This is a genomic window from Janthinobacterium sp. PSPC3-1, from assembly GCF_049896105.1.
GTDB lineage: Bacteria > Pseudomonadota > Gammaproteobacteria > Burkholderiales > Burkholderiaceae_D > Janthinobacterium.
Window position 1 is genome coordinate 1 of record NZ_JAFCTQ010000031.1, and the last position, 56,381, is coordinate 56,381.

A 56,381-nucleotide genomic window follows, 5' to 3' on the forward strand; every position below is an offset into this window, starting at 1 on the left:
CTGAGCCAGGATCAAACTCTTCAGTTTAATCTCTGTTACTTTGCCATTTTATTGGCATGGTCGAACCTTTTAATCGGCTCAAACCCCTCGCATTGCGAGGTGTTTGCTCACTCAAAAAACTGACAGACTACTTCCGAAGAAGTATCCTATTTCATTATTTCTTGTGAACATTTGATATTTTAAGTTTTACAGCGATCCGAAGATCACTGCTGCACTTCATCAAATGCCCACACTTATCGACTGTTAATTGTTAAAGAACGGTATTCGGTGCTACGTTTCGCGCTATCGACAAAGCGTTGTGTTTGTCAGCTGCGAAGAAGGAAGAGTATGAAGCGTTTCGGCCATTTCGTCAACCTTCTTTTTCTCTCGCTTCACTGTGCGACACGCTGTTTTGTGTGCATCGTTTTGCGAGGAGGCGAACTATAGCAAAGCGCCATGAGGGGCGCAAGGCTTTTGCCGGCTATTTTTACTCCACTGCTACAATTTCGCCCCCTCGACGTCGGTTGACGCTTATATATAGTGAAGAATCACATGAAACAACAAAAACGCGCAGGCTTCAGTTCCAGCTTTGGCGTGCTGGCCGCCACACTCGGTTCGGCCGTCGGTCTCGGCAATATCTGGAAGTTCCCTTACCTGACGGGCGCCAATGGCGGCGCCGGCTTCTTGCTGATCTATCTGCTGGCCACCTTGCTGGTGGGATTGCCCGTCATGATTGCGGAAATCACCCTGGGACGGCGCGCCAAGGTCAATCCCATCTCGACCATGGAACAGCTGGCGCCCAAGGGCCGGCCGTGGTGGCTGGTCGGCGTGATCGGCCTGGTGGCCGCCTTTCTCATCGTGGCGTTTTACTCGGAAGTGGTGGGCTGGGTGTTTGCCTATATCGTCAAGGCCATCGACGGTTCCATCCTCAGCAGCGATCGCCACGTGACGGAAGCGGCATTTGCCTCGCTGATCAGCAACCCATTGCAGGCATTGCTGTGGCAATGGGGTGTACTGATGTTTATCGGCGGCATATTGATGCTGGGCGTAACCAAGGGCATCGAGGCGCTCGCCAAGAAGCTGATGCCGCTGCTGTTTTTGCTGCTGCTGTTGCTGTGTGCGGTCAGCCTGTCGCTGGACAAGGCCGGCGAAGGCCTGGCCTTCCTGTTCCGTCCCGATTTCTCGAAACTATCCGCCGCCGTGGTGCTGACGGCGATGGGCCTGGCCTTTTTCAAGCTATCCGTTGGCATGGGCACCATGATGACCTACGGCAGTTACTTTCGCGATGACCAGGATATTCCACTGACCACCTTGCGCGTGATGGCGGCCGACCTCGGTGTATCGATGCTGGCAGGCATCGCCATCTTCCCGGCCGTGTTCACCTTCGGCTTTGCGCCCAGTGCGGGGCCGTCGCTGGTGTTCATCACCATCCCGGCCGTGTTCTCGCAGATACCGATGGGCCAGGCATTGATGGTGGTGTTCTTTATCCTGGCGGCCGTGGCCGCTACCGGTGCGATGCTGTCGCTGATGGAAGTGCCGGTGGTGATCTTTCATGAGCGGCTGGGCTGGAGCCGGCGCAAATCAACCCTGGTCACCATGCTGTCGCTGGCCGCGCTCGGTTCCCTGTGCGCCCTCAGCAACAGTACCCTGGCGCATTTCACGCTGTTCAATCTGAACATGTTCGACCTGTTCGACTTCGTGTCGTCGAATATCTTCCTGCCGATCGGCGGTATCGCAATTGCCTTGTTCACGGGCTGGGCCTGGGGCAAGGACAACTTCAGGCAGGCGATCAGCAACCAGGGCCGCTTGCAGAATGGCATGCTGGCCAATGTGCTGCTGTTCCTGCTGCGCTATATATCACCGGTATTGATCCTGCTGGTGATGCTGAAGGGCTTGAACGTTTTCTGATTACAACACCCGGGTGTAGGTCTGGCGCACCAGCACCCGGTCGCCGCAGTCGAAATGCCACCATTCGCTGTTGATGCCAAAAAATCCCGCCTGGAACATGGCGCCGCGCAACAGACGCCGATTGTCCACCTGCTGCTCGGTGATGTCGCCCCGTTCCAGCATGGCCAGTTCCAGCGCCGGGTGCGAGCGCTCGCTCAAATCGTCGAACCCTGTCCCCATGTCGAGTTCGGCGCCATCGGGCCCGACGATGGTGATATCCAAGGCCATGCCGAACGAGTGGATCGAGCCGCGCGACGGTTCGGCGATATAGCCCACCAATTCCGTTCCCTGCAGGGCATCCCACAATTGTTGCTGCACCCGCTGCGGGCGCAAGGCGTCGAGCACCAGCAGGTGATGGTCGGGCCGGTGCGCCACCAGCCAGGCCACGGCGCTTTCCAGTGCCGCGGCCGCATCGCGGTGCAACCAGGCGCAATCGATGGGGCTGTACAGGTCGCGGCCGACGAAATTGTCGGGGGTGGCGTAGCGCAAGTCGACGGCAATGCCGGCGATGCTGTTCAAGTGACGAAATTGCGGATCGCTGGCGACCGCTTCCAGTTGCAGGCTTGCACCAGCCATTACATTCCTCTTTCCAGGCAGTTGCGGGCCGCCACGCCGATGCTGTCGGCCAGGCGGCGCGCGCCATGCGACAACGGCGAATGGCTGGCCGTCAATAAATACAGTTGTATCGGCACCGCCGGCGCCCATGGCCGGCGCTGCAATAGCTCGGGCGAACCGGAGGCGGCCGTGAACGGGTCGACCACCGCCATGCCGGCGCCCGCTTCCACCAGCGAGCGGGCGATCTGGTAGGTTTGCACCACGGTGGAAAACACGGGGTGGATATCCTGCGCTTCGCAGCCGGCAATCACCAGTTCGCCCAGCGGATCGTTGTCGGCATGGCCGATCAGCTCGCCCGTCAGCCCCTGCGCCGTCAAGGGCGTGCCACAGTCCGCCGCGCGCCAGGTACCGGCCGGCGCGATCACCGTCATCACGCCCTGGGCGATCGGTTCGGCGACGATGCCGGGATGGCGCGGGTCCTGCAGCGACAGGGCCAGGTCCGCTTCACCGAGGCGCAGGGTATTGACGATCTCGCTGGTATGGTGGGTCGCCAGCTGGCAGCGCGTATGGGGAAAGTCACGGCGCCAGGCCGTCATGGCAAACGGCAGGACGCTGATGGCGATCGTCGGCGTCGACACCAGGCGGATGGTTTCCACCGCATGGCCTTTCAGGCTGGCGGCCAGGCGGCGGATGCCGATCAAGTCACGGTTGAGTTTTTCGGTCTCGACAAACAGGCGGTGCGCCTCGGGCTTGGGATACAGCTTGCCGCGCACGCGCTCGAACAAGGGCATGCCCAGTTGCAGCTCGCAATGTTGCAGCACCTTGGTGACGGCCGGCTGCGAGATATGCAGCACTTGCGCCGCGCCACTGATGGTGCCGACCTGCATGATGGCGTGGAAGACTTCGATATGGCGCAGCCGCATGACTTGTTCCTTTGCTCTTTACATTCGACCGCTGAGGCCGGAAAGGTTCAGCTTAATGGAAAAAGTCATGGGCTGGAATGGCATGCTACTTGGCTGCAACAGCCGGCGCAGGGGCAACCACGGGCAGTGGCGTCGTCAATACTTGCAGCAAGGCTGCCGTTTCCGCATCCGCCGTGCCATCAAACAAGGTATTGCGGTATTTCATCTGGAAGGCGATCAGCACGTTCTTGGTCTCTTCATCGAACACACCCGTTTGCGGCGTGGCATAGCCATGTGCCGCCAGTTTGCTCTGGAACCAGACGGCGTCCGGCAGCGACTGTTCATATACCGCACGCTGGGTGGCCACGCGGGTGGCGTCCGGCCAGACGATCAGGCCGGCATCGGCCAGTTGCTTCCATGGGAACAGCGGACCCGGGTCCTGCTTGCGCTGCGGCGCGATTTCATTGTGGCCAAGGATGTTTTCCGGCGCGATATTGTAGCGGGCCTGGATGTCTTTCAAGAGCGGAATCAGCTGGTCGATCTGCGCCTGCGGGAATGGATACCAGATGCGGCCTTGCGGCGATTCGGTAAAGCCCGGGTTGACGATCTCGATGCCGATCGAGCTGACGTTCAGCTGGGTATATGTCTTCCAGTTGCTGACACCGGCGTGATTCGCCTGGCGCGACTCGTCGACCAGCGCATAGAACTTCGGCTGGGCCGTATCGGTCAGCAGGTAATGGCTGCTGACGACTTGTTCCGTCAGGATCTTGATCGAACGGGGCAGGTCGCTGACCGTGTAGTGGATAACGATGAATTTCACGCGCGGACTCTGGCCGCGCGCCGTCAGGCTGCGGTCGATCTGGGGCACGGAGGTGGTACAGGCTGACAGCAGGGCGACCAGCAGGGCAAGCGCGATTTTTTTCATACGATATCCATAACAGGGTTAATCAATTCATGGCCGGACGCCTGCCTTGGCTGCCAGCCGGGCCGCCGCCTCATGCGAACGCGCCATTTTTTGTTCCATCATCAACGAGTCCGGCAACGCAGCGCGCATGGCTGCCGCGATCGCCGGGTGCAACTGCGCCGCGCGGCCGGCCAGCACCACCGGACGCGCACCATGGCGCGCCGTCAGGGCCAGCGCCAGCCGCGCCAGTTCCTGCCCGGCCCGCTGCAGGATCTCCAGCGCCAGCGGATCAGCATCAGCACTGGCGGCGACGGCCAGCGCCAGCCGGCCGATGGCGCCGCGGTCCTGGCCATACATGAACTGGCGCGAACTGTCCCAGTCGCTGCCACCGATCTGTTCAAACACGGCATGCGCCATCGCCGATTGCGTCCAGCTGCCCGGCGCCTCATCCTCGCGGCGCCAGATCTGGCGCAAGGCTTCGCGCGCGATCCAGTAGCCGCCACCGCCATCGTCCAATAATACGCCGCGTCCGCCGGCGCGGTGAAACACGCCGTCGCCATCGATCCAGGCGGCAATCGAACCCGTGCCGGCATACACCAGATAACCTGCACCGGGCGCAAAGCTGTCCAGATAGGCGATTTCAATATCATTGCACAAAGTGACGTCGGACGGGTTCAAGTCCAGCAGCGAGGCCAGCGTCTGCGCCAGGCTGGCCCCATCGCCGCCAAAACCCGTCAGGCCGGCATGCACATGGGTCGGCCGGCCGACTGCCAGCACGGCCTGGCTGAGGGAGGCAAAGGTGGCGTGCAGCGTGGCGCGGCCCGCATCACTGCCCATTTGCAAGGCAGACAGACCATCCACGGCGCCGCTGGCGACGATGGCGCCGTCAAAAGTTGCCAGCGCCCAGCGCGTCTGTGTGCCGCCGGCATCGATGCCCAGGCCTAGCAAGGCGCGTTGATTGGCTGCGTGGAAAGAAGTCATGCCGTGAGTGTAAAGCGAGAATAGCCCGGCAGGCATGAAAGCTTGCGCACAATACATGCCTGCAGGTTATGGATCAGCGGCCGGTCAGAAAATCTTACCTGGTGGCCACCACGCTGGGCTGGCGCAAGGTGATGCGTGCGCTTTCATTGCCCAGGCGGTCGACCGCGCTGATTACCACCGCATTGACGCGGCCGATCGCATCGTCCATCAGATTGAATTCCGTCTGTGTGCCGGCCACTACCGAAAAGCGCCATTCGTCGCCATAGCGGGCCCATACGGCATATTGCGCTGTCGGCTTGCCGCCGCCCGCCGTCAGGCGCACGTTCATGCTGGCCGTATCGCGCCGCATGGCGACCAGGGGCGCGCCCGGTGCCTCCGCCCCCAGCCATGGCGTGGCCGGTATCAGCGCCGGGCTTTGATACACACCCGCTTTCAGCTGTTCGCTGATGCCCTTGCGGTTCTGCATCAGGGGCACCATGCTGAAATGCACCTGGCCGTTGGCGCCGGGGCGCGTGCGCGTCACTTCGATCTGCTTGACGATTTCCTGCGGCGTGAACGACTTGGGCGTATTGTCGATGCGGCTGGTGTACAGGCCCGGCCAGACATGGCGGCCATACGGATTTTGCGCCAGCCAGTAGTCGAGCAGCACGCCGAACGCCTGCGGCGCCTGCGCCACCGGCCAGTACAGCTGCGGCGACAGATAGTCGAGCCAGCCTTTGGCCAGCCACAGTTCCGCATCCGCATACAGTTTGTCGTACTGGCTGAAGCCGACAATGCCGGGCGGACGCAGGTTGGGGCGGCCGATGCCGAACGGGCTGATGCCGAAGCGCACCCAGCTTTTTTCGCGGTGGATGCCGGTATACAAGCCTTCGATCAGCTGGTTGACGTTCTGGCGGCGCCAGGCGGCGCGATCGAGCTGGCCGCCGCCGAGCAGGTACTGCTGCCACGATGGCTCGTCGGGAAACGGCAGCTCGCGCTTGGCGGCGCCGCTGCCCGCATCCAGCGCGGCGGTTTCTGCGCCGGCGCCGGCGCCCGGCGCATCGATCGGATACGGATAGAAATAATCGTCGATATGCACGCCGTCGATATCGTAGCGGCGCACCACGTCGAGCACCACGTCGGTCGTGTGTTTCGAAGCGGCAGCGTCGCCCGGATCCATCCACAGGTAGCGGCCATATTGTTTCACGGACGCCGGGTTGGTGGACGCGAAGCTGTCGCGCGCCAGCGGCGACTTGGCCGTCGCATGACGTGCACGGTAGGGATTGAACCAGGCGTGCAGCTCCAGCCCCCGCGCGTGTGCCTGGGCCACCCAGAACGCCAGCGGGTCATACATCGGCAGCGGCGGCTGGCCCTGCTTGCCAGTCAAAAATTCCGACCACGGCTCCAGCTGCGACGGGTAGATCGCATCGGCGCTGGGGCGCACCTGCAACACGATGGCGTTCAAATTGAGCGACCTGGCGCGGTCGAGGATGGCAATCGCCTCGGCCTGCTGCTTGGCCACCGTCAGGTTGCTGCGGCTGGGCCAGTCGATATTGGCGACCGTCGAGACCCAGGCGGCGCGGAACTCGCGCGGCGCCGGCGGCGGCACTTCACCACGAATATGTTGCACGGGCGGTACGGCCGGCAGGGCGGCCGGGCCGGGTGTCGCATCGACGGGCATGCGGGAACTGGTGCAGCTGCTGAGCAAGCTGGCGGTGGCCAGCGCGGCCACGATGGTGGCGGTGGCAGCCAGCCGTTTCTTAAAAGTAGACAACAAAACAATTCCTTGCAAGGGTAGGGCGCAGGTCTATCGGTGCGGGCATTCTACTGTGCGCGGCCATGCCGCGGCGCGCACACTTGAAAAGCTCAGGCCTCGGCCTTCTTGCCGAATTCGGGATCGATCCTGACCAAGGCCGCCATGATGAAGGCGGGAATGGTGGCGATGCACACCCAGATAAAGAAGTGCTGGTAGCCCAGCATCTGCTGTATCCAGCCGCTGGCCATGCCGGGCAACATCATACCCAGCGCCATGAAACCGGTGCAGATGGCGTAATGGGCCGTCTTGTGGGCGCCGTCCGAGACCATGATCATGTACAGCATGTAGGAAGCGAAACCGAAGCCGTAGCCGAACTGTTCCAGCGCGATGCCGCCCGCGATCAGATAGATATTGCTGGGTAATGCCGTGGCCAGGTAGACAAATACCAGATCGGGCAGGTGCACCGACAGCACCATCACCCACAAACAGCGTTTCAAGCCGAAGCGCGAAATGATGTAGCCACCCAGCAAGCCGCCCAGTGTCAGCGCGATCACGCCGATGGTGCCGTAGACCAAGCCCACCTGCTCGGTGGACAGGCCCAGGCCGCCCTTGGCGACGGGGTCGAGCAGGAAGGGCGCGGCCAGTTTCAGCAGCTGCGCTTCGCCGAGGCGAAACAGCAGCAGAAAGCCGAGGATGACGACAATATCCTTCTTCTTGAAAAACGCCGCAAAGGTGGCGACGAATTCCTGCAGCGGAGAAACACCGGCATCGGTGATGCTGGGCCGATCAAGGGCCGGCTTGGGCAGGATGAAGTAATGGTACAGGAACAGGGCGATGAACAGGCCCGCCAGGATGGCGAACACCACCGACCAGGCCAGCTGCACGCTGCCGGTCGAGTGCGTCAGGTAGCCGGCCAGATAGACCAGCAGGCCCTGGCCGGAAATCATTGCCAGGCGGTAAAAGGTGCTGCGCACGCCGACAAACGCCGCCTGCTGGTGTTCTTCCAGGCCCAGCATGTAAAAACCGTCGGCGGCGATGTCATGCGTGGCGGAACTGAAAGCCATCAGCCAGAAGATCGCCAGGCTGATCTGGAAAAAGTGCGGCAGGGCGGTGGTCAGGGCCACCAGCGCCAGCGCGGCGCCAATCACCAGCTGCAGGCCGACGATCCAGAAGCGCTTGGTGCGGTACATGTCGATAAAGGGCGACCACAGCGGCTTGATCACCCACGGCAGGTACAGCCAGCTGGTATACAGGGCAATATCGGTATTGGTAAAACCGTAGTTCTTGTACATGATGACCGACAGCGTCATGACCACCACATACGGTATGCCCTGGCCGAAATACAGCGAGGGGATCCACAGCCAGGGGTTTTTCACGCGCGCGGGTGCGGTGGCCGGGGCGGTTTGTTTCACAAGCTTCATACATCCTTCATCGTCAAACAAGCAGAAGAATGCCGCGCCATCGGCTCAGGCGGCCAGTGCCGAGCGCACACTGCCGCCAGCGCCGGCCAACAATGCTTGTGCCTGGTCTGTGGTAATTTTTTTTAACAAGGCAACAATCGCCACCTTGACGTGAAACTGGCATTGCTCCAGCACGCTTCTTGCCTGCGCTTCCTCGGCGCCGGTGGCATGCATGGTCAGTTTGACGGCCCGCAAGATCAGCTTGGCGTTGGTCGGCTTCAAGTCTACCATCAAGTTTCCATAGGTTTTGTGCAAACCGACCATCAGCGCACTGGAAATGGTATTGAGGGTGATCTTCTGCGCCGTGCCCGCTTTCAGACGAGTGCTGCCGGAGATCACTTCGGTACCCGTGTCGAGCACGATGCCACAGTCGGCTTGCATGGCCACCGGCGCACCGGCATTATTGGCAATGCCGACCGTCAGCGCACCGGCCCCGCGCGCGGCGCGCAAGGCTCCCAACACATACGGCGTGGCGCCGGACGCGGCCAATAAAAACACCACGTCGTTGGGCTGAGGCAGCAAGGCCAGCAACTCCGCTGCGCCTTGGTCCACATCGTCTTCCGCCCCTTCGACCGCCGCGAACATGGCGCCGGCGCCACCGGCCAGGATGGCCACGGCGCGCTCGGGCGGCCAGGAAAAAGTGGGATGCAGTTCCACGCTGTCGAGCACGCCCAGCCGGCCCGAGGTGCCGGCGCCGACATACAAGAGCCGGCCACCGGCGGCGATACGGGGCAGGGCGGCCGTGATGGCGGCCGTGATATGCGGCGAGGCCAGCCTGACGGCTTCGACGGCCCAGAACTGGTCATCGACCAGTGCGGCCACCAGTTGCACGGTTGGATACAGATCGAGTTCCGCATGCCGCGTGCTCGGGGTTTCAGTTTTTAACATGACTCATGGACATGGTTGAACGATGAAACCAGTTTAATACCAACGAGCACAGCCAGCCATGAAAGGATGGTGAACAAGCATAACGGGAGCTTATGGGGCGCGACGCATCTCGGCCACGAAGTCGTAATGGTCGCTGCGGCAATACGAATGCGTGAGTTCCACCGCGACACCCGATTCCAGGTAGGCGAGGCGGGTAATGAACAGCACGGCCTGGCCATCGGGCACGCCCAGCTGCCCGGCCAGCACGCCGGTGGCGTTCATGGCGCGGATATGCTGCAGCGCGCGCACCGGCGACTTCTTGATCTGGGCCAGGTAGGCGTACAGCGAGTCGCCCACGGCGGCCGGGTCCGGCACCACGCTGAAGGGCAGTACGCTGACCTCATAGGCCATCACCACATCGTCGGCCAGGCGCAGGCGCTCCAGGCGCGCCACCTTGGTGTTTTGCGCCAGGCCCAGGCTCAGCTGTTCCTCGCTGCTGGCGATTACCACGTCGCGCTTGAGCCAGCGCGAGCCGGCCCGGTAACCGCGTTGCTGCAATTGTTCCGAAAAGCTCGACAGGTTCGACAGCGGCTGCTCGATGCGTGGCGCGATATAGTTGCCCGAACCGCGGCGGCGCACGACCAGGCCCTGCTCGACCAGCTGGTCGATGGCCTTGCGCGCGGTGACGCGCGAAACGTCGAGCAATTCGGACAGGGTGCGTTCGGACGGCAGGGCCTGGTCTACCTGGTAGCGGCCATTGCGTACGTCATCGCCCAGCTTGCGGGCGATCTGCATATACAACGGCGAATTGTCATTTAAATCGACCTTGAGTTCCATGCTGGTCTGGCTCATTACCGTTCTCCTAGTCTGCCTAGTGTAATGGCGATGGCGCTTGCGCGTGGCGCGCCGCCCATGAATAAATGGAAAACAGGCATAAATAACGGTTATACGCTTTTAAAACACTGGTTTTTTCGAACAATTCGCTTGAGACATAACTTGAAATTATAGATAAATAAGCAATTTTCATTGGCGCCGCCCTGCTGCGCCCCCTATGCTGGCCCATCATGGCAAGCATATTCAAGGAAAACCACATGAATCAGATGATGCTGCGGTGGCTCGGCGGCTGGATGGGCGGATTGCTGCTCGGTAGCACGGCAATGGCGGCGGCAGGCGAGGTGGGCAAGGTCAAGCTCGACAATCAGCTGGCGGCCATCGTCGGCGACGTGCGCCAGCCCTTGGCCAGCCTGTCAGTGCTGGCGATACGCCATGGCCAGCCTGTGTACCAACAGCAATTCGGCGACCGTTATCTGCCGGCGCAAGCGGAGCAACGCCTGCCGGTCACTGCGGACACCCTGTTTCGCATCGCCTCGGTCTCGAAAATGATGACCACCCTGGCGCTGATGCGGCTGGTGGAACAGCACCAGCTGCAGCTGGACCAGGACGTCGGCATCTACCTGGGCTTTTCCCTGCGCAACCCGTACTTCCCCACACAGGCGGTTACCCTGCGCAGCCTGCTCAGCCATACCTCGTCGCTGCGCGATGCGGGCGGCTACTTCTGGGGCGCCGAACGCAGCCTGCGCGATGTCTTTACCGCCGGCAGCGATGCCATGTGGACGAACAATGCCGCACCGGGCCGGTATTTCAGCTACGCCAACCTGAACTGGGGCGTGATCGGCACGGTGATGGAAAAGGTCACGGGCGAACGCTTCGACCGCCTGATGCGGCGTTTGCTGCTGGCGCCGATGGGATTGCGCGGCGGCTATAACCCGGCGGAATTCTCCCCGGGCGAACTGAACGACATGGCCACGCTGTACCGCAAGCGGCCCGCCGACAGCGAAACGTGGCAGCCGGACGGCCCGTGGATCGCACAGGCCGATGATGTCCATGTACAGGCACCCGTACAGCCTGCCGGACTCGACAACTATGTGATCGGCAGCAATGCCACCATCTTCAGCCCCACCGGCGGCTTGCGCATCTCGGCGGCGGACATGGGCAAGGTCATGCAGATGCTGCTGGCCGGCGGACGTTATCGGGGCCAGCAACTATTGCAGCCGGCCAGCATCGCGCTGATGTTTACCCGGCAATGGCAACTGGCGGCGGACGGCCGCAATGGCGACAGCGATCAGGGACTGTTCCGTGCCTGGGGCCTGGGTAACCAGCAGTTCGATGCGGATGGCGCACGGGGCAACGGGCTGGTGGCAGAGGCGCGCTTTTCCGCTGCCGGCCACCTCGGCGACGCCTATGGCTTGCGGTCCGCCTTCGTGCTCGACTTTGCCAACAGGAACGGCATGATTTACCTGATCGGCGGCACCGGCAGCGATCCGGACCAGCAGCGCGGCTCGCATACCGCGCTGTCACGGCCGGAAGAGGCGGTGCTCGACGCGCTCTACCATGGCGCCATTGTCAATCTTGACTAATGCGCACCAAATTAGTGCATTCCTGTAAGTTATGGCCGCACCATGATGTTTCATTGGCCCGCCCCGTACGCACCCTCTAAGCTCTCACCGAATGCTCCCGTGCCATGGGAGTACCTACGCAGCGAGGCAGCATGCAGCAACAACAAGTCATCATTATCGGTGGCGGCGTCGTCGGCCTGACGTCGGCCTGGTGGCTGGCCGAGGCCGGCTACAAAGTCACGGTGCTGGAACGCAACGAACAGGTCGGCACCGCCGCCAGCTACCGCAATGGCGGCCAGCTCAGCTATCGCTACGTGGCGCCCCTGGCGGACGCCGGCGTCCCCCTGAAAGCGCTGCAGTGGCTGCTGCAGAAAGATGGACCGCTGCGCTTCCGCCCGGAAGCGGACTGGCGCCAGTGGCGCTGGATGGCCAGTTTTTTGCGCAACTGCAATGCCGCCAGCAATGCCCGCACCACCGCCAAGCTGCTCGAACTGGGCGAACTGAGCCGCGCCGGCATGGCCCAGCTGGAATGGGCGGTGCCGCCGGAAGCCTATGCCTGGCGCGATGCGGGCAAACTCATCGTCTACCGTTCACCCGCCATTTTCCAGCGCGCCGTGGCCCGCCCCGAATCGGAAGAGGCGCGCCTGGTATTGACGCCGGCACAGGCCGTGCAGCGCGAACCGGCCTTGGCGGCGCTGCAAAAGTCGCTCGCTGGCGCCATCTTTACCGAAGGCGAAGCGGTGGCCGACTGCCACGCGTTTTGCCTGGCGCTGGAAGCGCGGCTGCGGCAACACCCGAATTGCGCGCTGCTGCTCAAGGGCGAAGCCCACAAATTGGTGCTGCGCAATGGCAAGGTGACGGGCGTCGAGACCAGCCTGGGCCTGCTGGGCGCCGACCAGTACGTGCTGGCGGCCGGCATCCAGAGCCGCGACCTGGCCGCCACGGCCGGCATCTATCTGCCGCTGTACCCCTTGAAAGGCTACAGCCTGACGGCGACCATCCGCGCGCAGGACCTGGCGCCCGCGATCAGCATCACGGACTTCGAGCGCAAGGTACTGTATGCGCGCATCGGAGGGGCGTTGCGCGTGGCGGCCATGGTCGACATGGTGGGCGCCGATACCAGCATCACGCCAGCCCGCATTGCCGGCCTGAAGCGGCTGGCGCGCGAAGCGATGCCGCAGGCGGCCGACTACGAGTCGGCCACGGCCTGGGCCGGCTTGCGGCCGGCCACGCCGAACAGCGCGCCACTGGTCGGCGCCAGCAAATACCCGAACCTGTGGCTGAACGTGGGCCACGGCCCATTGGGCTTTACCTTTGCGGCCGGCACGGCGCGCATCCTGGCCGACCTGATGGCCGGCAAGGCGCCACCGTTTGCGCTGGACTTCCTGCAGCCCAAGGCCTAGTGCCGAAGCGCAGCACGCGCCTTTCCCTTATGGCGGATAATTGCGGAACTTTCCGCTCTTGCCGCCTATCGCATGTCCAACTCGTCTCTTCCCACCGCCTGCCCCTGCGGCGGCGGCGCCTATGCCACTTGCTGCGGCCCGTATATTGCGGGCGATGTCCTGCCGCCCACGGCCGAAACATTGATGCGCTCGCGCTACACGGCATTTACCCTGCGCGACGAGCCATATTTGCGCGCCACCTGGCACGCCAGCACCTGCCCGAGCGATGCTTTATTTGCCGAAGAAGAAAAAGTCCAGTGGCTGGGACTTGAGGTAAAATCTGCTTTACGTTTACGTCAACGTAAAGCAGAATCTGCCGATCAGGCCAAAGAGATCTACCGCGATACCGTCGAATTCGTGGCCCGCTACAAGGTCAAGGGCCGCGCGCACCGCCTGCATGAAGTGAGCCGCTTCGTGCGCGAAGCGGACACTGGCGGCACCGTGCGCTGGTTGTATCTCGACGGCAGTTTTCCCGAATAGCGCGACCCGAGAGACCGGGCGATAATAAAAAGGAACAGCAATGCCGCACATCGAAAGCAAACTCAATCCGCGCAGCGACGATTTCAAGGCCAACGTGGCCGCCATGCAGGCCATCGTCGACGATTTGCGCGACAAGGTGGAAAGCATCGCGGCCGGTGGCGGGGAAGCCGCTGCCGCCAAGCACCTGGCGCGCGGCAAACTGCTGCCGCGCGACCGCGTGCAGATGCTGCTCGATCCCGGCACGCCGTTTCTCGAGTTTTCACAGATGGCGGCCTACGCCATGTACCAGGACGCCAATGGCGTCGACGCGGCGCCCGCCGCCGGCATCATCACCGGCATCGGCCGGGTCTCGGGCCAGGAATGCGTGATCGTCTGCAATGACGCCACCGTCAAGGGCGGCACGTATTACCCGATGACGGTGAAAAAACATCTGCGCGCCCAGGAAATCGCCGACCAGAACAACCTGCCCTGCATCTACCTGGTCGACTCGGGCGGCGCCAACCTGCCGAACCAGGACGACGTGTTCCCTGACCGCGACCATTTCGGCCGCATCTTCTATAACCAGGCCAACCTGTCGGCCAAGGGCATCCCGCAGATCGCCGTGGTGATGGGTTCTTGCACGGCCGGCGGCGCCTATGTGCCGGCCATGAGCGACGAATCGATCATCGTCAAGGAGCAGGGCACGATTTTCCTCGGCGGCCCGCCGCTGGTGAAAGCGGCGACCGGCGAAGTGGTGACGGCCGAAGACCTCGGTGGCGGCGACGTGCATACGCGCTTGTCCGGCGTGGTCGACCACCTGGCGCAGAACGACCTGCATGCGCTGTCGCTGGCGCGCACCATCGTCTCCAACCTGAACCGCAAAAAGCCGCAGCAGATGGCGCTGCGCGAGTCGGTCGAACCGCACTATCCGCCGCAGGAACTGTATGGCGTGATTCCCGTCGATACGCGCAAGCCCTTCGATGTGCGAGAGGTGATCGCCCGCATCGTCGACGCCAGCGCTTTTGACGAATTCAAGGCCCGCTACGGCACCACCCTGATCTGCGGCTTTGCGCATATCCATGGCATCCAGGTCGGCATCATCGCCAACAACGGCATCCTGTTCTCCGAGTCGGCGCTGAAGGGCACGCACTTCATCGAGCTGTGCTGCCAGCGCAAGATTCCGCTGGTGTTTTTGCAAAATATCACCGGCTTCATGGTCGGGCGCAAATACGAAAACGAGGGCATCGCCCGCAATGGCGCCAAGATGGTGACCGCCGTGGCGACCGCCGCCGTGCCGAAGTTCACGGTGATTATCGGCGGCAGTTTCGGCGCCGGCAATTACGGCATGTGCGGCCGCGCATTCTCGCCGCGCTTCCTGTGGATGTGGCCCAATGCGCGCATTTCCGTGATGGGCGGCGACCAGGCCGCGTCGGTGCTGGCAACCGTCAAGCGCGACGGCATCGAGGGCAAGGGCGGCGCCTGGAGCGCGGACGAGGAAGCGGCCTTCAAGCAGCCGATCAAGGATCAATATGAACACCAGGGCCACCCCTACTATGCGACTGCGCGCCTGTGGGACGATGGCGTGATCGACCCGGCCGACACCCGCATGGTGCTGGGCCTGGGCCTGTCGGCCGCGCTCAACGCGGAAATCCCGGACACGAAGTTCGGCGTGTTTCGCATGTAAGGGAAGGAAAAACACCATGGAATTTGAAACCCTGAAACTGGTCATCGAAGGCAATGTCGCCACCGTGACCCTGAACCGCCCCGACGTGCGCAACGCCTTCAACGAGACGACGATCGCCGAACTGGCGCGCGCCTTCGAGGGCCTGGGCCGCAGCGACATGGTGCGCGCCATCGTGCTGGCCGCCAATGGACCCGCATTTTGCGCCGGCGCGGACCTGCACTGGATGAAGAAGATGGCCGGCTACACGCATGCCGAAAACCAGGCCGACGCGCTGCAGCTGGCGCAGATGCTGCGCACGATATACGAGTGCCCGAAACCGGTAGTGGCCAAGGTCCAGGGCGACTGTTATGCCGGCGGCATGGGCCTGGTGGCCGCATGCGATATCATCCTGTCTGCGGAAGACGTGCAATTCTGCCTGAGCGAAGTGCGGCTGGGCCTGATCCCGGCCACCATTTCACCGTATGTCATCAAGGCCATGGGCGAACAGGCGGCGCGACGCTACTTTATCTCCGCCGAGCGGTTCTCCGCCCACGAAGCGCTGCGCATCGGCTTTGCCCACGAGGTAGTCGCTGCCGATGCGCTCGATGCGAAAACCGCCGAAGTGCTGAAGGCGCTGACCGGCAACAGCCCGCACGCGGTGGCGCAAGCGAAAACGCTGGTGCGCGAGATCGCCGGCCAGCCGGTCGACGATGCGCTGCTGCTGGACACCGCCGAACGCATCGCGCAGATCCGCGCCTCGGAACAGGGGCGCGAAGGCGTGCAATCATTCCTGGACAAGCGCAAGCCGGGTTGGCTCATGGGCTAGCGCATGGACTAAGAAAATCATTGGAGCAGTTTTGAAATCAGAAAAACAATCGGCATGGGTTGAGCGCAGCCTGCGCAGCGTGTGGCATCCGTGCACGCAGATGCAGCACCATGAAAGTGTGCCACTCATTCCCGTCAGCCATGGCCGCGGCGCCTGGCTGTACGACCACGACGGCCGGCGCTACCTGGACGCCATCAGCTCCTGGTGGGTGAACCTGTTCGGCCATGCCAACCCGCGCATCAACGCGGAACTGAAGGATCAATTGGACCGGCTGGAACACGCCATGCTGGCCGGTTTTACCCACGAGCCGGTGATCGAGCTGTCGGAAAAACTGTCGGCATTGACCCACGGCGTGCTCGGTCACAGCTTCTATGCGTCCGATGGCGCCTCGGCCGTGGAAATCGCGCTGAAAATGAGTTTTCATGCCTGGCGCAACAGCGGCAAGAGTGACAAGCAGGAATTCGTCTGTTTAAAAGGCAGCTACCACGGCGAGACCATCGGCGCGCTGGCCGTCACCGATGTGGCCCTGTTCAAGGATGCCTACGGCCCGCTGCTGCGCGCCACGCAGACGGTCATGTCGCCGGACTTCCGCCAGGCAGGCGAGGGCGAAACCGCCGCAGATGTGGCGCGCCGCGCGGCGGCCGAAGTGGAAAGCCTGTTCCAGCAAAAGGCCGACAAGATCGCCGCCATCATCATCGAACCGCTGGTGCAGTGCGCGACCGGCATGGCGATGCACGATCCGCTGTACCTGTCGCTGGTGCGTGAGTTGTGCGACCGCCATCAGGTACACCTGATCCTCGACGAAATCGCCGTCGGCTGCGGCCGTACCGGTACCTTCTTCGCCTGCGAACAGGCGGCCATCTGGCCCGATTTCGTGTGCCTGTCGAAAGGCATCAGCGGCGGTTATCTGCCCCTGTCGCTGGTAATGACGCGCGAAGAGATCTACCAGGCCTTCTACAGCACCGACGTGCGCCGCGGCTTTCTGCATTCGCATTCGTACACTGGCAATCCGCTGGCCTGCCGCGCCGCGCTGGCGACCCTGGCCATCTTCGAGGAAGACGATGTGCTGGCCACCAACCGCATGCGCGCCGACAAGATCACGCAGGCACTCATGCCGCTGGCCCAGCATGGCAAGGTAAAACACTTCCGGCAGCAGGGCATGATCTGGGCCTTCGATGCGGTGGACGCCACGCCTGATTTTTCACGCCGCTTTTTCAGCACCGCGCTCGAACATGAACTCCTGATGCGACCGATCGGCTCCACCGTCTACCTGATGCCGCCGTATATCCTCGACGACGAACAGATCGCCGGCCTGGGCACGCAGATGCTGGCCGTGTTCAATCACGTGATGGGAGCGTGACATGGAACTGATCACGCGACTGCAGCAGCAGTTAAGCACACTGGAAGAACGCAGCCTGATACGCCGGCGCCGCACGGTCGAGACCCCCTGCGCGCCGCGCATCACGGTCGATGGCCGCGAGATGCTGGCCTTTTGCAGCAATGATTACCTGGGCCTGGCCTCGCATCCAAAGATCGTGGATGCGCTCAAGGAAGGCGCCGACCTGTATGGCGCCGGCAGCGGCGCCTCGCACCTGATCAGCGGCCACAGCCGCGCCCATGCGTTGCTGGAAGAACGGCTGGCCGAGTTTGTCGGCGCCAACCTGGAGTCGGCGCGCGCGCTGTATTTCTGCACCGGCTATATGGCCAACCTGGCCGTGTTGACCGGCCTGGCGGTGGGCGACAAGGATACCGAGATTTTTTCCGAAGCGCTCAATCACGCTTCGCTGATCGACGGGACGCGCCTGGCGCGCGTGGCCACACGCGTCTATCCGCATGCCGATCTCGATGCGCTGAAGGCTTTGCTGGCCGCCAGCCAGGCGGCCACAAAAATCGTCGTCACCGACAGCGTCTTCAGCATGGACGGCGACATGGCGCCCTTGCCCGCGCTGCTGGCCCTGTGCGAGCAATACGGCGCCTGGCTGGTGGTCGACGATGCGCACGGCTTTGGCGCGCTCGGTGAACACGGCCGCGGCGCGCTCGAACATTTTGACCTGCATTCGCCCAACCTGGTGTATGTGGGCACGCTGGGCAAGTCGGCCGGCGTCGGCGGCGCTTTCGTGGCCGCGCATGAAGCCGTGATCGAAACGCTGATCCAGAAGGCGCGCCCGTATATCTTTACCACCGCCGCGCCGCCCGCGATGGCCCATGCGCTGCTGGCCAGTCTGGACATCATCGCCGGCGAAGAAGGCCGGCAGCGCCGCGCGCACCTGGCCGCGCTGGTGGCACAATGGAACGCCGGCCTGCAATTGCGCCACTGGCAGCCGCTGGCGTCCAGCACCGCGATCCAGCCCGTGATCATCGGCGAAAACGCCGCGATGATGGACATCGCCGCCAGCCTGTATGCGCAGGGCCTGTGGGTCGGCGCGATCCGTCCGCCGACCGTACCACTCGGCACGGCGCGCCTGCGCGTCACGCTGTCGGCCGGCCACACGGAGCAGGAAGTGGCACTCTTGATCAATGCAGTGAATAACCTGGAAAGGACGCGCCATGAGTCTTGATGATCCCATCGTCATCGGTACGGCCGAAGTCAATGAACTGGAACCGGTGCTGGAAACAGCCCTGGAACCGGCGCCCGTGGCAGCCAGCCTGCCGTCGCGCTTTGCCTGTTTTGTCACCGGCACCGACACGGAAATCGGCAAGACGCTGACCTCCTCGGCGCTGCTGCACGCGCTGGTGCAACGGGGCGTGCGCGCCTGCGGCATGAAGCCGGTGGCGGCCGGCGCGGAGCTGCGCGATGGCGAGCTGCATAATGAAGACGCCGACAGTTTGAAAGCGGCCGGCAACGTCACCCTGCTGCGCAATCTGACCACGCCCTACATGTTCAAGGAACCGGCCGCGCCGCATATCGCCGCCGCGCTCGAAGGCGTCACCATTGAATCGGTGCCGATCCTGGCCGCCTACCTGGAAGTGGCGGCCGCCTCGGATGCGGTGGTGGTCGAGGGCGTGGGCGGCTTTCGCGTGCCCTTGTCTGCCACTTTTGACACGGCCGACCTGGCGCAGCAGCTGGACCTGCCGGTGATCCTGGTGGTCGGCATGCGCCTCGGCTGCATCAACCAGGCCTTGCTGACGCTCGAAGCGATCGAAGCGCGCGGCTTGACCGTGATCGGCTGGGTCGCCAATACGCTCGAAGTGGAAATGCGCTTTATCGACGAAAATATCGATGCGCTGATCGAGCGCATCCCGGCGCCGCTGCTGGGCAAGGTGCCGCGCATGGCGCAGGCGAGCGCCGCGGAAGCGGCGTCGTATCTCGATTTTACCGGCCTGCCGAACTGGCCGGCGCAACACCCCAACAATTGAAGCAACTGAAAACCAAGGAATCACGATGTCATTCATCCAAGAAGCAGCAAAAACCGTCGAACTGCACCGCCCGACTGCGCGCATTACCGTGCCGGAAGCGGCCACCTGGCCCGTCGCCGACGTGCTGGCCCTGTTCGACCTGCCGTTCAACGACCTGATGTTCAAGGCCCAGCAAACCCACCGCGTCAACTTCCCGGACGGCGACGTGGAACTGGCGACCCTGTTGTCGATCAAGACCGGCGGCTGCGAGGAAGACTGCGGCTACTGCCCGCAGGCGGCCCGCTACGACACGGGCGTGGAAGCGAAAAAAATCCTCGATATCGACACCGTACTGGACGCCGCGCGCCAGGCCAAGGCCAATGGCGCCACGCGTTTTTGCATGGGCGCCGCCTGGCGCGGCCCGAAGGATCGCGACATGGAAAAGGTCGAGGAAATGGTCAGCAAGGTCAAGGCCCTGGGCCTGGAAACCTGCGCCACCCTGGGCATGCTGGAAGAAGGCCAGGCCGACCGCCTGAAAAACGCCGGCCTCGATTTCTACAACCATAACCTGGACACCGCGCCCGAGTTCTACGACAACGTGATCTCGACCCGCGAATACCAGGACCGCCTGGACACCCTGGGCCGCGTGCGCGAAGCGGGCCTGAAAGTATGCTGCGGCGGCATCGTCGGCATGGGCGAGACGCGCCTGCAGCGCGCCGGCCTGATCGCCCAGCTGGCCAACCTGAATCCGTATCCGGAATCGGTGCCCGTCAACCACCTGGTGCAGGTGGAAGGCACGCCGTTGTTTGGCCTGGAAGCGCTGGACCCGTTCGAATTCGTGCGCACCATCGCGGTGGCCCGCATCACCATGCCGAAAGCGCGCGTGCGCCTGTCGGCCGGCCGCCGCCAGATGGGCGAAGCCGTGCAAGCCATGTGCTTCCTGGCCGGCGCCAATTCGATCTTCTACGGCGACAAGCTGCTCACCACCGACAACCCGGAAGCGGAAGACGACCGCACGCTGCTCAATAAACTGGGCCTGCAGACGCGCGGTGCGATGCTCGAATCGGTGCAGAAAGAGAAGTGCGGCTGCTGATACAGCAATAGCAGCAGGTTTCACAAAAGAAGGCTGGGGTCAGACCCACCGGGTCTGACCCCGAATAAAAAAACTTCCAGCCACGAGCTGCAAAGAGAGAGACCATGTTCACCAAAATCCTGATCGCCAACCGTGGCGAAATCGCTTGCCGTGTGGCCGCTACCGCGCGCCGCATGGGCGTCAAGACGGTCGCCGTGTATTCCGAAGCGGACGCCAATGCCAAACACGTGGCCGTGTGCGACGAAGCCGTATTGATCGGCCCCGCGCCGGCCAAGGAAAGCTATCTGTGCGGCGACAAGATCATCGCCGTGGCGCTGGCCACCGGCGCGCAGGCGATCCATCCTGGCTACGGCTTTTTGTCCGAAAACGCCGACTTTGCCGATGCCTGCGCAGCGGCCGGCCTGGTATTTATCGGCCCGCCGGCGTCGGCCATGCGCGCCATGGGGTCGAAATCGGCGGCCAAGTCGCTGATGGAAAAGGCCAACGTGCCGCTGGTGCCCGGCTACCACGGCGAGGAACAGGATGCGGACTTTTTGCACGCGCAGGCCGACCAGATCGGCTACCCGGTGCTGCTGAAGGCTTCGGCCGGCGGCGGCGGCAAGGGCATGCGCGTGATCGACAGTTCGAATGACTTCAAGGCCGCGCTGGCCTCGTGCAAGCGCGAAGCGATCAGCTCTTTCGGCGACGACAAGGTGCTGGCCGAAAAATACCTGTCGCGCCCGCGCCATATCGAGATCCAGGTGTTTGCCGATACCTTGGGCAATTGCATCTATCTGTTCGAGCGCGACTGCTCGGTGCAGCGCCGCCATCAAAAGGTGCTGGAAGAAGCACCGGCGCCGGGCATGCCGCTGGAACGCCGCGCCGCCATGGGCGAAGCGGCCGTGGCGGCGGCAAAAGCCGTCGGTTATGTGGGCGCCGGCACGGTGGAATTCATCGCCAACCAGGACGGCTCGTTCTACTTCATGGAGATGAACACGCGCCTGCAGGTCGAGCATCCGGTGACCGAAATGATCACCGGCACCGACCTGGTGGAGTGGCAGTTGCGCGTCGCCTTTGGCGAGCCGCTGCCGAAAACGCAAGGCGAATTGACCATCCACGGCCACGCCATCGAGGCGCGCATTTATGCGGAAAATCCGGAGAAGGGTTTTCTGCCGTCGATCGGCACCTTGCGCCATATGCGCGCACCTGCGGCGGTGACGTTCGAGCTCGGTGGCACAAGCGTGCCGGCCGGCGTGCGTATCGATTCGGGCGTGCGCGAGGGCGATGCGATTTCGCCGTTCTACGACCCGATGATCGCCAAGCTGATCGTCTGGGGTGCGGACCGCCGCGAGGCGCTGGCACGCATGGCGCAGGCGCTGTCCGAATACCAGATCGTCGGCCTGGCCAGCAATATCGCCTTCCTGAAACGCCTGGTCGAAGGTGAGGCGTTCAGCACTGCAGATCTCGATACGGGCCTGATCGAGCGCAACCAGGAAGCGCTGTTCCCGGCCCTGCAGGCAGCGCCCGACACGGCGCTGGCACTGGCGGCGGTGGCGCTGCTGACGCAGGAAGCGGCCGCCAGCCATGGCAGCGGCCCGTGGGGCGATGCGCTGGGCTGGCGCTTGAACAGCACCCTGGGACGCAGCTTGTCGTTTGCCGATGAATTCGCGATCGCTGGCGAGAGCAAGGCCTATGCGGTGCGCATCGCCTACCAGCCGGATGGCTGGCTGTTCAACGGCCAGCGCTTGCGCCTGAGCGCGCGCGACGGCCAGGAACTGCATGTGAAACTCGGCGAGCGCGCCGTGCATGGCACCGTGCACCGCGACGGCGAGCAGTTCCACGTATTTACGGGTGGCGCGCATTACACGCTGCAGTACAACGACCCGATGGCGCATGCGGGCGAAGCGGAAGCCGAAGGCGGCCGCCTGACGGCGCCGATGCCCGGCAAGGTGGTGGCCGTGCTGGTGAACAAAGGCCAGGACGTGAAAAAAGGCGAACCGCTGGTGATCATGGAAGCGATGAAGATGGAGCACACCATCGCCGCGCCGCATGACGGCCTGGTGGAGGACGTGCTGTATGCGGTCGGCGACCAGGTGGCCGACGGCGCGCCACTGCTGGCCTTCAAGGCCGCGGCCTAGGAGCCATCATGCGCATACTGCTGCAACGCCTGGACGGCAAGGAAGCGGAGTGGATCAGCGAGTTTGCCGGACAGCTGCCCGAAGCCGAGGTGATCGCCTGGCGCGAGGGCGAGTCCATACCCGACTGTTATTACGCCGCCGTCTTCCGGCCACCGGCCGCCATGCTGGGCGACCTGGGCAAGGTCAGGGCGATTTTCAATCTGGGGGCCGGCGTCGATGCGCTGTTGAAATTCGGCGAGGCGCTGCCGGCCCACGTACCGCTGGTGCGCCTGGACGACGCCGGCATGGGCGTGCAGATGGCCGAGTATGTGAGCCACGCCGTGCTGCGCCACTTCCGCCGCTTCGACGACTACGAGGCGCAGGCGCGCGCCGGCATCTGGCAGCCGCTGCCCGCGTTCGACAAGGTGGATTTCCCGGTCGGCGTGCTGGGCCTGGGGGTGCTTGGCACGCGCGTGCTGGACGCGCTGGCGCAGTTCGAGTTTCCCCTGCGCGGCTGGAGCCGCAGCCAGAAACACATCGACGGCGTCGACTGCTTTGCCGGCGAGGAGGGGCTGGAAGCCTTCCTGCGCGGCACGCGCGTGCTGATTTGCCTGCTGCCGCTGACACAAGACACGCACAATCTGCTCGACCGCGCGCGGCTGTCCATGCTGCTGCCGGGCGCCTATGTCATCAACGTGGCGCGCGGCGCGCACCTGGCCGAACCGGACCTCTTGAGCCTGATCCGTTCGGGCCATATCGCCGGCGCCACCTTGGACGTGTTCCGCAACGAGCCGCTGCCGCAGCAGCACCCGTTCTGGCAGGAGCCGCGCATCACCATCACGCCGCATGTCTCCGCCAATACCCTGCGCCGCGAAAGCGTGGCGCAGATCGCCGCCAAGATACGCCGCCTGCAAGCTGGCGAACCTGTGGCCGGCACCGTCAACCGTTTGCAAGGATACTGAAATGAACGCTGCCAGCAGTCTGCCAAAACAAGTCAAGATCGTCGAAGTGGGCCCGCGCGACGGCCTGCAAAATGAAAAGGAGACCATCAGCGCCGCCGTCAAGATCGAGCTGGTCGACCGGCTGACGCAGGCGGGTTTCGCCAATATCGAGGCGGCCTCGTTCGTGTCGCCCAAATGGGTGCCGCAGATGGCCACCAGCACGGAAGTCATGGCCGGCATCGCGCGCCGCGCGGGCACGATCTATTCCGCGCTGACGCCGAACATGCAGGGTTTCGAAGCGGCGCTGCTGGCCAAAGCCGATGAGGTGGTGATCTTCGGTTCAGCCTCGGAGGCGTTCTCGCAAAAGAATATCAACTGCTCGATCGCCGAATCGATCGCCCGCTTCGAAGGCGTGGCGAAAGCGGCGAAGGAGAACGGCCTGCGCCTGCGCGGCAGCATCAGCTGCGCCTTCGGCTGCCCCTACCAGGGCGAAGTGCCACTGGACGCTGTCGCCGACGTGGTGGGGCGCATGCGCGACCTGGGCTGCGACGAGATCGATATCGCCGACACCATCGGCGTGGCCACGCCGAGAAAAACCCAGGCGGTGATGGCGCGCGCCATCGAGGCGTTTCACGTGGGCGGCCTGTCCGGCCATTTTCATGACACCTACGGCCAGGCGCTGGCGAATATCTACGCCAGCCTGGAGCTGGGCATCGCCATCTATCACTCGTCCGTCTCGGGCCTGGGCGGCTGCCCGTACGCCAAGGGCGCCACCGGCAATGTCGCCACCGAAGACGTGCTGTACATGATGAACGGCCTGGGCATCGCCACCGGCATCGACCTGGACCTGGTGGTGGACGCGGGCCAGTTCATTTCGCAGCAGCTGGGCCGCAAGGGATCGAGCCGGGCGGGCAATGCGCTGGCGGCAAAGCGCCTGACCTGAAAAAACGACTCCTGCAGTGTGAATGCAGGAGTCGTTTTTCGCTGGACATGTACAGACGAAAAAAAACCCGAGAGCCGTAACTCTCGGGTTTTTTTCTACAAATTTGGTCGGAGTACAAGGATTCGAACCTTGGACCCCCTGGTCCCAAACCAGGTGCGCTACCGGGCTGCGCCACACTCCGAAGACCAAGATAATACAGACCATATTCAATTCGGTCAAGGGTCCGGCAAAACTTCCCGTAAATAATTTACGCCCCTGCCGGCCTCATCTGTTTTGATGCCAAAAAAGTATGCGACACTGGGCGCCAGTTTTCTCTCACAGGATGCGAAAACATGACGGCATTACCTTTCAGCTATTCGTCTCATGATTACCCGGGCCCGGCGCGCCGGCACCACCTTGTGCTGGGCGCTGGCGTCTTGCTGCTGCACCTGGCTTTTCTGTATGGCTGGCGTTATGCCAAACCGCCACCCCTGCCCGACGCCGGGCCGAAGGTGGAATCGATCGCCGTCTGGATACGCCCACCGGCGGTCAAACCGCTGCCGCCGCCACCGCCCGTGGCCAGGGTGGAACCGCAGCGCGAAAAAAAACCGCTTCGTGTCGCGGCCTCACCCAGGACAGCGGCGCCGGCCACGCCGGCGACAGAACCCGTCGCGAACGCCATCACGGTGGCACCGTCACCCACGCCAGCCGACCCGCTGGCGGCGGACGCACCGAAGTTCGACATGGAAGCGGCCCTGAAAACCGCGCGCAAGGTGGCCAGCGAACGCGACCCGGCCAAGGCCGGCACGGCGGTCGGCCAGATCCCCGACAAGCCGCTGCGCACGGAAACCCAGCTGGCGCGCGATATCGCCAGTGGCAAGCGTGGCGATTGCCGCACGGCATATGCGGGTGCCGGGCTATTGGCCCCGTTGGTGATGCTGCTGGATAAAAAGGATAGCGGATGCAAGTGGTGATAATCTCAAGACATAAATAACTTGAATATACCTATATTGGGTATTATCATACCCAATATGGGTATATATGCAGATACGTTATTTTCCAAGACACAGCAACGCGTGCTGGCCTTGCTGTTTGGCCAGTCGCAACGCTCGTTTTACGCCAACGAGATTATCGCTTTCGCCGCCATGGGTTCAGGCGCGGTACAGCGCGAGCTGGCGAAGCTGGTGAAGTCGGCGCTGATCACTGTAAAAAAAGTGGGCAACCAGAAGCACTATCAGGCAAATCACCAGGCACCGATTTTTGATGAGCTGCGCAGCATTGTCATGAAAACTTTTGGCGTGGCCGACGTGCTGCGCGTGGCGCTGCAAGCACACTGGCCGCAGATCGAGCTGGCGTTCGTGTATGGCTCGATGGCCAAAGGAAACGAGCAGGCCCACAGCGACATCGATCTGATGGTGATCGGCGAGCAGATCTCGAATGCCGCCCTGCTCGACGCATTGCAACCGCTACAGCAGCAACTGGGCCGCATAGTCAACCCGACGCTCTACACGCCGGCGGAGTTTATCCAGCGCGTACGCGACGGCAAGTCGTTTATCGTGCGCGTGCTGGAACAGCCGAAGATCTTTGTCAAAGGCAGGGAAGATGAACTCATCCGCCTCACAGGCACTGGCGAATCTGGCGCGGATCTGACGGCGGCTCAGGCACTCGCCATCGAACCGCCAGCCTGATTGTCTTACTCCTGCCCCTTCAACTGCAGCGCCCGCTCATATAAAGCATTCTTCTTGCGCCCGGTAATTTGCGCCGTCAGGTTGGCCGCCTGCTTGACGCTGCATTCGGCCAGCAGGATACCCAGGATGCGTTCGGCTTCCACGTCTTCGGCGTCCTGGGCTTCGGTGGCGCCGTCGAGCAGGATCACGAATTCGCCTTTTTCGCGGTGGGCGTCGGCGCGGATCCAGGCTTCCGCCTCGGACAGCGGGCAGCGGTGGATTTCTTCGAACAGCTTGGTCAGTTCGCGCGCGAACACCACCTGGCGCGTCGGCTCGAACGCTTCGACCAAAGCGGTGGCGCAATCGAGGATGCGGTGCGGCGCTTCATAAAAGACCATGGTGGCGGTCACGCCGCGCAGGCTGTGCAGCATGTTTTCGCGCTGCTTGGCTTTCGCGGGCAGGAAGCCGACAAAATAAAACTGGTCGTTCAGCAAGCCGCTGGCGGAAATCGCCGTGATCGCCGCCGATGGGCCGGGCAGGGGCAGCACGCGCAGGCCGGCCGCGCGCACGGCGTCGACGATGCGCGCGCCAGGGTCGGACACGGCAGGGGTTCCCGCGTCGGAGACCAGCGCGATGCGCTCGCCGGCATGCAGGCGGGCGATCAGGGTCTGCGCCACTTCGCGTTCGTTATGTTGATGCGCAGCAATTAACGGCTTGTTCAGGCCAAAACGCGTCAGCAGGTGCGCCGTATTGCGGGTATCTTCACAGGCGACGGCGTCAGCCAGGCTCAGCAAGTGCAAGGCACGCAGGCTGATATCGGTGACATTGCCGATGGGCGTGGCCACTACATACAATGTTGCGATAGGATAGACCTGGTGCGCCGCCTCTGTCATGATGGGCAGGCTGGCGATGGAACTGATTTCTTGTACGGTCATTTTGGAGGTTGAATGCTTGCTAATAGTGTGAAGTTACTGCTTGTTTGTGCCGCGACCGGCATGCTGAGCGCTTGCAGCACGCCTTGCGACGCGCCCGGGCAATTGTGCGCGCCTATTGAATCAAACACAAGGGCGCTGCCGCCGCCACCGCCGCCACCTGTCCCCGCGCCGCTGCCCAAGCCGGCCGCACCGGAACCGGTGACCTTTGCCGTGGCCGTGCCCGACATTACCTCGTATGACGACAGCGGCAAGGCCAACGTGGCGCCCATGACCGGCAAGCCGGCCACGGGCACCGCGCAGGACATGCCGGCCGCCACGGCGCCGGCGCCTTCCGACGGCAAGGTCCACCATATCGGCCTGCTGCTGCCGCTGCGCTCGGCTTCGCTGGGTCCGGCCGCCAGCCTGTTGCGGGCCGGCTTCATGGCCGCCTACGAGCGCGACCGCAGCGGCTTCGAAGTGGCCGTGATCGATACGGGCGACGGCAGCGCCGATGTACTGGACAAGTTTGCGCAAGCCCAGCAGGAGCAGGATATCGTGGTCGGCCCCTTGTCTCGCTCGGCCGTCACGGCAGTGGCCAACAGCGACCTGGTGAAAAAGCCGACCATCGCCCTGAACCACCCCGACAACCGCGGCGAAGCGCGCCTGCCGGCCAGGCTGCTGGTGATGGGTCTGTCGATCGAAGCGGAAGCGCGGCAGGTGGCCGCCTGGGCCGCCAGCGAACAGCCGCGCGCCAACGCCTTGATTTTGTCGGCCAATTCGGCCTCGCAGCGCCGCACCAGTACCGCCTTCAAGCAGGAATGGCTGCGCCAGGGCGGCAGCGCCGACCAGGTCGACCTGACGGCCACCAACGGTTACCTCGGCGACGCCGAGCTGGTGCAGCTGCGCGCGCGCCTGTCAAGCAATCCACCGGCCCTGATCTTTGCGGCGCTGGACGCCGACCAGGCGCGCCAGCTGCGCGTGGCGATCGGCCCCGACCTGCCGCTATACGGCACCTCGTCGCTGAACCCGGGCCTCGGCCGCGGCGCCAGCGGCCCCGAGCTGGACGGCGCGCGCCTGCTCGACCTGCCATGGCAGGTGCAGCGCGATCATCCGCAAGTGATGGTGTATCCGCAGCCGCCGCAGCCCGCCGACGGCCGCCTGACGGCCGACATGGAGCGCCTGTATGCGCTGGGCATCGATGCCTTCCGCGTGGCGCGCGAAGTGGCGCTGCGCCCCGAGGCGTCGTTCACGCTCGATGGCGTGACGGGCCGCCTGGCCGTGCGTTATGACGGCGGACAGGTCCGCTTCGAGCGCACCGAGCAGGCCGCCACCTATCAGCAGGGCGTGGTCGGTACCTGGCCGCCGAAGCCGGTTCCCGAGCAAGCGCCCGTATTGCCGGCGGCGCAGTAAAGAAAGCAGCATGCCATGCCGCCGCCAGACAAGCGGGAACTGGGGCGGCTGGCGGAAGACGATGCGCTGGCGTATTTGCTGCTGCAAGGACTCAAGCTGGTAGAACGCAATTTTTTGTGCAAAGGCGGCGAGCTGGACTTGATCATGCGCGACGGCAAAAGCGTCGTCTTCATCGAAGTGCGCCAGCGCAGCGGCAGTGCTTTCGGCGGCGCCTTGGCCAGCATCACGCCGGCCAAGCAGCGGCGCATGACGCGTGCCGCGCAAACCTGGCTATTGAGTCAGAAGAGCTTGCCACCATGCCGTTTCGACGCCGTCGTCATCGATGGCGGACGCATGGAATGGCTGAAGAACATTCTCGATATGTAAGCATTTTTAACAGCGCTTGTTCGCCTTGCCGCGCGCCTGCACTATAATCGGCAGACTATGAATAATCAACGCATCCTCTCGCACTTCCACGAAAGTGCCGAACTCAAGATCCAGGCCGCTACGGTGCTGGCACCCGCGATTGCCCAGGCGATCGAGCTGATGTTTGCCGCGCTGTCGAACGGTAACAAGATCCTGGCCTGCGGCAATGGCGGTTCCGCCGCCGACTGCCAGCATTTTGCCGCCGAGCTGGTCGGCCGCTTCGAACGCGAACGCTTTCCGCTGCCGGCGCTGGCATTGACCACCGACACGTCGATCATGACGGCGGTGGCCAACGATTACAGCTACCGCGAAATTTTCTCGAAGCAGGTACAGGCCTTCGGCCAGGCCGGCGACATCCTGCTGGCCATTTCCACGTCGGGCAATTCCGGCAACGTGATGGCGGCGGTGGAAGCGGCGCTGGAACGCGAAATGCGCGTGGTGGCGCTGACGGGCAAGGACGGCGGCGCGATCGGCAAGCTGCTGACCGATGCCGACGTGCATATCTGCGTGCCGGCCGAACGCACGGCGCGCATCCAGGAAGTGCATCTGACAACCATACACTGCATTTGCGACGGCATCGACGTCGCACTATTCGGAGGAGACGTGAATGACTAAATTCGGTACTGGCCCAGGCTGGAAACGCGTACAACGCCCTCTGGCGACCGCCCTGTTGTGCGGCGCCATGCTTACCTCGCTGACCGGCTGCATCGAATTGATGGTCGGTGGCGCGGTGATGAGCGGCGTGGCCGCGGCGGACCGCCGTACTCTGGGCGCCCAGACCGAAGACAAGGCGATCGCCGTGAAAGGCGAATCGCGCGTGCCGGCCGTCACCGGCGACGCCGGCCATGTGAATGTCACCAGTTTCAACCGCCGCGTGCTGCTGACGGGCGAAGTACGCGACGAAGCGATGAAAAACGCCGTCGAACGCGAAGTGCGCAATATCGCCGGCGTGGAATCGGTGGCCAACGAGCTGATCATCGCCGGCCCGGCCAGCTATACCTCGCGCTCGAACGACGCGCTGATCACCACCAAGGTGAAAGCCAGCCTGGTCGACATGAAAACCATCTCGGCCGCCTCGTTCAAGGTCGTCACCGAAAACGGCACCGTCTTCCTGATGGGCCGCGTGACCCAGCGCGAAGGCACGGTGGCGGCCGACGTGGCGCGCGGCGTGAGCGGCGTGCAGAAAGTGGTCAAGCTGTTCGACTACATCTCGGAAGCGGAACTGAAGCAATTCCAGGCCGATCCGGCGCCGGCGCGCGTCAACAACCCGGTCGGACAGTAAAACCCCTAGGCCTTCCGGCCTACGGCGCGAACACAACGATGGGGCTATAATGGCCCCATCGTTACGTATCTGGTGTGTAAAACTATGTCAACATCGACTTCCAAATCCTGGCTCAAGCCTGTCCTGATCGCCGTGCTGGTGGCGGGCGTGGCGGCGGCAGGCTATCTGTCGCTGAACAACAAGCAAAGCGCACCGGACGTGACCTTCCACGCCATCGACGGCGAAAAGATCTCGTCAAGCAGCCTGCGCGGCAAGGTGGTGATGGTCAATTTCTGGGCCACTTCCTGCACCACCTGCGTGGCGGAAATGCCGGAAATGGTCGAGACCTACAATAAATACAAGGCGCAAGGCCTGGAGTTTGTCGCGGTCGCCATGCAATACGACCCGGCCAACTACGTGCTGAACTTTGCCCAGACGCGCCAGCTGCCGTTCAAGGTGGCGCTCGACGTGACGGGCGAGGCCGCCAAGGCCTATGGCGACGTGGCGATGACGCCGACCACCTTCGTGCTCGACAAGCAGGGCAAGATCCTCAAGCGCTACGTGGGCAAACCCGAGTTTGCCGAACTGCACAAGCTGCTGGAAACGGCCATCGCGGGATAAATACCCGCACACAACACATAACGTTGTTGCAAATGATTGCCTGGTTGATATAACCTTCCATTTCGTGAATCCCGTTCACCTTGTGAAGGCCAGCCGTGTCTCCTGACGCCCCATCGCTTGACCCGCAACAACTGAAAGCCTGGCTGCTCGCGGCCGGCAACAAAGACGCCAAGGCGTTCCGTCAACTCTATCACGCCACATCATCGAAACTGTTTGGCTTCGCGCTGCGTATATTGCATAAGCAAGAGCTCGCTGAAGAAGCCTTGCAAGAGGGTTTCGTCGCCATCTGGAACAACGCCGCCACGTATCAAAGCCACTTGGCGGCGCCGATGACCTGGATGGCCACCATCGTGCGCAACAAGGCGTTCGATGTGCTGCGGCGCAGCGACGACACAGTTGAAATCGATGCCGAACAGTTTGATAGCGAAGTCATGAACGCACTACGAGATCCCCAGGCCACGCCGATAGAGTCGCTGCAGATGAGTGGCGACGCCAAGGCGCTGGCGTTTTGCATGTCGGCCCTGGAAGGGCTGCACCGCCAGGTGGTCGCGTTGGCGTATTACCATGACCTGTCGCACAGCGAAGTGGCGCAGCAGATGTCGCTGCCGATCGGCACCGTCAAGACCTGGATACGGCGCAGCCTGGAACGGCTGCGTACCTGCCTGGCAAAACGGGAGGCACCATGAATATCCGCGGCAATGATCCGCTGCGCCAGAAGCTGGCGTCCGAATATGTGCTGGGCACCTTGAAGGGGGGCGCGCGGCGCCGTTTCGAAGGCTGGCTCTACAACGACGCCGACCTGCGCAATATCACGGCCGAATGGCGCCAGCGCCTGGAACCGATGGCCGAGTTCGCCACCCCGGTGGCGCCGCCCAAGCGCGTCTGGCAGCAGATCGAGCAGCGGCTGCACCTGGCGCAGGCGAAGCATGGCGGCTGGGCACTGTGGCGCGAGTCGGTCTCGTTCTGGCGTTCGCTGGGCCTGGCCTCGAGCGCGATTGCCGCGCTGCTGGTGATCGTCATGTCGACGCAATTGATGAACACGCCGCAGATCAGCCATGTGGCGACCCTGATGGACGAGAAATCGCAGACGGCCCTGCTGCTGACGGCCGACAGCCGCCACGACACGCTGGAAGTGCGCATGGTGGGCAATGCCCCGGTGCCGAGTGACAAGGATCTGGAACTGTGGGCCGTGCCGAAAAGTGGCAACCCGCGCTCGCTGGGCCTGCTGGCCGACAAGGGCAGCGTGAAGCTGGCCTTGTCCGACCGCGCGATCGGCACCGATGTGGCCCTGCTGGCAGTGACCCTGGAGCCGCGCGGCGGCTCGCCCGATCCGAATGGACCGACCGGGCCGATCTTGTATAAAGGTAATTGGGTAAGGTTGTAGCCTTATTTCGGATACAGAATCATCTGCGTACAGCGAAACAGGGCCAGGGTCTTGCCGGTTTCCTTGCTCTTGACCACGGCGTCCCACACTTGCGTGTTGCGGCCCTTGTGCTCGACTTTCGCCGTGCAGACGATGGTGCCGTCGCGGGCAGTGCCCAGGTGGTTCGATTTCAGTTCGATGGTGGTGAAGTTGTTCGCGCCTTCGGGCAGGTTGGCGATGCAGCCATAGCCCGAGGCCGTGTCCGCCAGGGTCACCACGCTGCCGGCGTGCAGATAGCCGTTCGGCGCCAGCAAATGCGGCTGCACCGGCAGTTCGGCCGTCACCTGGCCGTCGCCGACCGACGTGATGACGATGCCCAGGTGGCCGGGCAGGCGGCCGATACCGCGCTGGTTCAATACTTCCAAAGTGATCTCGGGATTGCTCATGGTTATCTTTCTTATAGGGTCAGAAACACTATGATGATAGCAACTTTCCCTTGCAACGGTATGTTGTGCCACTGCTTCATAAAGCAAATCAATTGCAACAGACGCTGACAACGATACCGTTTTCTTGCTACCATGCGCCACATGTCCACCCGCCAGCCACCTCGCAAGCCAGCTTATCAAGCGGCGTCCGCCTTCGCGCGCACGCCGTGGCAGCTGTGCGTGGCCCTGTTCAGTGCGCTGGCCCTGGTGTTCCTGCTGTCGACCGCCGCCTCGCATCTGCACAAGACCAGCCTGGACGCGGAAGAATGCGCGCTGTGCGCCACCGCCATCGACAAGGTGGCCGACCTTGCCGTGCCGCCGGCCCTCGTCGAGCCGCCGGAGCAATTGCTGCCGTATCGCTTGCTGGCCCTGCTGCCGGCGCTGCCCGCTCCCATTATCACCCTGCTGTTGCCGCCCGTGCGCGGCCCCCCGTCGACCTCGCTGTAGTTCCCACGCTTTTACTTTTTTTCAGGCTGCCTTGCCGCGTCCACCGGGATCGCGCCATGCCGCCTGGCGTACACTATTTTGAGGTTCACCATGCAACACACTCCACGCCTGAGCGCGCTGTCGCTCGCCATTGCCAGCCTGTTTGCCGTTTCCGCCCATGCCGATGAGGCAGCGCCGCAAGAGATGCAGACCGTCGAAGTCACCTCGGCCCACCTGCGCAGCGCGCGCATCGAGCTGTCGCCGAAAGTGGGCACCACCATCTACAGCATCGACAGCCATATGGTCGACATGCTGGGCCAGGGCGACAACACGCCGTTCAATGAAGTGCTGCTGCGCCTGCCGGGCGTGTCGCAGGACTCGAAAGGCTCGGGCGCCCTGCATGTGCGCGACGACCATGCGAACGTGCAATACCGTATCAATGGCGTGCAACTGCCGGAAAGCATCAGCGGCTTCGGCCAGTCGATCGACACGCGGCTGATCGACAAGACCGATTTCATCACCGGCGCCTTGCCGGCCCAGTTCGGCCTGCGCACGGCCGGCATCGTCGATATCGAAACCAAGGAAGGCGGCATGACGCCCGGCGGACGGATCGGCATCCTGGTGGGCAGCCACAACCATATCGAACCGAGCGCCGAGTTTTTCGGCAGCGTCGGCAAGTTCAATTACTATTTGTCCGGCAGCTACCTGGGCAACTCGCTGGGCGTGGAAAATCCGCAGGACACGCGCAATGCGCTGCACGACAAGACGCGCCAGAACAAATCGTTCGGCAATCTGTCGTATTTCCTTGATGACAATACCCGCCTGGGCGCCATGTTCGGCACTTATAACGGCCGCTTCCAGATCCCGAACAATCCGGACCAGGCGCCCGGTTTCACCCTGGCCGGCCGCAGCGACGCGCAGGCCGGCACCTCGACCCTGCCATCGTCGCAGCTCGATGAAAACCAGCGCGAAGTGAACCGCTTCGTGGTGCTGTCGCTGCAAAAAAGCCTGGGCGACCTCAACTACCAAGTCTCCGCCTTCCACCAGTATTCGCAATTGCACTTCACGCCCGATTCGATTGGCGACCTGATCTACAACGGCGTGGCTTCGGATTCACGCCGTTCGAACAGCGCTTCCGGCGCCCAGTTTGACATCAGCTACAAAGTGCACCAGGACCACACCTTGCGCGCCGGCCTGGCCTACACGCGCCAGAAAACGGCCAGCGACAATACGGTGGGTGTATTCCCGGCCGATGACAACGGACAGACCTCCACCACACCGGTCACCATCGTCGACAACAGCGGCAAGACCGGTACCCTGTCCAGCTTTTACCTGCAGGATGAATGGCATATCAGCAAACCGCTGACCCTGAACTACGGCGCGCGCTTCGACAAGGTTTCGGCCTATACCAGCGAACAGCAATGGAGTCCGCGCGTCAACCTGGCCTACCAGCTGGCGCCAGGCACGGCCTTGCACGCCGGCTACTCGCGCTACTTCACGCCGCCACCGCAGGAACTGGCCGCGCAGGGCAGCATCGACCTGTATGCGAACACGACGAATGCGCCGGAAATCGCCACCTCGGACAACGTCAAGGCCGAGCGTACCCACTATTACGATATCGGCATCAGCCACCAGGTCAACTCGAAACTGACCTTGACGGCCGACGCCTACTACAAGAAGATCAGCAACCTGCTCGACGAAGGCCAGTTCGGCCAGGCGCTGATCCTCACGCCGTTCAACTACGCCGAAGGGTATGCCAAGGGCCTGGAATTGTCAGCCATCTACAGCGAGAAAGACTGGGGCCTGTTCCTGAACGCCAGCACGCAAAAGGCGCAGGGCCGCAATATCAATTCCGGCCAGGCCCTGTTCGGCGCCGATGAAGTGGCCTATATCAAGAACAACTACGTGTTCCTCGACCACGACCAGACCTACACCATGTCCGGTGGCGGCCATTATCACTTCGGCGATTCGCAAGTGAGCGCCGACTTCCTGTACGGCAGCGGCCTGCGCATGACACCGGACGGCGGCGCACCGAATTCCGGCCACCTGCCGCATTACTTCACGGTCAATACCGCGCTGACGCACACCTGGAAAAACACGCCGCTGGGCAAGGTGGAAGGCCGCCTGGCGCTGATCAACCTGTTCGACAAATCGTATCTGCTGCGCGATGGTTCCGGCGTCGGCGTCGGCGCGCCGCAATATGGCGCACGCCGCAGTCTGTACGCTGGCCTATCGACCAGTTTCTAACACCAGACCAAACCTACTGCGCGGCGCGATTTGCGGCCTCCGATGCTCACTACCTCGGCGGCCCCGTGCATTCGCACAGCTCCGCTTCTCAGCCACAACTCGCTGCCGCTCGCTACGGTTTTGTCCGGCGTTATGTTCTAAAGAGTTACGTGCGAAGACAGCGGCCGGGAGCAACGCCTGCCGCTGTCGGTTGCCGTGGCTTCAGCCCCAGATGATCGGCTGCTGGCCGTTTTCCTGCAAATAGGCATTGGCCTGGCTGAACGGCTTGCTGCCGAAAAAACCCCGGTGCGCGGACAGCGGCGACGGGTGCGGCGAAGTCAATACCTTGTGCTTGCCTTCGTCGATCAGCGCGCGCTTGGCGATCGCATACGCTCCCCACAAAATGAAGACGACGCCTTCGCGCTCCTGCGACAGATGGCGGATCGCGCTGTCGGTCAGCTTTTCCCAGCCCTTGCCCGCGTGCGAACCGGCCGCGCCCGAGCGCACCGTCAACACGCTGTTGAGCAAAAACACGCCTTGCCCGGCCCAGTCGGTCAAGTCCGTGCTGGTGCGCGCGACGCCGATATCGCTTTTCAATTCCTTGAAGATATTTTGCAAGCTGGGCTGAGAGCGGGTGCCCTCGGGAATCGAAAAGCACAAGCCCATGGCCGCGCCCGGCGTGTGATACGGGTCCTGTCCCAGGATCACCACCTTGACCTGCTCGAACGGCGCCAGGTCGAATGCCCGGAAGATCGCTTTACCGGCCGGGAAGCACGGTCCCGCCGCATATTCTTCCTTGACGAACGCCGCCAGAGTGGCCCACCAGGGCTGCTCGAATTCGGCCTGCAGCCGCTGCTTCCAGGATTCCTCGATACGTACTTCCATGCTTTACCTCATTAATATGTTGAAGAACATCATGGGCAAAGTATAACGGCGGCAAGACCGGGCGGCGTTACCGTTGCCAATGGCAACACTTACTTTTCGTCATAGTGATAGCGGCAGGCAGCGACATAGATGCAGCCACCATCGGGCAAATACACCAGCCGATGCTGACGGTCGATGCGGCGCGACCAGAAGCCGGTCAGGTCGCCTTTCAAGGGTTCCGGTTTGCCGATGCCCTTGAACGGATCGGCCAGGCAGCCATCGATCAGTTCATTGATGCGCTGGACGATTTTCGGATCGGCGCCTTGCCAGTACAGATAATCTTCCCAGCCATGATCGGACCAGGCCAGTACGGCATTGCCGCCTTGCTGCTTGTTCTCAGCCTTCTTGTTTTTCATGGCGCAGCAATTCACGGGCCTTGGCTTTGCCAGCCTTGATCTGCGCCACCGACGCCATCAGGCGGCTGGCGTTCTTGGCAGTCCCCAGCAGGTACAACGTTTCTTCCATGCTGTTGTAGTCGGCCAGGGACAACATCACCACATGCTCGCCATTGACCCGCGTGATCACGGTCGGCTGATGGTCATTGCAAACGTCGTCCATCACGCTTTTCAAGCCCGCGCGCGCTTCGCTGAAAGTGAGAATATTCATGTTGAATCGTTGCCTCCGTGGTTATGCCTGAGCGACAATCGCCCATCACTCTTGAAATAATTGTACAGGATCTTGTACTTTACTTCAAAGAGGCGTAAAAAAGCCGCCCGGCTTGCGCGGGGCGGCTCGATCTGGTTGTTGCCGGTGCTTAGTTATTCAGCGCCGACTCCACCCCAGCCATATGCGCCTGCTCATCCGCGTGGTACGAGCTGCGCACCATGGCGCCGATGGCGGCGTGGGTGAAGCCCATCTTGTAGGCTTCTTCTTCGAACATCTTGAACACGTCCGGGTGCACGTAGCGGCGTACCGGCAGGTGGCTGTTCGATGGCGCCAGGTATTGGCCGATGGTCAGCATGTCGATGTCGTGCTCGCGCATGTCGCGCATGACTTGCAGGATTTCCTCGTCCGTCTCGCCCAGGCCGACCATGATGCCGGACTTGGTTTTCACGTCCGGGTACATGGCCTTGAAGTCCTTCAGCAGTTTCAAGGAGTGCATGTAGTCCGAACCGGGGCGCGCTTCCTTGTACAGGCGCGGCGCGGTTTCCAGATTGTGGTTCATCACGTCCGGCAAGCCATCCTTGAACAGGTTCAGGGCTTTTTCCAGGCGGCCGCGGAAGTCGGGCACCAGTACTTCGATGCGGGTGTTGGGCGACAGGGCGCGCGTTTGCTGGATGCACTCGACGAAGTGGCCGGCGCCGCCGTCGCGCAGGTCGTCGCGGTCGACCGAGGTGATCACGACGTAGTTCAGGCGCAGCTTGGCGATGGTTTTCGACAGGTTGGCCGGCTCTTCCTTGTCCAGCGGATCAGGGCGGCCGTGGCCGACGTCGCAGAACGGGCAGCGGCGCGTGCACTTGTCGCCCATGATCATGAAGGTGGCGGTGCCCTTGCCGAAGCATTCGCCGATATTCGGGCAGCTGGCTTCTTCGCACACGGTCACCAGCTTGTTTTCGCGCAGGATGTCCTTGATTTCATAGAAGCGGGTCGAGGCGGAAGCGGCCTTGACGCGGATCCAGTCCGGCTTTTTCAGGCGCTCGACTTGCTCGATCGGAATGATCTTGATCGGGATGCGCGAGGTCTTGCTGGCGCCTTTTTGCTTTTCGCTCGGGTTGTAGACGGGAGCGGCGGTGGCTACGGGGGCGGTGCTGGAAATGGTCTCAGAAGTCATGGCTGCGAGCCCTTGGGGGGCATGTTGGTTTGTTTGCTCAGGCATCCGCTGCCTGAGGCGCGCCTGCGGCGCTCTGCTGTACATCGAGTAATTCGGTCAGTTCACGGGCCAGCGCGTGCTGCACGCCGGCCAGCGGGGCGTCCACGCCCATGCTGCGCATGTCGACCGTTTTCAGCCCGGAATAGCCGCAAGGGTTAATCCAGGAAAACGGCGCCAGGTCCATCGCCACATTGAGCGACACGCCATGGTAGGTGCAGCCGTTGCCGCGCACTTTCAAGCCCAGCGCAGCGATCTTCGCACCCTTGTCGGGTCCACCGGCGATATAGATGCCGGGCGCGCCATCGATGCGCTCGCCTGCAAGATTATACGCCGCCAGCACATTGATGATGGCCTGCTCGATTTTATGCACGAACTGGCGCGCATACAGCTTGCCGCCCGGCTTGTTGCGGCGCAGGTCCATCAGCAAATAAATCACCACCTGGCCGGGGCCGTGGAAAGTCACTTCGCCGCCGCGGTCGGTCTGCACCACCGGAATCGCCTCGGCGCCGGCCAGCAAATGGCCACGGTCGGCCGCCAGGCCCAATGTAAATACGGGCGGGTGCTCGACGATCCACAGTTCGTCGCGCGTTTCCGTCGTGCGCGCGTCGGTGAACGCGCGCATGGCGGCAAAGGTCGGCTCGTAATCGACGCGGCCCAGCTCGCGGATCAGGGCCGCTTCGGTTCGGGTGGTGGTCATGACAGATTCTGTGGTCGGCTGCCGGCGCGGGTGGACGCTGCGGCGAAGCCGTGATTATACCGCCACCGGGGGGCGAGGGCGGGCCATGGCTCAGATCTGCAACAACAACTGCGCCAATTGCGGCGCCGCCAGCCGGATCTGCGCGCCGCTCAGGGCCGTGTAGCCGACCAGCACGGCCGGCGGCAAACGCGCCTGCTGGCAAAATTCGCCCAGCCCCTGCAGCGCCAGCCCTGCCTGCGCGGCGCGCGCGCAGAAGGCCGCTTCATCGCTGCCGGGCTGCAGCCACAGCACGAAATGAAAACCGGCTTGCTGGCCGGAGATGCTGTAGCGGCCGGGCGCCAGTTGTTCCAGGCAGGCCAGCAGCACGTCGCGCCGCTCCTTGTAGGCCAGGCGCGCCTGGCGCAGATGGCGCACGAAGGCGCTTTCCTCCATCCAGGCGGCCAGCGCCAGCTGGTCGGTCATGCCCACCGAGCGGCCCGTCAGCTGCAAGGTGCGCAGCAGCAGCGGACGCAAGCCGGGCGGCAGCACCATGAAACCCAGGCGCAGCCCGGCGAACAGGGTCTTGTTGAAGCTGCCGCAATAGATCACGCGCTGGTACTGGTCCAGCGATTTGAGGGCCGCCAGCGGCGCGCTGTGGTAATTGAATTCGCTGTCGTAGTCGTCTTCCACCACCCAGGCGCCATGATTGCTGGCCCAGTCGAGCAGCGCCAGGCGGCGCGTGACGGACATGGTCACGCCCAGCGGCGACTGGTGTGCCGGCGTGACATATACCAGGCTGGCGTCGGCATGCGCCTGCAGGGCGGCGCAATCGATGCCTTCGGCGTCGACGGCAATATCGACGGGAGCGGCGCCGGCCAGGGTGAACAGGGTGCGCGCGGCCGGGTAGCCGGGGTCTTCCAGGCAGACCTTGTCGCCCGGACGCACGGTGGCGCGCGCGATCAGGTCGAGCGCATGGCGGATGCCGGTGGTGATCACGATATCCTGCGGGTCGCAGCGGATGCCGCGGTACTTGGCCAGGTAGTCGGCCAGTTGCCGGCGCAACTCGGGCGCGCCGGCCGGGTCGGCGCTGCACAGTTGACCCGGCGTGGCGGCGGCCAGCGCCCTGGCCGCGCAGCGCGACCAGGAGGCGGTCGAAAACAGGGCCGCGTCGGCGCGCCGGGCCACGAAGGGCAGGCCGTCCCGCACGCCGGTGTCCAGCGCGGGCGCAGGGGCGACGGCTTGAGTGCCGGGCAGATCGAAGCCCGCCATCAGGAAGCGTTCCGGCACCACCGCGCACACGCGCGTGCCGGAACCGGGCACGCGCGTCACATAGGCTTCCGCATGCAGGCGGTCGAACACGGTTTCGATGGTGCCGCGCGACAGTTCCCAGCACGCGGCCAGGACCCGGCTGGACGGCAGGCGGCTGCCGGCCGGCAAGACCTTGCCGAGGATGGCTGCGCGCAGCGCTTCATACGCGCCATCCTGCTTGCTGATGCCCGGATTGTCGAGCCAGCTGGTAGGGCGTGGCAACTCCAGGGCTAGCGGTAATTTTCCTCGCGGCATAGGTAACTGTCCAAGTGGTCCAATGATTTTTCGTGTTAATGGCTCTTCGCATTACACCACAACCATTTTACTCTCACCGTTCTGGTGCGCCAGCCTTGGCGCATCACTTTTTTGTATTGTGGACAACATGAAAAAACCGCCGCCGCCCTGGGCCTGGAGCGCCATCCTGCTGCTGCTGGTCTGCCTGCCGCGCCTGAGCATCGATTTGTACCTGCCGTCGCTGCCGGCGATGGCCGATGCGCTGCACGCCAGTGATGGACAATTGCAACTGACCCTGAGCGTGTTCATGGCCGGCTCGGCCGCCTCGATGCTGGTCTGCGGGCCGCTGGCCGACCGCTACGGACGCCGTCCGGTGCTGCTGGCCGGCACGCTGATCTACGTGCTGGCCAGCCTGGTGTGCGCCTGCGCCGGCAATGCGCCGGTGCTGATTTGTGCGCGCCTGCTGCAGGCCTTTGGCGGCTGCAGCGGCACCATGCTGGGTCGGGTGATGGTGCGCGACCGCTTTGATCGCGCCACGCAGGCGCGCCTGCTGGGCCGCATCTCGATGGGCATGGGCCTGTCGCCCATCGTCGCGCCGCTGGCCGGCAGCGTGCTCGATGCGGCCTTCGGCTGGCGCGCCGTGTTTGGCGTGCTGTGCGCGCTGGGCTTGCTGTCGCTGTGGATGACCTTGTGGTACGTGCCGGAAACCCGGCCGGCCAGGGTGGAATCGAAGGAAAGCGTGCTGGCGCTATACCGCCGCCTGCTGGGCGACGCCTACTTTCTGCGCTATGCGCTGGCGATCGGTTTTGTGTATTGCACTTATTTTCCGTTTATCGCGGAATCGTCGGTGCTGCTGCAAAGGGGCATGCATTTGTCCCCTGGCGCCTATGCGCTGGTGTTTGCGCTGACGGTCAGCGGCTACATGCTGGGGTCGACGCTGTTTCAGCGCTGGGGAGCGCAACAGGGAGCGGACCGCATGCTGGGCCTGGCCGCCGGGCTGAACCTGGCGGGCGCGGCCAGCCTGCTGGCGGCCGGCAGCCTGGCGCCGCAGCACCTGGCCTCGCTGGTGGCGCCGATGCTGCTGGTGATGGTGTCGGTCGGCATGGCGATTCCGGCCTGCCAGCTGGCGGTGCTGCAGCCGTATGGCGCGCAGGCGGGCAGCGCCACCGGCCTGTTCTTTTTTATCCAGATGGTGATCACGGCCGCCTGCGGCGCGCTGGTCGCGGCCATCTCGGACGGCAGCGCGCGGCCTATGGTGTGGGTCACGGCCGGCGCCAGCGCCGCGTTTGTGCTGGTCGTATCAACCACCAGGCGCCGCGCGGCGGCACATACCGCAGTTACATCACGATCTTGACCATCGGGTGCGCCGACAGCGCGTTGTACAGGGCGTCGAGCTGTTCGCGGCTGACGGCGCGCACGGTCACGGTCAGGCCCGTGTAATTGCCCTTGCCCGACGGACGCACTTCCAGCCGGCCTTCGTGGAAGGTCGGATCATGGCTGATCACCAGCGCGGTGATGGTGGGCGCGAAATCGACATGCGTCGGGCCCATGATCTTGATGGGGAAGTCGCTCGGATACTCGATCAGCGATTCGCTGGGAGGGATGGTTTGCATGGTGGTTCCAATCAGAAGCGGTCAGGGCGGACGTGTCGCGCCCGCATAAGCCTGTATTGTAGCGAAATTCGACAGCGGGCGAAGCGGCCGCCGGCGGCGCGCCGGACGGGCAAAAAAAAGCCAGCTGGGTAAGCTGGCCAAAACTATTTCGTTTGCACAAACAAAATAGCCGGAAAAATCGGTGCTGTCTTGCCGCAAGGCATTGCGCCGTGCTGCAATGACGCTACTGTAGACAAAACACCGACGCTTTACTTCCGGCATGTGACGAACTGCCAGTTTGGCGGCATGAAGCGCCTGAATCGCCGCCAGACGGTAACGCTCAGCGCTCCGCTTCCTGGATGCGGCCATTGTTTCTGCCCTGGCTGGGGCGTTCACGCGCAGGATTTCCGCGCTCGCCGCCACGCTCACCGCCGCGCTCGACACGCGGTTCGGCGGCGGGCCGCGGCGCGGGCATGGCGGGTGGTGGCGCCGCAGGCCGTGGCGCGGCCACCGGCGCAGCGGCGGCGGCCGGTTGCGGCGGTGGCCGGTTGCCACGGTCGCCACGGTCCACGCGTTCGGTGCGGTCCGGGCGTTCGATACGCTCCGGACGGTCGCCGCGTGGCCGCTCTTCGCCGCGCCAGGCCGGACGGCCCGGCTGGGCGATCGCATCCTGTACCGGCGGCAAGGCGGGTGCGGCGGGCATGGCGGGCGCCGGTGGGGCGGCCGGTGTCGCCGGCATGGCCGGTACGGCCGGGCGCCTTGGTTCGCGCACCGGCATGGCGCCGTCCTCCGTCTGCAAGCGTCCGGGCCGGTTATTCCAGTCGCGGCGCGGAAAATCGGGACGGTTCGTTTCGCGCGGCGGACGCTGTCCGCCGGCGCCGGGACCAGGCTCGGGCGCCGTACTCAGGGGCACATTGTGGATTTGCGGCGGCGGCATCGTCACGCCGTCGCGGCGACCTGGATTGCGGTCACGGTCCCGGTCGCGGTCCATCGGGGTGGGACGGCGGCCATCGGGAAGACGGTGCACGCGGTCGCCCGGCACATAACGGTCGCGCGGCGACAAGGGAAACCAGCCCATGCCGGGACCCGCCCCCGCGCCCGGGCGCGGTCCATGCTGCAGGCCCGGCCGTGGACCGTGATCGCCGCTGGCCCAGCCCACCAATGCCGGCGCCCAGGCGTTGCGGGTCCGTTCGCGGCCCGGCGCCCAGCCCCAGCGCTGGCCGACCTGCACCCAGCGGCCATAGTGCGACGGCGCATAGCCCCACGGCGCATTGTCGATCCAGGTCCAGCCCCACGGCGCGATCCAGCTCCAGCGTCCATCGCTGTAGGGCGCCCAGCCGACGGGCACGGCGCGCGGCAGCCACAAGGGGCCGTATTCGGCGCTTTCCTGCCATGCGCCATGGCGGTCCAGCTCTTCATAGCCGGTCACGTCTTCGGTGACATAGCGCAGCGCCGGCGAGGCGGACACCACCGTTTCGGGCCAGCTGTCAAAGGCGATGCGCTGCAACGGCCCGGTGCGCAATTCCTCGTCCGTCAATTCGGCACGCTTGCCGGCGCGTAGCATCACGCTGGCCGTGCTGCCGTCGACGTCGGCCGCGCCTTCGAGCACGCTGACGACGCTGGTGCCGGGCGGACGTTCGGCGTCTATCCGCACCCAGCCTGGCTGCGTCAGCACCACGCGCGCCTGGGCGGTGGTGATTTCCAGGCCGCGCAGGGCGTCCGGATTGCGTACCCGCACGCTGGCGCTGCCGTAACCGAGGTGCAATTTGAAACTGTCGTCATCGAGCTGCGTCACTTCCAGCTCGGAATCGCCGTCCAGGCGCACGGCGGCGCCGCCCACGCGAAACTCGGCCAGCGCATTGCGCCTGGTGGTGATCAGGTTATCGGTGCTGACCGGCCAGTTCAGCAGGGCGTCCTGCGGCGCGCCATCGCCGGCGCGCACCAGCACCTGCCCTTCGACCGTGGAAATGCGCCCGACGCGCTCGGGGGAATCGGCCAGCGCCGGCGCGCCTGCAGAGGACAGCACGAGGGCAAATACGGTATTCAGGAAAGTCGGACGCATGATGGCGCTCCAGTCAGGGACAACAATCAAAGGTGGCGTGGATACTGATTACAGCCCGATGCGCGCGGCGCCACAAGCCGGCTTACAAATCATTGCAACTGCTACATCATGATGCATGCGCGCCGCGCTTGACGAAAAACAGCGCCGCGCCGACCGCCATCAGCAGGCCGCCAAAAAAGCGGTTCTGCTTCCTGACCGCCCTGGCGTCGCGAAAAAAGCGCTGCATCGACGAGGCCAGGTAGGCATAGCTGTGCATGACGATCAGGTCGATGGTGCACATGGTCACGGCCAGTATCAGCAGCTGCGGCAGCACCGGCGCGGCGGGACTGATAAATTGCGGCAGCACCGCCACCATGAAGATGATGCCCTTGGGATTGGTCACATTGGTCAGGAAACCGGTCAGCACGCGCCGGCCCATGCCCGGCAGCACGGCGGCCGCATGCAGGTCGCCGGCCACCGCGATCTTCGCGCGCCACTGCGACAGCCCCAGCCAGATCAGGTACAGGGCGCCGACGGTTTTCACGATATTGAAAGCCACTTCCGAGGCCAGCAGCAGGGAACCGACGCCGGCGCCGGCGATGAACAGCACTACCAGCAAGCCCATCTGCAGGCCGAGGATGGTGGCGCTGGTCTTTTTCACGCCGTACGACAGGCCGTGCGACATCGACAGCACGGCGCCGGAACCGGGCGAGACGGCGATGATGGAAGCGGCAAGGACAAAGGCGATCCAGGTGGCAAAGCTCATGCGAAATCCAGAAAGGAGAAGAAGACGGCGATTTTACCGCGCCGCGTGCGTCGCTGCCGGCCGGGCTGGGTTAAGATCATGCCACCTCCTTTCTTGCATCTCAACCAATAAGAACATGATGAACATTCCCCTTATTTTATTGTCGCCATTCGCTTCCACCACCCTGGGAGGCGATTGAAATGGCCGGCTCCAGCCTGTTTGCCCTGCTCGACGATATCGCCAGCATCCTCGACGATGTTTCCCTGATGACCAAGGTGGCCGCCAAAAAAACGGCCGGCGTGCTGGGCGACGACCTGGCCCTGAACGCGCAGCAAGTGTCGGGCGTGCGCGCCGAACGCGAATTGCCGGTGGTGTGGGCGGTGGCGGTCGGCTCGCTGAAAAACAAGGCCATCCTGGTGCCGGCCGCGCTGGCCATCAGCGCGTTTGCGCCGTGGGCCATCACGCCGCTGCTGATGGTGGGCGGCGCCTACCTGTGCTTCGAAGGCTTTGAAAAGATCGCCCACCCGTACTTGCACCCGGACGACAGCCACAAGGCCGAGCTGGCCGAGGCGCTGCGCGACCCGAACGTGGACCTGGTGGCGCTGGAAAAAGACAAGATCAAGGGCGCCGTGCGCACCGATTTCATCCTGTCGGCCGAAATCATCGTGATCGCGCTCGGCACGGTGGCCACCGCCACCTTTGCCGAGCAGGTGGCGGTGGTGGTCGGCATCGCCCTGATCATGACGGTCGGCGTGTATGGCCTGGTGGCCGGCATCGTCAAGCTCGACGACGCCGGCTTCTGGCTGGCCGCGCGCAAGGGCGCCGGCGCGCTGATGGATGGCGTGCGCGCCTTTGGCCGCATGCTGGTGGCGGCCGCCCCCAAGCTGATGAAATTTTTATCGGTGGTCGGCACCCTGGCCATGTTCATGGTCGGCGGCGGCATCCTGACGCACGGCTGGCCGTGGGCCAGCAACCTGCTGCACCAGATGGAACATGCGGTGGCCGGCGTGGCGGTGGCCGGCGGCGTGCTGGCGGCCATCCTGCCCAGCGTGGTCAACGCCATCGTCGGCGTGATCGCCGGTGGCCTGGTGCTGGCGGTGGTCAGCGGCGTCCAGGCTTTGTTGCGCATGGTCAAGCCCGCCAAATGAACTTTCTGGTCTGATCAGGTGGCAGCCGCAAGCGTGGCTGCCTTCCGCATCCCTTTTAACCACCTCAGGAGCCTAGCATGCCGCAACCAACCTTCCAACGTCCGAGCAGCGCCTTTGTCGGCGCCTCGTGGGCCGCGCTGCTGATCGGCGCCGTCACCTATCTGGCGGGCCTGTGGAACGCCGGCATGGCACTCAATGAAAAAGGCTATTACTTCACCCTGCTGATGTATGGCCTGTTCGCCGCCATTTCCCTGCAAAAATCCGTGCGCGACCGCAGTGAGGGCATCGCCGTCACCGGCATCTATTTCGGCCTGTGCTGGATCTCGGTGCTGCTGGCCTTGCTGCTGCTGACGGTGGGCCTGTTCAACGCCACCATGCAGAACAGCGAAAAAGGCTTTTATGCCATGTCATTCCTGCTGAGCCTGTTTGCGGCGGTGGCGGTGCAAAAAAACGTGCGCGATGTCGCGCAAACGGCCAGCGCCACGCCTGACGAGTCCGCCAGTGCGCCGCCCCCCTGAACCGGCCGGGAACTAAAATCCGCTTTGCCCCTCTATCTGTTTTTATGAGGGGACGGCGTGATGGGGGACCAGCAAAAACGTTTGCAAATGGCACTGGATGCGGCGCACATGGCGATCTGGGATTCGCACATCGTCGGCGGCCAGGTGATCGACGGCACGGTGACCTGGTCGGCGCGGGGCGCGGCGCTGCTGGGGGTCGCTGAACGGCCGCTGACGCAGTCCTTCCGCGATTTTCTCGCCTGCGTGCATGCCGATGACCGCGACCACGTGGTGCAGGTGCTGCAGGACGGCGTGCAGCGGCATGGCGCCTACGCGCTGCAGTACCGCGTGGTGTGGCCAGACGGCAGCGAACGCTGGCTGGCGGCACGGGCCCACGCCTTCATGGACGCCAGCGGCCAGCCCGAACGCACCCTGGGCATCATCTGGGACATCACCGAACACACGCAGCAGGAAATCATGATCGCCGAACGCAAGGAACTGGCGGAAGTCACGCTCAGTTCCATCGGCGACGCGGTGATGACCACCGACCCGCAGGGCAAGACGCGCTACCTGAACCGCATGGCCGAGCAATTGACGGGCTGGACCACCCAGCTGGCGCTGGGGCGCGATATCTGGGACACCATGCCGCTGGCCGACGAGCACACCGGCGCGCCGCTCGAGCACGTCGCCGTCAAATGCCTGCACCAGCGCCAGGCCATCGCCACCTCGGCGCATACCAACCTGGTCACGCGCGACGGGCGCCAGATCGCCATCGAGGATTGCGCCGCGCCGATCTGGTCGCGCGACGGCGAGATCCTCGGCGCGGTGGTGGTGTTTCGCGACGTCAGCCATGAACGCAAGCTGAGCCAGCAACTGTCGTGGCAAGCCACGCACGACCACCTGACCGGCCTGATCAACCGGCGCCATTTCGAACAGCTGGTGGCCGGCGCCCTGCACACGTCCAAGGAGCAGGGCCATGTGCACGCGCTGCTGTACCTGGACCTGGACCAGTTCAAGGTCATCAACGATACCTGCGGCCACAGCGCCGGCGACGTGCTGCTGCAGCTGCTGGCCAAGCTGCTGCAATCGCAGATGCGCGACAGCGACATCCTGGCGCGCCTGGGCGGTGACGAACTGGGCGTGCTGCTGCCGCACTGCCCGATGGAACATGCGCGCCAGATCGGCGAACAATTGCGCCAGTCGATCCGCGATTTCCATTTCGCCTGGGATGGCCGCAATTATGAGCTGGGCGTGAGCATCGGCATGGTGGAAGTCAACCAGGACAGCAAGTCGCTGAGCGAACTGCTGATCGCCGCCGACCAGGCCTGCTACCTGGCCAAGGAACAGGGCCGCAACCGCATCCACGTGTACCAGGAAGCCGACGTGATGCTGGCCCAGCGCCATGGCGAAATGCTGTGGATTTCGCGCCTGAACGAAGCGTTCGAGCAGCAATATTTCCGCCTCTACGCGATGCCCATCGTGCACCTGCGCGAGGGCCAGGAAAGCCACGACGAGGTGCTGCTGCGCATCCGCAACAGCAAGGGCGACCTGATATTACCCGGCGCCTTTATCCCGGCCGCCGAGCGCTATGACATGATGATCTCGATCGACCGCTGGGTGATCCGCGCCGTCTGCGCCCATATCCAGAGCATCCGCGACAGCCTGGCGCCGGTCGAGGCGCTGGTGGAAGAACGCCGCCGCGCACCGGCCCTGTATTCGATCAACCTGTCGGGCATGTCGCTGGCCGACACCGGCTTGCAGCATTATATTACCGAGCAATTCGTGCAATACGCCATCGCGCCCGAGCAGATCTGCTTTGAAATCACCGAAACGGCGGTCATCGCCAACCTGCCCAAGGCGCAGGTCTTCATGCGCAAGCTCAAGGCGCTGGGATGCCGCTTCTCGCTGGACGACTTCGGCGCCGGCTTTTCCTCGTTCGGCTACCTGAAAGCCTTGCCGGTCGACTACCTGAAGATCGACGGCGTGTTCGTGCGCGATATCGCCGCCAATGCGATCAACCGCGCGATGGTCAAGGCCATCAATGAAGTGGGCCACGTGATGGGCCTGAAAACCGTGGCCGAATACGTCGAAGACGAAGCGACGCTGGCCGTCATCCGCGAACTGGGCGTCGATTATGCCCAGGGCTACGCGGTGGGCAGCTTGCGCCCGCTGGTGGCCGGCATGGATTGAAGCGCCAGCTACGCCAACTTGCCAAGGCCATGGTCACTATGGCGGTAGCGGCCAAACCTCCTCCTCTGCAAAAATGACTAGCCGTGTCTGCGCGCCGTCAAATTACCCACTCCAATTTTAAGGATTTTGATCTACATCAATAAATTTGCGCTGGCGACTCCTTACACTGATCCACGTTCTTGCAATCCTGCAAGCTTTATTCAATAAACGCGTCCGACTGCCGTTCGACGCACCTGTCCGGGAAGCCGTCATGCGCCAGAATTTGCCAGTTACCAACCGTGAAACCCTCGTGCTGGAAGACCAGGCCATCGTCTCGAAAACGGACATGAACGGCAACATCGTGTATGTGAACCCGTATTTCAGCCAGGTCAGCGGCTTTACCGAAGCCGAATTGATCGGTTCGCCGCAGAACATCGTGCGCCACCCGGACATGCCAGCCGAGGCGTTTGCCGACATGTGGGCCTCGCTGCAGGCCGGCACGCCGTGGACCGGGCTGGTGAAAAACCGCTGCAAGAACGGCGACTACTACTGGGTGCGCGCGAATGTCACGCCGATCCGCGAGGCCGGCCAGACCATCGGCTACATGTCGGTGCGCGTCAAAGCCGACAAGGATCAGGTCAAGGTGGCCGAGGAAGCCTATCATGCCATCCGCAACCAGGAGGGCGGGCGCATCGTCATCAAGCACGGCCAGATCGTGCGCCCGGGCCTGGCCCACGTGCTGCACAAGCTGACCCATATGTCGCTCAACCTGCGCATCTGGATGGCGACGAGCGCCGTCAACTGCCTGCAGTTGCTGGTGTGCGCCATCACCCTGTTTGCGGCGGGCGGCGCGGCGACCAACTACGGCATCTTCGGCGCCACCCTGGTCGGCTTCCTGATCAACGTCTTCCTCTGGTACACCCTGCGCACCTCGGTGCTGCAGCCCCTGAACAAGGCGCTGAACGGCGCGCGGGCGATTGCCGCCGGCGACCTGTCGGGCAGCTTCGAGACCGACAGCACCGACGAAGTGGGCCAGCTGCTGCGCGCGCTGCAACAGATGAACAGCAACCTGATCGCCACCATCCGCGACGTGCGCATCAATGTGGAAACAATGGCCGTGGCGACCAAGCAGATTGCGGCCGGCAATATGGACCTGTCGGGCCGCACCGAATCGCAGGCCGCCAGCCTGGAAGAGACGGCGTCGAGCATCGAGGAATTCTCGTCGACCGTCAAGCAGAACGCCGACAACTCGATACAGGCCAGCGACCTGGCCGTGGCCGCCTCGAAGGTGGCGGTGCAGGGCGGCGAGATCGTCGCCGACGTGATCACCACCATGGATGACATCAACGCCTCGTCGAAGAAGATCGTCGACATCATCGGCCTGATCGAAGGCATCGCCTTCCAGACCAATATCCTGGCCCTGAACGCGGCCGTGGAAGCGGCGCGCGCCGGTGAACAGGGCCGCGGCTTTGCGGTGGTGGCTGGCGAAGTGCGCAACCTGGCGCAGCGCTCGTCGGTGGCGGCCAAGGACATCAAGCAGCTGATCGATATTTCCGTCAGCAAGGTCGGCGCCGGCATGGTGCAGGTCAACCGCGCTGGCACCACCATGGAACAGGTGGTCAGCTCGGTGCAGCAGGTGACGGCCATCATGCAGGAAATCTCGATCGCCTCGCGCGAGCAAAGCATCGGCGTCGACCAGGTCAACACCGCGATTGCCCACATGGACCAGGTGACGCAGCAGAACGCGGCGCTGGTCGAGGAAGCTGCCGCGGCCGCCACGCGCCTGTCGGAAGAAGCGGCCAGCCTGTCGCAGGCCGTCAGCCTGTTCAATTTCGGCAAGATGCCGCCAGCGCGCCGGGTCACCCTGAGCGGCAAGGGCCGCGGCGGCGCCGCCAACGCCGGCAAGAACGCCGGCCTGAAACGCCTGGCCGCCTGAACTTTACAAGAATCGATCCATCATGACCACATTACTCAGCAATGCTTCCGGCGAACTCGACGCCGTCGTCGAATTCGATCCTGTCATTATCGGCAAGATGAGCCAGTCCGGCCCGCGCTACACCTCCTACCCGACCGCCGACCGTTTTACGGCCGATTTTGGCTACGGCAACTTCCTCGAAGCGGTAGCCGCGCTGCGCATGCGCGGCGGGCGCCGGCCGCTGTCGCTGTATGTGCACGTGCCGTTCTGCGACACCCTGTGCTACTACTGCGCCTGCAACAAGATCATCACCAAGGACCGCAGCAAGGCGGCCACCTACCTCAGCTACCTGAAGCAGGAAATCGCCATGCAGGCCAAGCTGTTTGCCGGCATCAACCAGATCGAACAGCTGCACTTCGGCGGCGGCACGCCGACTTACTTGAGCGAAAAGCAGATGGACGAGCTGATGGCCCACCTGCGCCAGCACTTCGACTTCGCGCCCGACGCCGATGGCGAATACTCGATCGAAATCGATCCGCGCACGGTCTCGCGCGAACGCGTGTTTTCGCTGCGGGCGCAGGGCTTCAACCGCATCAGCCTGGGCGTGCAGGACTTCGACGCCGACGTGCAGAAAGCCGTCAACCGCATCCAGCCGGAAGCGGAAACCGTGGCCGTGATGCAGGCCGCACGCGACGCGGGATTCCGTTCCGTCAGCATCGACCTGATCTACGGCCTGCCCAAGCAAAGCATGGAGACCATGACGGAAACCCTGCGCAAGGTGATCAACGCCAGCCCCGACCGCATCGCCTTGTACCACTACGCGCACATGCCGCACCTGTTCAAGCCGCAGCGCAGGATACTTGACGCCGACATGCCCGACAGCGGCACCAAGCTGGCCATGCTGGGCCTGTGCATCGCACGCCTGACGGCGGCCGGCTACGTGTATATCGGCATGGACCATTTCGCCAAGCCGACCGACGACCTGGCCGTGGCACAGCGGCAAGGCCGCCTGCACCGCAACTTCCAGGGCTATTCGACGCGCGCCGAAGCGGACCTGATCGCCTGTGGCGTTTCGGCCATCAGCTCGGTGGGCGCGGTCTACAGCCAGAATGAAAAAACGCTGGACGCGTATTACGAAAAACTCGACGAAGGCGTGCTGCCGATCGCGCGCGGCATCAAGCTGGAAACGGACGACATGCTGCGCCGTATCATCATCCAGATGCTGATGTGCAATTTCGAACTGTCGATCGCCACCATCGAGCAATCGCACCCGGTGATTTTCCGCAGCTACTTCGCCAGCGAACTGGAAAAATTGCGCGAACTGGCGCGCGACGGCCTGCTGGTCATCGAGGAAGACTGGCTGACGGTGACGCCGAAAGGGCGCTTGTTGATCCGCAATATCTGCATGGTGTTCGACCGCCACCTGGCCGAAGCGCGCGCCAGGGCCGCGCTGGCCCCAGCAGACGCGCCGCAGCCGCTGCGCTACTCGAAAACGGTGTAGCGGCCGCACAATGAATGCCTTCAGCCTCTTGCCGCTGTTTATGGTCGGCCTGGCCGGCAGCGTGCACTGCATCGGCATGTGCGGCGGCATCGTCGGCGCGCTGTCGGTCGGCGTATCGACGCCGGCGCCACGCGCCGTGATCGCCATCCACGCGCAGCGTACGGTATCGGACAGCAATGCGCTGCGCGTGCTGGCTTATAACGGCGGGCGCATAGCCAGCTACATGCTGGCCGGCGCCTTTGCGGGCGGCCTGGCCGGCGCCGGCATGCTGCGCATGGCGTCCTTGCAGGTGGCCGGCTACTGGCTGGCCAACCTGATGCTGGTCGCGCTGGGGCTGTACCTGATGGACGCCTGGCGCGGCCTGGCCAGGCTGGAAGCGGCCGGCAACCTGGTGTGGCGCCGCGTGCGCCCGCTGCTGGCGCCATTGATGCCGATGGACACACCCCTGAAAGCGCTGGCCGTCGGCGGCCTGTGGGGCTGGGTGCCGTGCGGCATGGTCTACAGCGCCTTGCTGACGGCCATGATGGGAGGCTCCGCCGTGCATGGCGCGGCCGCCATGGCCGCCTTCGGCCTGGGCACCCTGCCGACCCTGCTCGGCATGGGCCTGCTGGGCGCGCGCCTGCGCCGGCAACTGCAGCGCCGCCCGGTGCGCATCGCCAGCGGCCTGCTGGTGCTGGGCTTCGGCTTGCTGGGTTTGCTGCGCGCCGCCCATGGCGTCTCGCTGGGCTGGCTCGACGCCCTGTGCGTGGCGCCCCATCCATGAAAAGTCGCTTATGAACGCCGTATTACAATCGACCGACTGCTTCCACTGCGGCTTGCCCGTGCCGCCCGGTTCCCACTGGAGCGTCACCATCGACGAGCTTGAGCGCGCGATGTGCTGCCCCGGCTGCGAAGCGGTGGCGCAGACCATCGTCGACATCGGCCAGAGCAAGTACTACACGGAACGCGACGACTACGCCGCCAACGCGTCTGATGCCACCCTGATGCCGCCCGAGCTGCGTTTGTACAGCAATGACGATGCGCAGTTCGCGCGCGACGCCAGCAGTTGCGAAGCGACCCTGTCGGTCGAAGGCATACGCTGCGCCGCCTGCGTCTGGCTGATCGAGCGCCAGCTGATCCGTTTGCCCGGCGTGCAGGCGGCCAGCCTGAACGTCGCCACCGAGCGCCTGTATGTGCGCTGGAGCAAGGCGCAGTGCGAGCCCGGCGATATCCTGCAGGCGGTGCGGCAAGTTGGGTATACCGCCTATCCTTACGACGCCGTGCGCCATGGCGAGCAGCTGCAAAAGGCCAGCAAGACCCTGGGCCGCCAGCTGTTCGTGGCCGGCCTGTCGATGATGCAGGTGATGATGTACGTGGCGCCGTCCTACCTGGCGGCCGAAGACGGCACCCTGGACCCGGACATGGCCACCCTGATGCGCTGGGCCAGCCTGATCCTGACGCTGCCGGCCATCTGCTATTCCGCGCTGCCCTTCTTCCAGGGCGCCTGGTCCAGCCTGCGCGCGCGCACCCTGGGCATGGACGTGCCCGTCACCCTGGGCATCCTGGCGGCGTTTGTCGGCAGCCTGGTGGCGACCTTCACGGGCCAGGGCGAGGTGTATTTCGACTCGGCCACCATGTTCATTTTCCTGCTGCTGTGCAGCCGCTATTTCGAATTGCAGGCGCGCCGCAAGGCCGCATCGGCGCTGGAACGCCTGCAGCACGCCTTGCCCGCTTCGGCCACCCTGCTGCCGGGCTTCCCCGACAGCCGCGCCACCGCCATGGTGCCGGCCGGCAGCCTGGCCGTGGGCGACGTGATCCTGGTGAAACCCGGTGAAGCGGTCGCCGCCGACAGCGTCATTATCGAAGGCAACAGCGCGCTCGATCTGTCACTGCTGACGGGCGAGAGCGCGGCGCAGCGGCGACATATCGGCGAACAGGTGCCCGGTGGCGCCATCAACGCCAGCGCCGCGCTGCTGCTGCGCGTGCTGAAACCGGCGCGTGACAGCACCTTGTCCGACCTGCTGAAACTGATCGAGCGGGCCGGCAGCGGCAAGCCGCAGATCGCGCAGTGGGCCGACAAGGTCGCCGCCTGGTTCGTGCTGGGCCTGCTGCTGTTCGCCGTCGCCGTCTTCGCCTTCTGGAGCTGGCACGATTCGTCGCAGGCCTGGCCGGTGGCGATTGCCGTGCTGGTGGTGTCGTGTCCATGCGCCTTGTCGCTGGCGACGCCGACGGCGCTGGCGGCGGCCACCGACAGCCTGCTGCGGCGCGGCGTGCTGATCGTCCAGCCGCATGTGCTGGAAACCCTGCACCGCGCCACCCATATCGTGTTCGACAAAACGGGAACCCTGACCCTGGGCCGCCCGGTGCTGCGGCAGACCGACAGCCTGGGCAGCCTGGACCAGCATGGCTGTTTGCACCTGGCCGCCGCGCTGGAAACCGGCAGCGCCCATCCGCTGGCGCAGGCCATTTTAGAGGCGGCAGGCAGCATCGAGCACGGCCACGCGCAGCAGTTGCAGGAAGTGCAGGGCCAGGGCCTGGAAGGAATCATCGACGGCGTGCGCTACCGGCTCGGCAATGCGGCGTTCGTGGCGGCGATCGCCGGCCCGCCGCTGGGCGACACGGCGCTCGGCGTCGACGGCATGACGCCGCTGTACCTGGGCGCGCAAGGGCGGTGGCTGGCGCGTTTCCTGCTGAGCGATGCGTTGCGGCCGGAAGCGCGCGAGGTGGTCGGGTATTTCCAGCGCCATGGCAAGCAGGTGGTGCTGCTGAGCGGCGACCAGGAAGCGCTGACGCAAGGCGTGGCGCGCGAGCTGGGCATCGCCACCGCCTGCGGCGAATGCCTGCCCGATGAAAAACTCGATTTCGTGCAGCAGCTGCAGGCCACCGGCGCGGTGGTCGCGATGGTCGGCGACGGCATCAACGACGCCGCCGTACTGAGCGCGGCCGACGTCTCGTTCGCGATGGGGTCCGGCGCCGCGCTGGCACAGGCCCATGCCGACACGGTGCTGCTGTCGAGCCAGTTGCGCTCGGTGCTCGACACGGCGCACACGGCCGCGCGCAGCATGCGCATCATCCGCGAAAACCTGGGCTGGGCCACCTTGTACAATCTGACCGCCATCCCCGCCGCCGCGCTGGGCTTTTTGAACCCCTGGCTGTCCGGCGTCGGCATGGCCGCCAGCTCGGCGGTCGTGATCGCCAACGCCCTGCGCCTGAGGAAAACCTGATGGAGTCCTTGTACCTGCTCATTCCGCTCAGCATCGTGGTGGTCTTTATCGCGCTGTGGATCTTCTTCAAGGCCTCCGACGGCGGCCAGTTCGACGACCTGGTCGGCCCGGGCATGCGCGTGCTGCAGGACGACGACACAACGCCGGAAAAACCGGCGCAGCAGCAAGCGGATCAGCGCGAGTAACCCTGCGAACCGGGCCGCGCATCGTAACGCCGGCCCCACCAGGGCAGGAACACGGTATTGCCACCGCGCGCGCGGAACCACGGCGCATCATGGTCGACCGGCCGCACCACCGCCGGCGGCGCCACCACCACGGCGCTCACCTGCCGCGCGTCGCTGGTGCCCGTTACCAGCACCGGTCCGCCCACATGATTCGCATAGGCAATGGCCAGTGCCACGTTCGTCAGCGCCGTGCCGGCGCCCGTCTCGCCCAGCAGCGCCGGCAGATTGAAGCTCTGCTTGTTGAAATCGAACTCCGGCAATTGCTCCGTCACGCTTTGTGCCAGCGGACCGATGCGTTCGGACGAGGCCGGATACGTGACGCCGGCGTCGTGGATCAGATAGCCGATGGCGGCCTCGCTGGTCTGCGCATTGGTCGCAGCCTCTTCGATGGCCTGGCTCCACGCCTGCACGATGCGCGGAGATTGTCCCTTTTCCGCCTTGAAATCGGCCACCGCGCGCATGACGGGAAAGCCCAGCCACGCCAGCGGCGCACGCCCGGTCTTGTAGCCGGGCCCGGCCAGCACCAGCAGCACCATGTTTTCATTGATTTGCTCATCCTTGGGCGGAAAGCTCGGCGCATCCCAGCTCATCACCCACACGGTTTTGTCCGGGTTGGCCTGCAGATACGCCAGGCCGGCCGTCAACGACGCAAAGCCGGCATTGGCGCCACCCATGGTGACGCGCACATCGGGCGGGGTGGCGGTGGTCCAGGAGTCGGGGAAGGAAGTATTGCCAATGTCGAAAGCATCAGTGATCGTTTCAACCATATATTTTCCCGCTTCGATTGGATCGAGGCGTCCTTCAGGCAAGGCATACTCGACATGGATGCCGGCCAGTTCTCGCCGTGTGGATTTGTCGGTCAGGGAATGGGCATTGTAAAAATACTCTGCGCTGGAAAAATAAATGTCACGAAAACGGTAAATCAGCTCCGTCACATATTTGTGATGGTAACCGTGGAAGGTTTCCTCGCCGTCATTACCTGCAGCAATCATGCCGATCGATTGCACCTTGCCAAAGCGCACAGGATTTTCTTTCACTTTGGCATCATCCTTGTTCGGCTTGGCCAGACCGAGTGTCCACAGCAGTTGCCATTCGGTTGGATAGTCGCGCCG

General features: G+C 63.9%; 53 protein-coding genes and 1 tRNA gene (1 of these 54 running past the window's edge). 33 read left to right on the forward strand and 21 right to left on the reverse strand.

Annotated elements, in window-relative coordinates:
* The first annotated feature begins 531 nt into the window (after positions 1–531).
* Complete coding sequence (locus tag ACP7B7_RS24285; protein WP_426078407.1) at positions 532–1,887, forward strand: sodium-dependent transporter; 1,356 nt, start codon at positions 532–534, stop codon at positions 1,885–1,887.
* Here the strand turns inward: ACP7B7_RS24285 and ACP7B7_RS24290 are convergent, their stop codons facing one another.
* The 8 genes from ACP7B7_RS24290 to ACP7B7_RS24325 all read right to left on the reverse strand — a co-directional run bounded on the left by ACP7B7_RS24290 (position 1,888) and on the right by ACP7B7_RS24325 (position 10,182).
* Positions 1,888–2,502: a M15 family metallopeptidase gene (locus tag ACP7B7_RS24290; protein ID WP_308923102.1), complete on the reverse strand. Its 615-nt coding sequence runs from the start codon at positions 2,500–2,502 to the stop codon at positions 1,888–1,890.
* Positions 2,502–3,404 carry a LysR family transcriptional regulator gene (locus tag ACP7B7_RS24295; RefSeq protein ID WP_308923103.1) on the reverse strand — a complete coding sequence of 301 codons (903 nt, stop codon included), beginning with the start codon at positions 3,402–3,404 and terminating at the stop codon, positions 2,502–2,504. Before ACP7B7_RS24295 ends, ACP7B7_RS24290 begins: the two co-directional genes overlap by 1 nt.
* Positions 3,405–3,489: 85 nt before the next feature.
* A complete protein-coding gene (locus tag ACP7B7_RS24300; protein WP_426078409.1) occupies positions 3,490–4,308 on the reverse strand; it encodes an N-acetylmuramoyl-L-alanine amidase in 819 nt (272 codons plus the stop codon).
* A gap of 27 nt (positions 4,309–4,335) precedes the next feature.
* Positions 4,336–5,268 carry a BadF/BadG/BcrA/BcrD ATPase family protein gene (locus ACP7B7_RS24305; protein ID WP_426078411.1) on the reverse strand — a complete coding sequence of 311 codons (933 nt, stop codon included), beginning with the start codon at positions 5,266–5,268 and terminating at the stop codon, positions 4,336–4,338.
* 94 nt (positions 5,269–5,362) lie between these two features.
* Positions 5,363–7,024 carry a glycoside hydrolase family 10 protein gene (locus ACP7B7_RS24310; RefSeq protein ID WP_426078412.1) on the reverse strand — a complete coding sequence of 554 codons (1,662 nt, stop codon included), beginning with the start codon at positions 7,022–7,024 and terminating at the stop codon, positions 5,363–5,365.
* Positions 7,025–7,113: 89 nt separating this feature from the next.
* A complete protein-coding gene (locus ACP7B7_RS24315; RefSeq protein WP_426078414.1) occupies positions 7,114–8,424 on the reverse strand; it encodes an MFS transporter in 1,311 nt (436 codons plus the stop codon).
* Between the two features lie 45 nt (positions 8,425–8,469).
* Positions 8,470–9,351 (reverse strand): N-acetylmuramic acid 6-phosphate etherase, encoded by an 882-nt coding sequence (locus ACP7B7_RS24320; RefSeq protein WP_426078415.1) that lies wholly within the window; start codon positions 9,349–9,351, stop codon positions 8,470–8,472.
* Positions 9,352–9,441: 90 nt separating this feature from the next.
* Complete coding sequence (locus ACP7B7_RS24325; protein ID WP_308923109.1) at positions 9,442–10,182, reverse strand: GntR family transcriptional regulator; 741 nt, start codon at positions 10,180–10,182, stop codon at positions 9,442–9,444.
* A gap of 239 nt (positions 10,183–10,421) precedes the next feature.
* Between ACP7B7_RS24325 and ACP7B7_RS24330 the strand changes: the two genes are divergently transcribed.
* From ACP7B7_RS24330 to ACP7B7_RS24385, 12 genes are all read left to right on the forward strand, one after another.
* Positions 10,422–11,747, forward strand: a complete 1,326-nt coding sequence (locus ACP7B7_RS24330; RefSeq protein WP_426078417.1) for a serine hydrolase domain-containing protein — start codon at positions 10,422–10,424, stop codon at positions 11,745–11,747.
* 131 nt (positions 11,748–11,878) lie between these two features.
* Positions 11,879–13,129: a D-amino acid dehydrogenase gene (locus ACP7B7_RS24335; RefSeq protein ID WP_426078418.1), complete on the forward strand. Its 1,251-nt coding sequence runs from the start codon at positions 11,879–11,881 to the stop codon at positions 13,127–13,129.
* A 72-nt stretch (positions 13,130–13,201) separates the two neighbouring features.
* The gene (locus ACP7B7_RS24340; protein ID WP_426078420.1) at positions 13,202–13,648 is read left to right on the forward strand and encodes a YchJ family protein; all 447 of its coding nucleotides are present in this window, start codon (positions 13,202–13,204) and stop codon (positions 13,646–13,648) included.
* Between the two features lie 40 nt (positions 13,649–13,688).
* Positions 13,689–15,311 (forward strand): carboxyl transferase domain-containing protein, encoded by a 1,623-nt coding sequence (locus ACP7B7_RS24345; RefSeq protein ID WP_426078421.1) that lies wholly within the window; start codon positions 13,689–13,691, stop codon positions 15,309–15,311.
* Positions 15,312–15,327: 16 nt separating this feature from the next.
* On the forward strand, positions 15,328–16,116 hold the full coding sequence (locus ACP7B7_RS24350) for an enoyl-CoA hydratase/isomerase family protein (protein ID WP_426078422.1): 789 nt from the start codon (positions 15,328–15,330) through the stop codon (positions 16,114–16,116).
* Positions 16,117–16,147: 31 nt separating this feature from the next.
* Positions 16,148–17,476: an adenosylmethionine--8-amino-7-oxononanoate transaminase gene (gene bioA / locus ACP7B7_RS24355; RefSeq protein WP_308923115.1), complete on the forward strand. Its 1,329-nt coding sequence runs from the start codon at positions 16,148–16,150 to the stop codon at positions 17,474–17,476.
* A gap of 1 nt (position 17,477) precedes the next feature.
* A complete protein-coding gene (gene bioF / locus ACP7B7_RS24360; protein ID WP_426078424.1) occupies positions 17,478–18,674 on the forward strand; it encodes an 8-amino-7-oxononanoate synthase in 1,197 nt (398 codons plus the stop codon).
* Positions 18,664–19,473 carry a dethiobiotin synthase gene (bioD, locus tag ACP7B7_RS24365; RefSeq protein ID WP_426078426.1) on the forward strand — a complete coding sequence of 270 codons (810 nt, stop codon included), beginning with the start codon at positions 18,664–18,666 and terminating at the stop codon, positions 19,471–19,473. Before bioF ends, bioD begins: the two co-directional genes overlap by 11 nt.
* Before the next feature lie 25 nt (positions 19,474–19,498).
* Positions 19,499–20,545 (forward strand): biotin synthase BioB, encoded by a 1,047-nt coding sequence (gene bioB / locus ACP7B7_RS24370; protein ID WP_308923118.1) that lies wholly within the window; start codon positions 19,499–19,501, stop codon positions 20,543–20,545.
* Between the two features lie 104 nt (positions 20,546–20,649).
* Complete coding sequence (locus ACP7B7_RS24375) at positions 20,650–22,662, forward strand: acetyl/propionyl/methylcrotonyl-CoA carboxylase subunit alpha (protein WP_308923119.1); 2,013 nt, start codon at positions 20,650–20,652, stop codon at positions 22,660–22,662.
* A gap of 8 nt (positions 22,663–22,670) precedes the next feature.
* The gene (locus tag ACP7B7_RS24380; RefSeq protein ID WP_426078428.1) at positions 22,671–23,603 is read left to right on the forward strand and encodes a 2-hydroxyacid dehydrogenase; all 933 of its coding nucleotides are present in this window, start codon (positions 22,671–22,673) and stop codon (positions 23,601–23,603) included.
* A 1-nt stretch (position 23,604) separates the two neighbouring features.
* Positions 23,605–24,525 carry a hydroxymethylglutaryl-CoA lyase gene (locus ACP7B7_RS24385; RefSeq protein WP_426078430.1) on the forward strand — a complete coding sequence of 307 codons (921 nt, stop codon included), beginning with the start codon at positions 23,605–23,607 and terminating at the stop codon, positions 24,523–24,525.
* Between the two features lie 104 nt (positions 24,526–24,629).
* Here the strand turns inward: ACP7B7_RS24385 and ACP7B7_RS24390 are convergent.
* A tRNA-Pro gene (locus ACP7B7_RS24390) sits at positions 24,630–24,706 on the reverse strand.
* A 151-nt stretch (positions 24,707–24,857) separates the two neighbouring features.
* Here ACP7B7_RS24390 and ACP7B7_RS24395 point away from each other — a divergent pair.
* On the forward strand, positions 24,858–25,478 hold the full coding sequence (locus ACP7B7_RS24395; RefSeq protein WP_426078431.1) for a hypothetical protein: 621 nt from the start codon (positions 24,858–24,860) through the stop codon (positions 25,476–25,478).
* A gap of 102 nt (positions 25,479–25,580) precedes the next feature.
* Positions 25,581–26,192 carry a nucleotidyltransferase domain-containing protein gene (locus ACP7B7_RS24400; protein WP_426078433.1) on the forward strand — a complete coding sequence of 204 codons (612 nt, stop codon included), beginning with the start codon at positions 25,581–25,583 and terminating at the stop codon, positions 26,190–26,192.
* Between the two features lie 5 nt (positions 26,193–26,197).
* On the opposite strand, the gene rsmI is transcribed toward ACP7B7_RS24400, so the two are convergent.
* On the reverse strand, positions 26,198–27,106 hold the full coding sequence (rsmI, locus tag ACP7B7_RS24405; RefSeq protein ID WP_426078434.1) for a 16S rRNA (cytidine(1402)-2'-O)-methyltransferase: 909 nt from the start codon (positions 27,104–27,106) through the stop codon (positions 26,198–26,200).
* 60 nt (positions 27,107–27,166) lie between these two features.
* On the opposite strand from rsmI, the gene ACP7B7_RS24410 reads away from it, so the two are divergent.
* The 7 genes from ACP7B7_RS24410 (at position 27,167) to ACP7B7_RS24440 (ending at position 32,166) form a co-directional block, all read left to right on the forward strand.
* Positions 27,167–28,495 (forward strand): penicillin-binding protein activator, encoded by a 1,329-nt coding sequence (locus ACP7B7_RS24410; protein ID WP_426078436.1) that lies wholly within the window; start codon positions 27,167–27,169, stop codon positions 28,493–28,495.
* Positions 28,496–28,510: 15 nt separating this feature from the next.
* Positions 28,511–28,861, forward strand: a complete 351-nt coding sequence (locus ACP7B7_RS24415; RefSeq protein ID WP_426078438.1) for a YraN family protein — start codon at positions 28,511–28,513, stop codon at positions 28,859–28,861.
* A 57-nt stretch (positions 28,862–28,918) separates the two neighbouring features.
* Positions 28,919–29,515 (forward strand): phosphoheptose isomerase, encoded by a 597-nt coding sequence (locus ACP7B7_RS24420; protein ID WP_065306202.1) that lies wholly within the window; start codon positions 28,919–28,921, stop codon positions 29,513–29,515.
* Positions 29,508–30,182: a BON domain-containing protein gene (locus ACP7B7_RS24425; protein ID WP_426078440.1), complete on the forward strand. Its 675-nt coding sequence runs from the start codon at positions 29,508–29,510 to the stop codon at positions 30,180–30,182. The genes ACP7B7_RS24420 and ACP7B7_RS24425 overlap by 8 nt, the downstream gene beginning before the upstream one ends.
* Positions 30,183–30,266: 84 nt before the next feature.
* Entirely contained in the window at positions 30,267–30,782 is a 516-nt protein-coding gene (locus ACP7B7_RS24430; protein ID WP_426078441.1) for a peroxiredoxin family protein, read from the forward strand.
* Between the two features lie 95 nt (positions 30,783–30,877).
* The gene (locus ACP7B7_RS24435; protein ID WP_426078443.1) at positions 30,878–31,468 is read left to right on the forward strand and encodes a sigma-70 family RNA polymerase sigma factor; all 591 of its coding nucleotides are present in this window, start codon (positions 30,878–30,880) and stop codon (positions 31,466–31,468) included.
* Positions 31,465–32,166: an anti-sigma factor gene (locus ACP7B7_RS24440; protein ID WP_426078444.1), complete on the forward strand. Its 702-nt coding sequence runs from the start codon at positions 31,465–31,467 to the stop codon at positions 32,164–32,166. Before ACP7B7_RS24435 ends, ACP7B7_RS24440 begins: the two co-directional genes overlap by 4 nt.
* 2 nt (positions 32,167–32,168) lie before the next feature.
* On the opposite strand, the gene ACP7B7_RS24445 is transcribed toward ACP7B7_RS24440, so the two are convergent.
* Positions 32,169–32,591 carry a PaaI family thioesterase gene (locus tag ACP7B7_RS24445; RefSeq protein WP_308923131.1) on the reverse strand — a complete coding sequence of 141 codons (423 nt, stop codon included), beginning with the start codon at positions 32,589–32,591 and terminating at the stop codon, positions 32,169–32,171.
* Between the two features lie 141 nt (positions 32,592–32,732).
* On the opposite strand from ACP7B7_RS24445, the gene ACP7B7_RS24450 reads away from it, so the two are divergent.
* Positions 32,733–33,077 carry a hypothetical protein gene (locus ACP7B7_RS24450; protein ID WP_426078445.1) on the forward strand — a complete coding sequence of 115 codons (345 nt, stop codon included), beginning with the start codon at positions 32,733–32,735 and terminating at the stop codon, positions 33,075–33,077.
* A 90-nt stretch (positions 33,078–33,167) separates the two neighbouring features.
* Positions 33,168–35,303 carry a TonB-dependent receptor gene (locus ACP7B7_RS24455; protein WP_426078446.1) on the forward strand — a complete coding sequence of 712 codons (2,136 nt, stop codon included), beginning with the start codon at positions 33,168–33,170 and terminating at the stop codon, positions 35,301–35,303.
* 201 nt (positions 35,304–35,504) lie between these two features.
* On the opposite strand, the gene ACP7B7_RS24460 is transcribed toward ACP7B7_RS24455, so the two are convergent.
* From ACP7B7_RS24460 to ACP7B7_RS24485, 6 genes are all read right to left on the reverse strand, one after another.
* Entirely contained in the window at positions 35,505–36,167 is a 663-nt protein-coding gene (locus tag ACP7B7_RS24460; RefSeq protein WP_308923134.1) for a uracil-DNA glycosylase, read from the reverse strand.
* Positions 36,168–36,256: 89 nt separating this feature from the next.
* Positions 36,257–36,562, reverse strand: a complete 306-nt coding sequence (locus tag ACP7B7_RS24465; RefSeq protein WP_308923135.1) for a Txe/YoeB family addiction module toxin — start codon at positions 36,560–36,562, stop codon at positions 36,257–36,259.
* Positions 36,543–36,812, reverse strand: coding sequence for a type II toxin-antitoxin system Phd/YefM family antitoxin (locus ACP7B7_RS24470; protein ID WP_308923136.1), 270 nt, complete (start codon positions 36,810–36,812; stop codon positions 36,543–36,545). The genes ACP7B7_RS24465 and ACP7B7_RS24470 overlap by 20 nt, the downstream gene beginning before the upstream one ends.
* Positions 36,813–36,960: 148 nt before the next feature.
* Positions 36,961–37,977: a lipoyl synthase gene (gene lipA / locus ACP7B7_RS24475; RefSeq protein WP_308923137.1), complete on the reverse strand. Its 1,017-nt coding sequence runs from the start codon at positions 37,975–37,977 to the stop codon at positions 36,961–36,963.
* A 37-nt stretch (positions 37,978–38,014) separates the two neighbouring features.
* Entirely contained in the window at positions 38,015–38,713 is a 699-nt protein-coding gene (gene lipB / locus ACP7B7_RS24480) for a lipoyl(octanoyl) transferase LipB (RefSeq protein ID WP_308923138.1), read from the reverse strand.
* Positions 38,714–38,803: 90 nt separating this feature from the next.
* Positions 38,804–40,255 (reverse strand): PLP-dependent aminotransferase family protein, encoded by a 1,452-nt coding sequence (locus ACP7B7_RS24485; protein WP_426078447.1) that lies wholly within the window; start codon positions 40,253–40,255, stop codon positions 38,804–38,806.
* A 127-nt stretch (positions 40,256–40,382) separates the two neighbouring features.
* On the opposite strand from ACP7B7_RS24485, the gene ACP7B7_RS24490 reads away from it, so the two are divergent.
* Complete coding sequence (locus tag ACP7B7_RS24490; RefSeq protein WP_308923140.1) at positions 40,383–41,588, forward strand: multidrug effflux MFS transporter; 1,206 nt, start codon at positions 40,383–40,385, stop codon at positions 41,586–41,588.
* On the opposite strand, the gene ACP7B7_RS24495 is transcribed toward ACP7B7_RS24490, so the two are convergent.
* From ACP7B7_RS24495 to ACP7B7_RS24505, 3 genes are all read right to left on the reverse strand, one after another.
* Complete coding sequence (locus ACP7B7_RS24495; RefSeq protein ID WP_065306217.1) at positions 41,572–41,847, reverse strand: DUF493 family protein; 276 nt, start codon at positions 41,845–41,847, stop codon at positions 41,572–41,574. The two genes, ACP7B7_RS24490 and ACP7B7_RS24495, sit on opposite strands and share 17 nt — an antisense overlap.
* A gap of 319 nt (positions 41,848–42,166) precedes the next feature.
* The gene (locus ACP7B7_RS24500) at positions 42,167–43,888 is read right to left on the reverse strand and encodes a DUF6600 domain-containing protein (RefSeq protein ID WP_308923141.1); all 1,722 of its coding nucleotides are present in this window, start codon (positions 43,886–43,888) and stop codon (positions 42,167–42,169) included.
* A gap of 106 nt (positions 43,889–43,994) precedes the next feature.
* The gene (locus ACP7B7_RS24505) at positions 43,995–44,633 is read right to left on the reverse strand and encodes a LysE family transporter (RefSeq protein WP_308923142.1); all 639 of its coding nucleotides are present in this window, start codon (positions 44,631–44,633) and stop codon (positions 43,995–43,997) included.
* A gap of 179 nt (positions 44,634–44,812) precedes the next feature.
* Between ACP7B7_RS24505 and ACP7B7_RS24510 the strand changes: the two genes are divergently transcribed.
* The 8 genes from ACP7B7_RS24510 to ccoS all read left to right on the forward strand — a co-directional run bounded on the left by ACP7B7_RS24510 (position 44,813) and on the right by ccoS (position 55,230).
* Positions 44,813–45,760 carry a DUF808 domain-containing protein gene (locus tag ACP7B7_RS24510; RefSeq protein ID WP_426078448.1) on the forward strand — a complete coding sequence of 316 codons (948 nt, stop codon included), beginning with the start codon at positions 44,813–44,815 and terminating at the stop codon, positions 45,758–45,760.
* A 77-nt stretch (positions 45,761–45,837) separates the two neighbouring features.
* A complete protein-coding gene (gene yiaA / locus ACP7B7_RS24515; protein ID WP_426078449.1) occupies positions 45,838–46,278 on the forward strand; it encodes an inner membrane protein YiaA in 441 nt (146 codons plus the stop codon).
* 87 nt (positions 46,279–46,365) lie between these two features.
* On the forward strand, positions 46,366–48,447 hold the full coding sequence (locus ACP7B7_RS24520) for an EAL domain-containing protein (RefSeq protein WP_426078459.1): 2,082 nt from the start codon (positions 46,366–46,368) through the stop codon (positions 48,445–48,447).
* A gap of 250 nt (positions 48,448–48,697) precedes the next feature.
* Positions 48,698–50,362, forward strand: coding sequence for a methyl-accepting chemotaxis protein (locus tag ACP7B7_RS24525; RefSeq protein ID WP_426078450.1), 1,665 nt, complete (start codon positions 48,698–48,700; stop codon positions 50,360–50,362).
* A 22-nt stretch (positions 50,363–50,384) separates the two neighbouring features.
* Positions 50,385–51,842, forward strand: coding sequence for an oxygen-independent coproporphyrinogen III oxidase (gene hemN, locus ACP7B7_RS24530; RefSeq protein WP_426078451.1), 1,458 nt, complete (start codon positions 50,385–50,387; stop codon positions 51,840–51,842).
* Between the two features lie 10 nt (positions 51,843–51,852).
* Entirely contained in the window at positions 51,853–52,605 is a 753-nt protein-coding gene (locus ACP7B7_RS24535; RefSeq protein WP_426078452.1) for a sulfite exporter TauE/SafE family protein, read from the forward strand.
* Positions 52,606–52,615: 10 nt separating this feature from the next.
* Entirely contained in the window at positions 52,616–55,045 is a 2,430-nt protein-coding gene (locus ACP7B7_RS24540) for a heavy metal translocating P-type ATPase (protein WP_426078453.1), read from the forward strand.
* The gene (ccoS, locus tag ACP7B7_RS24545; RefSeq protein WP_426078454.1) at positions 55,045–55,230 is read left to right on the forward strand and encodes a cbb3-type cytochrome oxidase assembly protein CcoS; all 186 of its coding nucleotides are present in this window, start codon (positions 55,045–55,047) and stop codon (positions 55,228–55,230) included. Before ACP7B7_RS24540 ends, ccoS begins: the two co-directional genes overlap by 1 nt.
* On the opposite strand, the gene ACP7B7_RS24550 is transcribed toward ccoS, so the two are convergent.
* Positions 55,218–56,381, reverse strand: partial view of a hypothetical protein gene (locus ACP7B7_RS24550; RefSeq protein WP_308923150.1) — the 3' portion only. Its footprint extends 42 nt past the window's final position; 1,164 of the gene's 1,206 nt are visible here — the last part of the coding sequence; its start codon lies beyond the right edge, outside the window; the stop codon is at positions 55,218–55,220. The two genes, ccoS and ACP7B7_RS24550, sit on opposite strands and share 13 nt — an antisense overlap.

Bases quoted from the DNA above. Each gene is read 5' to 3' on its own strand.
- ACP7B7_RS24285 (WP_426078407.1), top strand. From the start codon at position 532: ATGAAACAACAAAAACGCGCAGGCTTCAGTTCCAGCTTTGGCGTGCTG.
- ACP7B7_RS24290 (WP_308923102.1), bottom strand. From the start codon at position 2,502: ATGGCTGGTGCAAGCCTGCAACTGGAAGCGGTCGCCAGCGATCCGCAA.
- ACP7B7_RS24295 (WP_308923103.1), bottom strand. From the start codon at position 3,404: ATGCGGCTGCGCCATATCGAAGTCTTCCACGCCATCATGCAGGTCGGC.
- ACP7B7_RS24300 (WP_426078409.1), bottom strand. From the start codon at position 4,308: ATGAAAAAAATCGCGCTTGCCCTGCTGGTCGCCCTGCTGTCAGCCTGT.
- ACP7B7_RS24305 (WP_426078411.1), bottom strand. From the start codon at position 5,268: ATGACTTCTTTCCACGCAGCCAATCAACGCGCCTTGCTAGGCCTGGGC.
- ACP7B7_RS24315 (WP_426078414.1), bottom strand. From the start codon at position 8,424: ATGAAGCTTGTGAAACAAACCGCCCCGGCCACCGCACCCGCGCGCGTG.
- ACP7B7_RS24320 (WP_426078415.1), bottom strand. From the start codon at position 9,351: ATGTTAAAAACTGAAACCCCGAGCACGCGGCATGCGGAACTCGATCTG.
- ACP7B7_RS24325 (WP_308923109.1), bottom strand. From the start codon at position 10,182: ATGAGCCAGACCAGCATGGAACTCAAGGTCGATTTAAATGACAATTCG.
- ACP7B7_RS24330 (WP_426078417.1), top strand. From the start codon at position 10,422: ATGAATCAGATGATGCTGCGGTGGCTCGGCGGCTGGATGGGCGGATTG.
- ACP7B7_RS24335 (WP_426078418.1), top strand. From the start codon at position 11,879: ATGCAGCAACAACAAGTCATCATTATCGGTGGCGGCGTCGTCGGCCTG.
- ACP7B7_RS24340 (WP_426078420.1), top strand. From the start codon at position 13,202: ATGTCCAACTCGTCTCTTCCCACCGCCTGCCCCTGCGGCGGCGGCGCC.
- ACP7B7_RS24345 (WP_426078421.1), top strand. From the start codon at position 13,689: ATGCCGCACATCGAAAGCAAACTCAATCCGCGCAGCGACGATTTCAAG.
- ACP7B7_RS24350 (WP_426078422.1), top strand. From the start codon at position 15,328: ATGGAATTTGAAACCCTGAAACTGGTCATCGAAGGCAATGTCGCCACC.
- bioF (WP_426078424.1), top strand. From the start codon at position 17,478: ATGGAACTGATCACGCGACTGCAGCAGCAGTTAAGCACACTGGAAGAA.
- bioD (WP_426078426.1), top strand. From the start codon at position 18,664: ATGAGTCTTGATGATCCCATCGTCATCGGTACGGCCGAAGTCAATGAA.
- bioB (WP_308923118.1), top strand. From the start codon at position 19,499: ATGTCATTCATCCAAGAAGCAGCAAAAACCGTCGAACTGCACCGCCCG.
- ACP7B7_RS24375 (WP_308923119.1), top strand. From the start codon at position 20,650: ATGTTCACCAAAATCCTGATCGCCAACCGTGGCGAAATCGCTTGCCGT.
- ACP7B7_RS24380 (WP_426078428.1), top strand. From the start codon at position 22,671: ATGCGCATACTGCTGCAACGCCTGGACGGCAAGGAAGCGGAGTGGATC.
- ACP7B7_RS24385 (WP_426078430.1), top strand. From the start codon at position 23,605: ATGAACGCTGCCAGCAGTCTGCCAAAACAAGTCAAGATCGTCGAAGTG.
- ACP7B7_RS24395 (WP_426078431.1), top strand. From the start codon at position 24,858: ATGACGGCATTACCTTTCAGCTATTCGTCTCATGATTACCCGGGCCCG.
- rsmI (WP_426078434.1), bottom strand. From the start codon at position 27,106: ATGACCGTACAAGAAATCAGTTCCATCGCCAGCCTGCCCATCATGACA.
- ACP7B7_RS24410 (WP_426078436.1), top strand. From the start codon at position 27,167: ATGCTGAGCGCTTGCAGCACGCCTTGCGACGCGCCCGGGCAATTGTGC.
- ACP7B7_RS24415 (WP_426078438.1), top strand. From the start codon at position 28,511: ATGCCGCCGCCAGACAAGCGGGAACTGGGGCGGCTGGCGGAAGACGAT.
- ACP7B7_RS24420 (WP_065306202.1), top strand. From the start codon at position 28,919: ATGAATAATCAACGCATCCTCTCGCACTTCCACGAAAGTGCCGAACTC.
- ACP7B7_RS24425 (WP_426078440.1), top strand. From the start codon at position 29,508: ATGACTAAATTCGGTACTGGCCCAGGCTGGAAACGCGTACAACGCCCT.
- ACP7B7_RS24430 (WP_426078441.1), top strand. From the start codon at position 30,267: ATGTCAACATCGACTTCCAAATCCTGGCTCAAGCCTGTCCTGATCGCC.
- ACP7B7_RS24440 (WP_426078444.1), top strand. From the start codon at position 31,465: ATGAATATCCGCGGCAATGATCCGCTGCGCCAGAAGCTGGCGTCCGAA.
- ACP7B7_RS24445 (WP_308923131.1), bottom strand. From the start codon at position 32,591: ATGAGCAATCCCGAGATCACTTTGGAAGTATTGAACCAGCGCGGTATC.
- ACP7B7_RS24450 (WP_426078445.1), top strand. From the start codon at position 32,733: ATGTCCACCCGCCAGCCACCTCGCAAGCCAGCTTATCAAGCGGCGTCC.
- ACP7B7_RS24455 (WP_426078446.1), top strand. From the start codon at position 33,168: ATGCAACACACTCCACGCCTGAGCGCGCTGTCGCTCGCCATTGCCAGC.
- ACP7B7_RS24460 (WP_308923134.1), bottom strand. From the start codon at position 36,167: ATGGAAGTACGTATCGAGGAATCCTGGAAGCAGCGGCTGCAGGCCGAA.
- ACP7B7_RS24465 (WP_308923135.1), bottom strand. From the start codon at position 36,562: ATGAAAAACAAGAAGGCTGAGAACAAGCAGCAAGGCGGCAATGCCGTA.
- ACP7B7_RS24470 (WP_308923136.1), bottom strand. From the start codon at position 36,812: ATGAATATTCTCACTTTCAGCGAAGCGCGCGCGGGCTTGAAAAGCGTG.
- lipA (WP_308923137.1), bottom strand. From the start codon at position 37,977: ATGACTTCTGAGACCATTTCCAGCACCGCCCCCGTAGCCACCGCCGCT.
- lipB (WP_308923138.1), bottom strand. From the start codon at position 38,713: ATGACCACCACCCGAACCGAAGCGGCCCTGATCCGCGAGCTGGGCCGC.
- ACP7B7_RS24485 (WP_426078447.1), bottom strand. From the start codon at position 40,255: ATGCCGCGAGGAAAATTACCGCTAGCCCTGGAGTTGCCACGCCCTACC.
- ACP7B7_RS24490 (WP_308923140.1), top strand. From the start codon at position 40,383: ATGAAAAAACCGCCGCCGCCCTGGGCCTGGAGCGCCATCCTGCTGCTG.
- ACP7B7_RS24495 (WP_065306217.1), bottom strand. From the start codon at position 41,847: ATGCAAACCATCCCTCCCAGCGAATCGCTGATCGAGTATCCGAGCGAC.
- ACP7B7_RS24500 (WP_308923141.1), bottom strand. From the start codon at position 43,888: ATGCGTCCGACTTTCCTGAATACCGTATTTGCCCTCGTGCTGTCCTCT.
- ACP7B7_RS24505 (WP_308923142.1), bottom strand. From the start codon at position 44,633: ATGAGCTTTGCCACCTGGATCGCCTTTGTCCTTGCCGCTTCCATCATC.
- ACP7B7_RS24510 (WP_426078448.1), top strand. From the start codon at position 44,813: ATGGCCGGCTCCAGCCTGTTTGCCCTGCTCGACGATATCGCCAGCATC.
- yiaA (WP_426078449.1), top strand. From the start codon at position 45,838: ATGCCGCAACCAACCTTCCAACGTCCGAGCAGCGCCTTTGTCGGCGCC.
- ACP7B7_RS24520 (WP_426078459.1), top strand. From the start codon at position 46,366: ATGGCACTGGATGCGGCGCACATGGCGATCTGGGATTCGCACATCGTC.
- ACP7B7_RS24525 (WP_426078450.1), top strand. From the start codon at position 48,698: ATGCGCCAGAATTTGCCAGTTACCAACCGTGAAACCCTCGTGCTGGAA.
- hemN (WP_426078451.1), top strand. From the start codon at position 50,385: ATGACCACATTACTCAGCAATGCTTCCGGCGAACTCGACGCCGTCGTC.
- ACP7B7_RS24535 (WP_426078452.1), top strand. From the start codon at position 51,853: ATGAATGCCTTCAGCCTCTTGCCGCTGTTTATGGTCGGCCTGGCCGGC.
- ACP7B7_RS24540 (WP_426078453.1), top strand. From the start codon at position 52,616: ATGAACGCCGTATTACAATCGACCGACTGCTTCCACTGCGGCTTGCCC.
- ccoS (WP_426078454.1), top strand. From the start codon at position 55,045: ATGGAGTCCTTGTACCTGCTCATTCCGCTCAGCATCGTGGTGGTCTTT.